The organism is Burkholderia sp. Bp8986 (assembly GCF_003854225.1).
In the GTDB taxonomy this organism is placed as follows: Bacteria; Pseudomonadota; Gammaproteobacteria; order Burkholderiales; family Burkholderiaceae; genus Burkholderia.
The window spans coordinates 1-56,937 of sequence record NZ_QTQM01000012.1 but is presented as its reverse complement, the minus strand read 5'-3'; the positions used below and the strand labels follow the sequence as shown (position 1 = coordinate 56,937).

Genomic DNA, 56,937 nt, shown 5'->3' with positions numbered 1-56,937 from the left:
ATAGGTTTTGCGAAATTTTTTTCAGCTTGCTGCTGCTTCGCGAAACCCTCGATCCGGCGGACTTCCCGCTTTCACTTCACTGCGATGCAGCCTGTCAGGGCCACATCGCGAAGGCGCGATTGTACTGACGTCTCGCACCTCCGTCTAGTGCTGCAGTGCAAATTTATTTGCCTTCGTTGTGATAGCCGGTCACGCGCTCGACTTCGTTCTTCGAACCGAGGAATACCGGCACGCGCTGGTGCAGGCCGGTCGGCTGCACTTCCATGATGCGCTGCGTGCCCGTCGTCGCGGCGCCGCCCGCCTGTTCGACGATGAACGACATCGGGTTCGCTTCGTACATCAGGCGCAGCTTGCCCGGACGATCGGGCGTGCGCTTGTCGGCCGGGTACATGAAGATGCCGCCGCGGTTCAGGATCCGGTGCACGTCGGCCACCATCGACGCGATCCAGCGCATGTTGAAGTTGTCGCCACGCGGGCCTTCCTTGCCGGCGTTCAGTTCGTTGACGTAGCGCTGGACCGGTTCGTACCAGTGGCGTGCGTTCGATGCGTTGATCGCGTATTCGCGCGTATCGGCCGGGATCTGCATGTTGCTTTGCGTGAGCACCCACGAGCCGACTTCGCGGTCGAGCGTGAAGCAGTTCACGCCGTTGCCGGTCGTCAGTACGAACACGGTTTGCGGGCCGTACACCGCGTAGCCGGCCGCGACCTGCTCCGTGCCCGGCTGCAGGAACGATTCCTCGGTGGCCTGTTTGCCGTCCGGGCAGCGCAGTACCGAGAAGATCGTGCCGATCGACACGTTCACGTCGATGTTCGACGAGCCGTCGAGCGGATCGAACACGAGCAGGTATTCGCCGCGCGGGTAGTTCGCGGGGATCGGGAAGAACGTTTCCATTTCCTCCGATGCCATCGCGGCGAGGTTGCCGCCCCATTCGTTCGCGTCGAGCAGGATCTCGTTCGACAGGATGTCGAGCTTCTTCTGCACTTCGCCCTGGACGTTCTCGCTGCCGGCGGTGCCGAGCGCCTCGCCGAGCGCGCCCTTCGACACGTTGTAGCTGATCGCCTTGCACGCGCGGGCGACGACTTCGATCAGCAGGCGGAGGTCGGCGGGGAGGTTGTTGGTCTCACGCTGCTGCTCGATCAGGAACTTGGACAGCGTGGTGCGGCGGGCAATGGACATGACAGACTCCGAGAGGCCAAAGAATCCTTGAATTGCCGCAATTTTACCCGGCGCGCCTCCCGAGCCGCCGCCTTTTTTCGTCCGGTTACATGGTCGGTCGGCCGGTCCGGCCGGGTTCCGGCGTGCCCGGAGCGGCGGATCGGCCCGGCAGCGGCGGTAAAACCGGGGGGCCGAACGCATGGTCCGGCTCCCGTTCCGCCAACCTTCAGACGACAAAAAAGCCGGCGCCGCAACGGGGCGGCACCGGCTTCGTCGCGCTGGCGCGCGCGGCGAGTCGCGTGCGTGACGTTACGCGAGCGCCTTCTCGACGATCTCGCGCACGTCGCGCGATTTGGCACCGGCCGCGACCTGCTCGAGCGCTTCGCGCATCCGGTCGCGCAGCGCCGGCGTAAAGCGGCGCCACAGTTCGAGCGAGCGGGCGAGGCGCGCGGCGACCTGCGGGTTGATCGCGTCGAGCGCGAGCACCTGTTCGGCCCAGAACGCGTAGCCCGAGCCGTCCGCCGCGTGGAATTGCGCCGGGTTCGCCGCGCAGAAGCTGAAGATCAGCGCGCGCGCGCGGTTCGGGTTCTTCAGGTTGAACGCGGGGTGGGCCATCAGCGTGCGGACCTTCGCGAGCGTCGGCTGGGCCGGCGTGCCGCGCTGCGCGGCCTGCATCGCGAACCACTTGTCGATCACGAGCGCTTCCTTTTCGAAGCGGCGGTAGAAGTCGTCGAGCGCGCGCGCGGCCGCGTCGTTCGCACCGGCCGCCGCGGCGGACAGCAGCGCGCCGAGCGCGGCGGCGCGATCGGTCATGTTGTTCGCCGCGTCGTACTGCGCGGTCGCGATGCGCACGGCGTCGGCCGGATCCTCGAGTTCGGCGAGATACGCGAGCGCGAGGTTCTTCAGCGCGCGGCGCCCGGAGGCTTCAGGCGTCGGCGCGTACGCGCCCGGCGTCTGGTGCTGCTCGTACGCGGCGAGCCACTCGGCGCGCAGCGCGGTCGCGAGCTGGCGGCGCACGAACTGGCGCGCGCGATGCACGGCAGCGGGATCGGCTTCCGCCATCTGGTCGGCCAGATAGGTTTCCGACGGCAGCGTCAGTGCGAGCTCGCGGAACGCGGGCGACAGGTTTTCATCGGTCAGCACGCGGCGGAACGCGGCGACGAAATTCGCGCCGAGCGTGAGCGGTTCATTCGCGGCGGCGCGCGCGGCGAGCGTCAGCAGCGCGCGTGTCGCGAGGCGCTGGCCGGCTTCCCAGCGGTTGAACGGGTCGCTGTCGTGCGCGAGCAGGAACGCGAGGTCGTCGTCGCCGTAGTCGTATTCGACGATCACCGGCGCGGAGAAATTGCGCAGCAGCGACGGCAGCGGTTCCTGCGGCACGTCGACGAACGTGAAGGTCTGCTCGGTGTCGGTGAAGTCGAGCACGCGCGTCGTGCCCGATGCGGCGGCTTCGCCGTCGAGGCGCAACGGCAGGTCGCGGCCGTCGCGGCCGATCAGGCCGATCGCGAACGGAATCAGCAGAGGCCCCTGCTGCGTCTCGCGCGCGGCCGGCGACGCGTCGCCGTAGCCCTGCGCGAGCGTGACCGTGTAGCGGCGCGCAGCCGCGTCGTACGCGGTGCGCACCGACACGCGCGGCGTGCCGGCCTGGCTGTACCAGCGTTCGAATTGCGCGAGGTCGCGCCCGTTCGCGTCGGCCATCGCGTGACGGAAGTCGTCGCACGTCACCGCTTGACCGTCGTGGCGCTGGAAGTACAGGTCCATCCCCTTGCGGAAGCCGTCGCGGCCGAACAGCGTCTGGTACATCCGCACGACTTCCGAGCCTTTCTCGTAGACGGTCATCGTGTAGAAGTTGTTGATCTCGACGTAGCTTTCCGGACGCACCGGATGCGCCATCGGGCCCGCATCCTCGGCGAACTGCAGCTGGCGCAGCACGCGCACGTCCTCGATGCGCTTGACCGCGCGGGCCGCCGACTCGACGTCGTCGCCCGCGGCCATGTCGGCCGAGAACTCCTGGTCGCGGAACACGGTCAGCCCTTCCTTCAGGCTCAGCTGGAACCAGTCGCGGCAGGTCACGCGATTGCCGGTCCAGTTGTGGAAGTACTCGTGGCCGACCACCGATTCGATGTTCGCGAAGTCGGTGTCGGTCGCGGTCTCGGGGTTCGCCAGCACGTACTTCGTGTTGAAGATGTTGAGCCCCTTGTTCTCCATCGCGCCCATGTTGAAGTCGCCGACCGCGACGATCATGAAGCGGTCGAGATCGAGCTCGAGGCCGAAGCGCTTTTCATCCCAGCGGATCGAATGGATCAGCGAATCCATCGCGTGACGGGTCTTGTCGAGATCGGCCGGTTCGACCCACACCTGCAGCAGCTTTTCCTTGCCGGAGCCGGACGTGATCTTCTCCTCGATCGCGACGAGCTTGCCCGCGACCAGCGCGAACAGGTAGCTCGGCTTGCGGAACGGGTCCTCCCATTTCGCGAAGTGGCGGCCGTCGGCCAGCTCGCCCGAGTCGACGAGATTGCCGTTCGACAGCAGCACCGGGTACGCGGTCTTGTCGGCACGCAGCGTGACGGTGTACGACGCCATCACGTCGGGGCGGTCGAGGAAGTAGGTGATGCGGCGAAAGCCTTCGGCCTCGCACTGCGTAAAGAAGTTGCCGCTCGATACGTACAGGCCGGACAGCGTCGTGTTCTGATCGGGCGCGCACGCGCTGTCGAGCGTAAGCTCGAACGCATCGGGCACGTTTTCGACGGTCAGCCCGTGGTCGTGCGCGCGCACCGGACCATACGGCGCGCCGTCGAGCCGTGCGCCGAGGAATTCGAGCGCTTCGCCCATCAGCTCCAGATGCGGGGTGGGCGCCGCGTCCGGATTGCGGCGCACGCGCATCGTGTTCCTGACGATCGTGCGGGCCGGCGCGAGATCGAATTCGAGTGCGACGGAATCGATGAGGAAGGCCGGCGGCGTGTAGTCGGCGCGGCGGATCACGGTGGAGGAGGCGTTGTCGGACATGGTCGTCGAGATCGGTGGAGTGGGGATCGGGCCCGCAGCGCGGGCCGGCTGAACCGGGCCATTGTACAAAGGCTTGCGGCCGCGTGCCGCGCGAACTTTTTACCGGTTCCGGCAGTCCGCGTATTATCGGCATCCCGTGCGGTTCGCGCGGTGCGACGAACGGGTGACGGATCGACGAGGATCGACATGAAACACGAATGGATTCAACGCGGTGCGGGCTGGGCGGCGGCCCTGTGCGTGGCGCTGCTGACGGGCTGCACCAGCTACGTGACGACCCAGGTCACGGCCTTCTCCGACTGGAGCGGCAGCGACGCGACGCGCACTTACGCCTTCACGCGCACCGACGCGCAGAAGCACAGCATCGAGCAGTCGACCTACGAGCCGATCGTCGCGAACGAACTGTCCGCGTATGCGTTCCGCCAGGTGCCGGCCGCGCAGGCACGCTATCTGGTCGGGCTGGCCTACGGGGTCGGCAGCGATCTGGTGACGGTGCCGCAGCCGGTCTACTACGACCCGTGGTTCATGGGGCCGGGGCCGTACTGGCGGGGCGGGCCGTGGGGCCCGTGGGGGCCCTGGGGGCCGATGCCGGCCGGCTACGTCGCGCAGACCTACCAGGTGTTCGACTACACGCTCGGGATCCGGATCACCGAGCGCGCGACCGGCAAGGAGGTCTATAACGTGACCGCGCGCACCACGGGCGACAACGGCGCGCTGCTGTATGCGATGCCGTTTCTCGCGCGCAGCGCGCTCGCCGATTTCCCGTTGTCGAACGGGGCGATCCGCACGGTGCGGCTGCCGGTCGACAAGCGCGGCGGGCCGGCCGCGCCGGCCGCCAACGAGCGCGCGGTGCCGGCGGCGCCGGCATCGGGTGCGGCGGTCGCGAAGTGACGCGGTATCGACACCGGCGCGGTCGCCCGGCCGCGCCACTTGCCTGCGTGCGTCAGACGCCGACGCCCAGCAGTGCCAGCGCCCCCAGCACGACGAACAGCACGGCCGCGATGCCGTGCACCAGCTTGGTCGGCAGGCGGTGCGCGAAACGGTCGCCCAGCAGGATCGCGGGCACGTTCGCCAGCATCATCCCGAAGGTCGTGCCGGCCACCACGCCGATGTAATCCTGGAAGCGCGCGGCGAGCGCGACGGTCGCGATCTGCGTCTTGTCGCCCATTTCCGCGAGGAAGAACGCGACGAGCGTCGCGCCGAACACGCCGAGCCGCGAGCGGTTCGCATTGGCTTCGTCCGCATCGAGCTTGTCCGGCACGAGGATCCACAAGCCCATCGCGATGAACGAGAACGCGAGCGCCCAGCGCATGATCGACGGCGTGACGAGAATGCCGAGCCATTCGCCGAGCGCACCGGCGAAGCCGTGGTTCACGACCGTCGCAACCAGCACGCCGAGTATGATCGGCACGGGCTTGCGATAGCGCGCGGCCAGCACGAGGGACAGCAGTTGAGTCTTGTCGCCGATTTCAGCGAGGGCGACGGCGCCGGTGGAGATCAGGAAGGCTTGGGACACGTATGGGGTTCCACGGGCCGATGTTGTGCGTGCGAGCGACGATCCGCCGCGCGCCGGGCCCTGATGCGGCGCGCAGTGAACCATCGGTCTCGCCAGGCCTTGGTGGCTGCGTCCGCCATGGCCGAACGGCCAAGTCTGTTGACGGACGCCTCCGTCACGATGCGCGCCGGGGGCGCGGGACATCGAGCGGAGCGGCTACTCCCCAATGAGCGGCGAATTCTAGCACGGCGCGTGCCGCACGCGGTGAATTCGACGGCTCCGGCATGCGCCGCAGCGCATGCCGGAGCAGGGTGGGGCTCAGGTGCGCCGGTTACGCGGCGGCGCGGCGTGCGGCACCGCGCTCGTGCACGAGCCGGCCGGCCGCGTACGTGCGGTACACGGCGCGGTCGTCGCCGAGCAGCGCGAATGCGAACAGCAGTTCCTCGAGCGACTCCGCGCGCTTCGTGCGGCGTGCGAGCAGCGGCGTGGCCTGCGGGTCGAGCACGACGAAGTCGGCTTCGGTGCGCGGCGCGAGCGTGCCGACCGTGTCGGCGAGATCGAGTGCCTGCGCGGCGCCGGCCGTCGCGAGCCAGAACATCCGCGTCGCGCTCAGGTGGTGGCCCGACAGCCGCGCAACCTTGTGCGCCTCGTTCATCGTCTGCAGCATCGAGAACGACGTGCCGCCGCCGACGTCGGTGGCGAGCGTGACGGGCACGTCGTATTCGCCGGCCTTGTCGAAGTCGAACAGCCCGCTGCCGAGGAAGAAGTTCGACGTCGGGCAGTGCGCGACGACGGTGCGCGTCTCGGCCATCCGGCGACGGTCCTCGTCGTCGAGATGGATGCAGTGGCCGTACACCGCGCGCGGGCGCAGCAGCCCGTAACGATCGTAGATGTCGAGATAGCTGCGGTGGCCCGGGAACAGCTCGGCCGCCCATTTCACTTCGTCGACGTTTTCCGCGACGTGGCTCTGCACGAACACGTCCGGATGGCGGCGTGCGAGTTCGCTGCACGCCTCGAGCTGCGCCTCGGTGGAGGTCGGTGCGAAGCGCGGCGTGAGCGCGTACATCTGACGGCCCTTGCCGTGCCAGCGGCCAATCAGCTCGGCGCTGTCGTCATAGCCCGATTGCGCGGTGTCGCGCAGGAACTCGGGGCAGTTGCGATCCATCAGCACCTTGCCCGCGATCATCCGCAGGTCGCGCGCGTCGCTCGCCGCGAACAGCGCGTCGGCCGACTGCTTGTGCACGGTGCAGTAGACGAGCGCGCTCGTCGTGCCGCACGCGAGCAATTCGTCGACGAAGAAGTCGGCGACTTCGCGCGCGTGTTCCGGATCGCCGAACTGGCGCTCGGTCGGGAACGTGTACTTGTCGAGCCACGGCAGCAGGCCGGGGGCCGGCGACGCGATCATGTCCGTCTGCGGATAGTGGATGTGCGTATCGATGAAGCCGGGCACGATCAGCTTGTCGCGCAGGTCGTGGACGACCGCGTCGCGTGCGAGCGTCGCGGCCAGCCGTGCATGCGGGCCGGCCGCGACGACCTTGCCGTCGTCGACGATCAGGAGGCCGTCGGTCTCGTGGTTCGCGGCCTGGCTCGATTGCGCCGGGTCGCCGTTGAAGGTCAGCAGCTGGGAACGGAAAGCGGTTTGCGTCATGACGAAGGGTCCTGCATCAAGGTAAGGCGAACAGAAGAAAACGGTCGGTGCCGCGCGGGCGACGACGCGGCGGGGGCGGCCCGGGCTTGCGCGATGCGGCGAGCCGCGCAGGCGGCGCCGGGCGCTGCGCTCGCGCACGCAAGCGCGGCGGCCGTGGCCGCGATGGCCGACGTACCGGCGGACAGCGCCGCAATCGCGATGGCGATCGCGATCACGGCGACCGGCTCGCCGGCGAGCGGCATCGCGAGCCGCAACAGTCGTTGTACGACGCGCAGCGACAGGCTGCGGCGCGCGACGACGCACACCGCCGTCGCCACGCGTACGACGGACGCGATGCCGGCCTGCGTGCCCGGCGCACGCAGGCGGCCGGTGCGGCACAACGCCGGGCCGGTCGTCGCGAAGCGGATGTCGTTGCGGTGTTTCATCTGTCTAGCAGACCTCGATGCCGGCCGTCACGCGGCCTGCCAGTACGAATCGAGACGCGCAATCAGCGCATCGCGCTGCGCGGCGTCGACGAACGACGCCTCGAAGCCGTTGCGAATCACCGCGTGCACTTCGGCGTCCGTCAACTGCAGTCCGTCGACCGTCGCGAAGTAGTTGTCGTTGACGTAGCCGCCGAAATAGGCCGGATCGTCGGAGTTGATCGTCACCGCGACGCCGCGATCGAGCAGCGCCTTCAGCGTGTGCTTCGCCATGTCGTCGAACACGCACAGCTTCAGGTTCGACAGCGGGCATACGGTCAGCGCCGTGCGCGTGCGCGCGAGGCGTTCGACGAGCGCCGCATCCTCGATGCTGCGCACGCCGTGGTCGATCCGGTCGACCTTCAGCACGTCGAGCGCTTCGTAGATATACGCGGGCGGGCCTTCCTCGCCCGCATGCGCGACGAGCTTCAGCCCGAGCGCGCGCGCCTTCTCGAACACGCGCGCGAACTTCGTCGGCGGATGGCCGAGTTCGGACGAGTCGAGCCCGACGCCGATCAGCCGATGGCGATAGCGTTCGAACAGCGGCAGCGCGGCGTCGAACGTCGCGAGCGCATCTTCTTCCGGCAGGTGGCGCAGGAAACACAGGATCAGCTTGCTCGACAGCCCGCGCTGCTCGGCATCGGCGAGCGCGCGGTCGATGCCGGCCACCACCGTCTCGATCGGCACGCCGCGTTCGGTGTGCGTCTGCGGGTCGAAGAACAGCTCGGTGTGGACGACGTTGTCGGCGAGCGCGCGTTCGCAATATGCGGCCGTCATGTCGTAGAAATCCTGCTCGGTCAGCAGCACGCTCGCGCCGGCGTAATAGATGTCGAGGAACGACTGCAGGTCGGTGAACGCGTATGCGGCACGCAGCGCGTCGATCGATTCGTACGCGAGCTTCACGCCGTTGCGCTGCGCGAGCGCGAAAATCAGTTCGGGCTCGAGCGAGCCTTCGATATGGATGTGCAGCTCCGCTTTCGGAGCGCGGGCGATCTTGTCCTTGAATGTCGGGGTCATGGCGTTGTTCTTGGTCGGTCAGAATGTTGGGGAAGCCTGCACGGGTGCGTTCGCCTCGACAGCCTGCAGCAACTGCGCGGCCACCGAGATCGCGATCACTTCGGGTGCCTTGTCGATGATGCCTTCGACGCCGATCGGGCAGCGCATCCGCGCGACCTGGGCCGGGTCGATGCCGATCGCCGCCAGCCGATGATCGAACTGCGCGCGCTTGGTGTGCGAGCCGGTCATCCCGAAGTATGCATAGTCGCCGCGCCGCAGGATGCGCTCGGCAAGCATGAAATCGAGTGCGTGGTCGTGCGTCATCACGACGAAGTACGCGTGCGGCGGCGCCGTGTCGACGGCATCGGCCGGGCTGGCAAGCGCGTCGATCGCGAGATTGCCGATCCCGGCGAGTGCCTCGGCCGGCGGGAACACCGCATCGGGGCCGTCGATCCAGCGCACGTGGCACGGCAGCGTTGCCAGCACCTTCACGAGCGCGGTGCCGATGTGCCCGGCGCCGAACAGTACGACGGGGAACGCATACGGCGCGATCGTTTCGGTCATCAACGCTACACCGCCGGTTTCCCACAGCAGGCAATCGGCACGCGCGGCCGGCGATTCGGGCTCGCTCAGCAGCGGCGCGCCCGGCGAGGGGCCGAATGATACGCTACGCACGGTCGCGGCGCCCGCCGCGACGCGCTTCGCGAGCGACATGATCCAGCCGAGGTCGCCGACGTCGAGCCGCTCGAACGCGAGCACGACCGCGCCGCCGCAGCACTGGCCGAGGCTCGGGCCGAGCGCGAGCCGTTCGAGCCGGCGCGCGTGGGGCACGTGCGCGCCGTCCTTCAGCAGGTGCCGTGCGATCTCGATCGCCTTCCATTCCAGATGACCGCCGCCGATCGTATGGCGGGCCGTGTCGCGCGTGACGAGCATCTTGGTGCCGGCCTCGCGCGGCGCGGAGCCGTCGGTATGCGCGACCGTCACGAGCACGGCCGCTTCGCCGTGTGCGAGCAGTTGCTGCAGATCGCCGAGCCAGGCTTCCATCAGCACGCTCCGTTCCGGACGATTCGGCACGACGCGCGGCGCGGGCTGGCGGGCGCGGCGGCAACGAGGACGGACGGGAGCGAGGCGGGCCGGCCGCACGACGGGTTCAGTGCGGTGGCCGTGCGCCGAAGGCGCGCGCGAACGACGCCGCGCAACGTGCGGACGCCATGAGGGTGACGGATGCGGATGGTTTGCGTTGTCATGATGAATCCAGTCGACATTGCGGATCGGGCGCGCGTTACGCAGGAGGTGAGACCGCCTGGCCTCGCGCACGTAGATCGCCATCCAGTCGTGAAGATAGCACCGCAAGGCGGCGGGAACATTGCCGGGCGGTGATCCGGGCTATCAGACGGCGATCATGTCGATCATAGGCCCGCCGCGCGGGATCGGGGCGCCGACGCGCGGGCGTCGGGCCGAAACGCATGCGTGGCGGGGCGTGCGCGCGGATGTCGCGCGACGCGCGTTCGCCCGGGAATCGGGACGGCGGCGGGGATAGGTGTTTACGCGCGGCCGGCAGGGTGCGGCCGCATCGGGGTCGCGCCGGTGTCGTGGGCCTAGCCGGACGAAGCGGCCACGCGGCCTCGACCGGTCGGCCGGATCGCGCGGCGCGGCCGGTCAGCCCGCCAGCTTGCGGCGATGGCGCCAGAGGCTCGAGGCGACGGCAATCAGGATCACGGCGAAGCCGATCAGCGCCCAGCCGGGCAGCAGGATCCCGAAGATCGGCGGGTAGACCGTCTCGCACAGGCCGGCAACCTTGAACATGCCGGGGAACCACTGGGCGGGCGGCAGGCTGTCGACGATCGGCTGCAGCGTGTCGAAGCCGCAGCTGAAGCCCGGATTCATCTGGATCGACAGGTGCCGCGCGGCGGTGCCGACGCCGCCGGCCGCGGCGATCGCGATCAGCAGCTCGAGCACCCAGATGCCGCGCCAGTTGCGCATCCCCGCGGCCAGGAACGCGAAGATCCCGATCGCCGCGAAGAAGTAGCGCTGGATGATGCACAGCGGGCACGGATCTTCGTTCTTCACGTACTGCAGATACAGTGCGCCCGCCAGCAGGGCGATGCATACCCAGCCGAGCAGCATCAGCAGGCGGCGTTCACGGCGGAGTGCGAGCGTGGAGTCGTTCATGTCGGCGGGATTCCTGTCGTTGGTCGGTCCGATAAACAATCGCGCGATTTTAGCGCGAACGATCTGGCACGAAACTGACAGCGCGCGTGCGGCACCCGGCCGCCGCCGCCTCCGCTTCGTCCGGTCCATAGCCCGCCGTCATGCCGCGCGGGCGGTCACCGGATCGTGTTCAGCACGGCCTCGGCCGCCTGGCCGATCGCGAGCAGCGCGTCGTCGCGATGCGGCGCGGCCGCGAGCATCAGGCCGACCGGCGCCGCGTCGCGCGGATGGCACGGCAGCGACAGCGCGCATGCGTCGAGGAAGTTGAAGGCGCTCGGATTGCGCAGGATCAGCGCATTGGTGCGCGTGAACGCGGCGTCGTCCGCTTCGAGTTCGGCGATGCGCGGCGGCACGATCGGCACCGTCGGCGCGACGAGCGCGTCGAAGCGCGACCAGACGGTGTGTGCCGCTTCTTCCAGCATCGCGTGGCGGGCAGCGAGCAGGTCGAGATAGTCGGCCGCGCTCGCCGGCTCGCCCTTCAGGATGCGCGACAGCACGCGCGGGTCGTATTGGTCGCGGTGCTGCGCGAGCAGCGGGCGATGCCACGCGTACGCCTCGATCGGCGAGAAGCCGAAGCGGTTGATGTCCGGCAGCCGGTCGAGCGCGGAAAAGCGCACTTCAGTGACGATCGCGCCCGCGGCTTCGAGGTGCTTCAGCGATGCGTCGAGCGCGGCGGCGACGTCGGCGTCGACGCCGTCGGTCACATAATTGGTCAGCACGCCGAGCCGCACGCCTTCGAGCGGCCGCGCGGCCGGCACGTGCGGTTCGAGGCCCGCGAGCATCCGGTCGACGAGTGCGCAGCAGGCAACCGTCAGGCCGATCGGGCCGAACGAGTCGAGCGTGGTCGACAGCGGCACGCCGCCTTGCGTCGGGATCCGGCTCGCGGTCGGCTTGAAGCCGGTCAGCCCGCACAGGGCGGCCGGGATGCGGATCGAGCCGCCGGTGTCGGTGCCGAGCGCGACGGCGGCCATCCCGTCGGCGACGGACGCGGCCGCGCCCGACGACGAGCCGCCGGAAATCCGTGCATCGCCCGGCACGTCGCGGTGGTACGGCGAGCGCGGATTGCCGAAGTGCGGATTCAGCCCGAGCCCCGAGAACGCGAACTCGCTCATGTTGGTGCGGCCGACCAGCACCGCGCCCGCGCGCTTGAGCCGCGCGACGGCGACCGCGTCGGCCCTGGCGGGCGGCGCCCCGTCGAGCACGCGCGAACCGGCGCGCGTCACCTGGCCCGCGACGTCGAACAGATCCTTCACCGATACGGGGATGCCCGCGAGCGGCGACAGCACGGTGCCCGCGGCACGCAGGCGGTCGTGCGCGTCGGCGGCCGCGCGCGCGTTGTCGGCGTCGACTTCGGTGAAGACGGCCGCACCCTGGCCGGCCGGATCGGCGATCCGGTCGAGCGCGACGTCGACGAGCGCGCGGCTCGTGGTCCGGCCGGCGGCGAGGTCGGCGGCGAGCTGGGCGAGCGGAGGGAAGGGCGTGAAGGTGGTCATGGGCGGCTCAGGGGCGAAGGTGTTGGACAAGGGTGGCGCGAAACGAATCGATGTGGCGTTCGACGGCCGTGCGTGCGCCGGCGGCGTCGCGCGCGGACAGCCGCTCGAACAGTTCGCGGTGTTCGTGCTGGACGTCGGACAGGTGATGCGGCTCGGACAGCGTGACAAACCAGAAGCGCAGCGAGCGTTCGTGCAGCGCGCGCAGGATTTCCGCGAGCACCGTGTTGCGTGCCGCCGCGGCGATCGTCTGATGAAACGCGCGGTCGAGCTCCATCATGCCCTCGACGTCGTGCGAGTCGACGCAGGCCTGGCCGTCGTCGAGCAGCGCGGCCATGCGCGCGAGATCGTCGGGCGTTGCGTGGCGGGCGGCGAGTTCGACGCAATGCGCTTCGTTGATGCGGCGCACGTCGATCACCGCGGCGATGTCGTCGAGCGACAGCGGTTGCACCATCAGCCCCTTGCGCGGCATCACGGACAGCAGCCCTTCGAGCACCAGCCGGTGGACGGCCTGATGGACGGGCGTGCGGCCGATGCCGGTGCGGGCCACGAGGTCGGCTTCGTTGAGCGCGGCGCCCGGCTTGAGGCGCATCGTGATGATGTCGCGCTGGATCAGCGCGTACGCGCGGTCGGCGAGGCTGACCGCCGATGCGGCGGGCCGGTCGTGGAGGGCGTCGGTCAGGGCGTTCATGCGGGCGGGGGCGCGGTGGCCGGACAGGGCGCGGTCATGGCGCGGGCGATCGGGCAACGTGGACGATCCGTGAATATTATTGTGATATATCACTGATGTCCAGTTCGCCCGGACGACCTTCGATACCATCGAATGGAGGCCGGTGGCACGTCCGGCGGGGGATGCGACGACTTGCAACAATTTCGACAGGATGTTGCAGGTTCACCGCGCGATCGTGCACTGAAGCATAATGAATCCTCGTCAATCCAATACGCGCGAGCGACGTACCAGACCATCGTCATGAGCGAAAACACGCCTCCCCCGGCCGGTCTGCCCGGCACTTCTTCCGCTTCCACCGATTCCCCTCGTTCCGGTCCGGCGCCCACGCCGGAGGCGCCTGCCACGCAGGCTGCCGCTGCGCAGGTCGTCGCGGCGAATGGCGCAGCGCCGGTCACGGCGGCGGCCGAGCCGGGCGCCGCAGGCACGGCGGGTGCCGCCGCCGAAGGCAGTGCAGCGCCGCCGAAACCCGGTGCGGCGCCACCCGGTTTCGGCGCGCAGCCCGATTTCGACACGCCGCGCCCGCCGCCCGCGAATGCGCAGAACGTGCCGCCGGCTTACCTGAAGCAAAGCGACACGCCGTGGTCGGTATTCGGCCGGATCGTCGCGGCGCGCGCACGCCGGCTATTCGATCGCGCCGGCCAGCGGATCACGCAGCGCACGCTGCGCATCGGCGTGTCGGCGCGGATCTTCCATCCGGAGCCCGGCGCGAAGGGGCTGCGCGGCAAGACGCTGCAGTATCTCGAGGAATCGATCGCGCACTGGGTGATGTCGCGCGACGTGCTCGTGTTCATGATCCCGACCGTCGGTCACCAGGGCATGCTGCACCCGAGCAACATCCGCCTGCGCGACTACGCGAAGCATCTCGACGGCCTGCTGCTGCAAGGCGGCGCCGACGTGTCGCCGCAAACCTACGCGGCGTCGGACGCGCGCCCCGAATGGCCGGGCGATCGCGTGCGCGACATGTACGAGCTCGAGCTGTTTCACGAGTTCGTCGAGTCCGGCAAGCCGGTGCTCGGCGTGTGCCGCGGTTGCCAGCTGATCAACGTCGCGTTCGGCGGGTCGCTTTACCAGGACATCGCGACCGACGTACCGACCGCGAACGCGCACGTGAGCGAGCATTACGACCAGCATCGTCACGCGATCCGCTTCCCGGACTCGTCGACGCTGGCGAGCATGTTTCCCGGGCGCAGCGAAGCGATCGTGAACTCGATCCACCATCAGGCGATCCGCGATCTCGGCCGCGATCTGAACATCGAGGCCGTGTCGGCCGGCGACGGGATCATCGAAGGCATTCGCTACCGGCGCGCGCCGTTCGTCGTCGGCGTGCAATGGCACCCGGAGTTTCATCGTGCGGGCGGCGCCGAACTGCTCGACTGCACGCCGCTGCTCGATGCATTCCTGCGCGCGGCACGCGAAACGCGCCTGTAGCCGGCGTTTGCAGTGCCGGGCAGGAAGGCCGGCCGCATCCCGTTAAATTCGAGATGTGGCCGTTTCGTTTTGAACGATAATCGCGACTCCCGATTCGTTCGCCGGAGTCTGACGTTGGCCTTCCGAGATTTTTCCCCTGCACGATGCGCAACGTGGATCGTTGCGCTGGCCGCCTGCGTGCACGCGGGCGCAGCGTGGTCCGTCGACGCGACCGCGCCGGTCGCGGGCTCGCGCCCCGCGGTGACGAGCCTGCGCGGCGATGCCGCGCAGGCGGCTTCCCCTTCCGACGCGTCCGCCGCCTCCGCGACGGATGCGACCGCGCAAGGCAACGTCGCCGAGCTCACGCAGATGCTGCACGACGGGCGAATCGTCGAGATGCGCACCACGTACAACGGCAGCTACGGCGCGAGCCTGATGTTCGATCCGCGCGAGATGACGTATTACGTCGCGCTGTTCCAGGACAATCATCTGTGGCGCGTGGTCAAGTCGCAGGAGAAGAGCCGCGCGGAAATGGTCTACGTGAACTTCGTCCAGCAGACGACGCAACTCGCGGACGTCGAAATCCGCCGCACCGAACTGCAGGCGCAGAAGACGTTCCTCGAACGCGTGATCGCGCTGCAGGCGAATCGTGCGCAGCAACTGCAGGCCGATCTGAGCGTCGCGCGCAGCCAGCAGGCCGAGGTCGCGCAGCGGCAGAAGTCGGCGCACGAACAGGCGCAGGCGCTGCAGGTCGAGAAGCGGGCGGCGCAGCTGCAGTTGCGTGAACTGCAGGAGCAGGTACGGCAACTCGAGCGGCAGGCCGAAACGGGGTTGCCCGCGCGCAAGTGACGAGCGGCCGGCCCGACGGACCGGTCGACGAACGAAAACCCGGCGCAGCGTGCTTCGCCGGTTTTTTTTATTGCCCGCGCGTCAGCGGGTGAACGCGGTGGGTGTGTCGGTCAGGCGGCGGTGGGACAGGTGCGTCGTCCAGTCGAAGTCTGCGGCGGGCACGTCGGCCGCCCGTGCCGGGCGATCGGCGCGCAGCGCATTCGCCATCGCGATCAGCGTGAGTGGATCGTCGAGCGAAGCGTGCTGGTCGTGCCGGGTGTCCGGGACCGGCAGTGAACCGGCGCGACCGGGCGTTGGCATGCGCGATGCGACGTGCGTGATCGACGGGCGGCCGGCGAGTCGCGGCGCGGAAGGCGGGTGGACTTGCGCGGCTGTCGCATGCGTGCCGTTCGGTCGATTCGGCGACGGTGCCGCCGCGCTGGCGGCGCGTCGTACGTCTGGCGCGCCGTCGGCGTCGGCGAGTCGCGGCGACGGCGCGAGCGCAGCGTCGCGTGCGGGCTGCGACGATGTGATAGGTGTATTGGCAACGGCCCGCGCCGGGTGGTGCCGTGCCGGCGTGATGGCCGTGGCGGGCTCGGCCCCGGCGCTCCGCACTCGACCCGTGAATTCCGTCGCGTGCTCCGGCACGGCGCCGGCGATTTGCATGACCGGCGAACGCGCGACATCCGGAAACGGTTCGTGGGCGACGATCAGCCCGCCGATGATCGCGAGTGCGCCGATGCTCCAGCAGGCGGCATGCCGTGCCCGCCGGTCATGTGCTCGATCAACGGCACGTGCGATGTGCCGATGCCGACCGGTGGCGCCGGCCGCAACGGCCGGTACGCCCGCTGACGACGGCTGTACGGCGGCCAGCGGTTGCCAGCGGCAGGCACGATGCGGCGCGTCGACGTCGATGCACGAAGTCGTCAACGTTGCCACGCAGCGGATGCCGGAGCGGCTGCCGGACGCGGCGCCGAACCGCCATTCGCGGCCGAACGGCGGCACGCCGTCGAGCGGCGCGACGCGAGGGCGGGCGATTGAGCCTTCGACGGAAACGAGGGGCGATGGAATCATGAGGGCGGTGTGCGGTGCGACGCGGGCCGCGTGGCCGGCCGCGGCGCGGAGTGCGTCGCAAATCGTGACATTGTGGTCAGGCGATCGCGATCGGTCGATCGGATCAATCCGATTTTGATGCGCCTTTCGCGGCGATTCGTACGAGCCGGACGCGGCGTCCGCAACGCCGGCCCGGTACAAGGCAATTGTCGGCTTCGCGTGGCATCATTCGCCAACCATGCCGGCATGCGCATCGTCGGATCCCCACGGCGCGCAGGTCGCGCCTTCCGAGCCGAGAGAACTCCATGTCCACTGCCACACACGCCGTCGCGCAGGAATCGAAATTCCGTACCGTGTTCCGGGTCGTCAGCGGCAACTTCCTGGAAATGTACGACTTCATGGTCTACGGGTATTACGCGTCGGCCATCGCGAAAACGTATTTTCCGAGCGGCAACGCGTTCGCGTCGCTGATGCTGTCGCTGTCGGTGTTCGGCGCGGGCTTTCTGATGCGCCCGGTCGGCGCGATCGTGCTCGGCGCGTACATCGACCATCACGGCCGCCGCAAGGGGCTGATCCTGACCCTCGGGCTGATGGCGCTCGGCACGCTCACGGTGGCCTCGATACCGGGTTACGCGACGATCGGCGTGCTCGCGCCGGTGCTCGTGCTGCTCGGCCGGCTGCTGCAGGGCTTTTCCGCGGGCGTCGAGCTCGGCGGCGTGTCCGTCTACCTGTCGGAGATCGCGACGAAGGGGCACAAGGGGTTCTATACGTCGTGGCAATCGGGCAGCCAGCAGGTGGCGGTCGTGTTCGCCGCGTTCGTCGGCGTGCTGCTGAACCGCGCGTTACCGGCCGAGGACATGACCGCGTGGGGCTGGCGCATTCCGTTCCTGATCGGCTGCCTGATCGTTCCGTTCCTGTTCCTGATCCGCCGTTCGCTGAAGGAAACCGACGAATTCCTCGCGAAGCGTCACCGTCCGACGATGGGCGAGATCATGCGTTCGATGCTGGAAAACTGGGGCGTCGTGATCGCCGGCATGGGGATGGTGATCATGACGACGGTGTCGTTCTACATGATCACCGCATACACGCCGACGTTCGGCAAGGAAGTGCTGCACCTGTCGTCGCTCGACGCACTCGTCGTGACCGTCTGCGTCGGCCTGTCCAATCTCGTCTGGCTGCCGCTGTCCGGTGCGTTGTCGGATCGCATCGGCCGCCGCCCGGTGCTGATCGCGTTCACGGTGCTCACGCTGCTGTCGGCCTATCCGGCCGTGCTGTGGCTCGTGGCGGATCCGTCGTTCCTGCGGCTGCTCGCGGTCGAGCTGTGGCTGTCGTTCCTGTACGGCTCGTACAACGGCGCGATGGTCGTCGCGCTGACCGAAGTGATGCCGGCCGATGTGCGCACGGCCGGCTTCTCGCTCGCGTACAGCCTCGCGACGACGATCGGCGGGTTCACGCCGGCGATCTCGACGTTGCTGATCCACCAGACCGGCAACAAGGCGGCACCGGGGCTGTGGCTGAGCGTCGCCGCATTTTGCGGATTGATCGCGACGCTCGTGTTGTATCGCACACGCGAAGCGCGCAACCAGTACAAGTCGGCCTGACGCCGCCTGTATCGCATCACATCGACTGAAAAAAGGGAGCGCGCCGCGCTCCCTTTTTTTGTCTGCGCTCGGGTATTCAGGCGTCGCGCAGCGCGGCGGCGACCGCCGCCGCCACGTCGAGCCATTGTCCCGGTGCGGACTGGCGGGCGAGCCTCGCTCGCGGATACCACGGACAGTCGTCGCCGGTGAACCAGCGCCAGTCGGATGCGAACGGCAGCATGATCCACAGCGGCTTGCCGAGCGCGCCCGCGAGGTGCGCGACCGCCGTATCGATCGTGACGACGCCGTCGAGCCGTTCGATCAGCGCTGCCGTGTCGGCGAAGTCGTTCAGCCGCCCGTCGAGGCGATGCATGCGGGGATGCGCGTCGACGCGTGCCCGTTCGTCGTCGTCGAGCGCCGGCTGCAGCACGATCCAGTCGATGTCCGGCAGCGCGAGCAGCGGCGCGAGCGCGTCGAACGGCATCGAGCGGTTTTCCTGTGCCTGCCGGCGTCCCGTCCACGCAAGGCCGAACTTGCGCTTCGACTGGCCGCCCAGCGAGCCGCGAAAGCGCCGCTGCGTGCTGTCCGGCACGTCGAGGTAGCGTGTGCCCGCGACGATGTCGGCCGGCTGCAGGCCGAGCAGGAACGGCAGGCTCATCAGCGTGCATGCGACGTCCGCCGCCGGCGGCTTCGCGGCGCCCTGCGCGACGAGCGTCACGCGCCAGCGTGCCGCGGCCGGTGCGAGCAGCGCGACGAGTTCCGGCTGCACTTCGAGCACGACGCGCGCGCAACGCGCGCGGGCGAGCGGCACGAAGCGGACGAACTGCAGCGTGTCGCCGAAGCCCTGTTCCGCGCGGATCAGCAGCGTGCGCGCGGCAATCGGCTCGCCTTGCCAGCGCGGCAGCGTGCCGAGCGGCGTCGCGCCCGGCGTGTCGTGGCGCGTTTCGTACGCGGACAGGCCGCGGGCGAAGTCGCCCAGCGTCAGCAGCGTTACGGCGCGGTGCAGCTGCGCGAGTTTCAGGTCGGGGGCGACGCGCAGCGCCTGGTCGAACGCGCGCAGCGCCATCTCGTGCGCGCCGAGTGCGTGATGCGCGTTGCCGAGGTTCAACCACGCGAGACTGAACGACGGATCCAGACCGACCGCGCGTTCGTAGTAGGGCAGCGCTTCGCGCTGGCGTGCCTGCGCGCACAGCGCGTTCGCGAGCCCGAAGAGGGCGAGCGGAAACGGCGGGTGCAGCGCGAGCGCGGCTTCGAATGCGGCGGCGGCTTCGCCATGACGGCCGAGCGCCTCGAGCGTGTTGCCGAGATTGAAATGCGCGGCGACAAAGCGCGGCTGCGCGGCGATCGCAGCCTGGAAATGGGCGATCGCGTCGTCGGCCCGGCCCATCGCGTTCAGCGCCATCGCGAGATTGTTGTGCGCGCCGGCATGCCCGGGCCGCAGCTCGAGCGCGCGATGGAATGCGGCGAGCGCATCGTCGTGACGGCCGAGCGCATTCAGCGCGTTGCCGAGGTTGTTGTGGATCGATGCGTCGTCCGGTGTGAGCCGAAGTGCACGGGCAAATGCGTCGACGGCATCTTCGTGGCGCTGCAGTGCCGCATAGGCGTTGCCGAGGTTGTAGTGCGCGAGCGGAAATTCGGGCGCGAGCGTCAGCGCGTTGCGAAAGCGGTCGATCGCTTCGTCGAGCCGGCCGAGTGCCTTCAGCGCGTTGCCGAGATTGAGCTGCAGCGCGGCGTCGTTCGGGCGCAACTCGACCGCACGCCCGACGAGATCGGCCGCCTCGGCATGCTGGCCCTGCTGATGCCGCAGCACGCCGAACAGATGCAGCGCGTCGGCGTCGGCGGGATGAGTGGCGAGTGCGGCGCGATAGCCGTGCTCGGCCTCGGCGAGGCGGCCCGCGCGGTGCGCGGCATACGCTCGGTCGAATGCGGATTCCATGACGCGAAAACTGACGGAAAGCGTGTATTTTCCCACACTGCGCGCGGGCACCCCAGATCGGCCGGTCGGCATATGGCCCCGTCACGCGGAGCGGCGTAGACTTGCACAATCGCGTGTCATCGAGGTTCTCATGGCTGACACACTGCTCGATATCCCGCCGGTGCTGATCGTCGGCGCAGGCCCCACCGGCCTTGCCGCAGCGATGAGTCTCGCGCGCGCCCGCGTGCCGGTGCGCATCATCGACCGGCTGGCCGTGCCCGCGCCGTATTCTCGCGCGATCGGTATCCAGGCACGCACGCTCGAACTGCTGGAGCAGCATCGCGCGGTCGAACCGTTTCTCGCGCTGGGTCATCGCGCCCATGCGGCCGCGCTGCATGCGGACGGCCGCGTGATCGCGCGGCTCGATTTCGATCCGCTGCAAACGCGTTATCCGTATCTGCTGTTTCTCGACCAGAGCATCACCGAGCGGCTGCTCGCCGAGCATCTGGCCGGGTTCGGCGTGACCGTCGAACGCGGCGTCACGCTCACCGCATGCGATGCGGGCGGACCGTCGCTCGACGTGACGATCCGCGATGCCGACGGTCGTGAACAGGCGTTCGCGCCCTCGTACCTGATCGCCGCCGACGGCGCGCACAGCACGGTGCGCCACCTGCTTGGCCTGGGCTTCGCCGGGCATGCGTTCGAGCAGACTTTCCTGCTCGCCGATTTCGCGGCGATACCCGACTGGCCGGACGAGGAGATCCATCTGTTCACGACGCCCGACGGCATCGCGGGGCTGTTTCCGATGGGCGGCGGCCGCTACCGGCTCGTTGCCGACCGGCCGCCCGGCAGCGACGCATCGCCCGACGGACTCACGCCCTCGACCCCGTCGCTCGACGAATGCGAGGCGATCGTGCGCGCGCGCGTCGGTGCGTCGATTGCGCCGAGCGATCTCGCGTGGTCGACGTATTTCCGCCTGCATAGCCGGATGGTCGAGCGACTGCGTCACGGGCGGGTATTCTTCGCGGGCGACGCCGCGCACGTTCACAGCCCGGCGGGCGCGCAGGGCATGAACACGGGCATCCAGGAAGCGTTCAATCTTGGCTGGAAGCTCGCGCGCGTGCTCGGCGCGGGCACGCCGGAGCGCCTGCTCGACACGTATCACGCCGAGCGCCACCCGATCGAGCGTGACGTATTGCGGCAGACCGGCCTCGTCACGCAGATCGTCGAAGCCGACCACGGCGCGATGAAGCTGCTGCGCGATCATGTCGTGCCGCTGCTGGCGTCGTTCGGGCCGGTGCGCGACGCGGTACGCCGCACCGTCAGCGAGCTCGGCGTGCAATACCGGAAAAGCCCGCTCACGCTCGAACGCGTGCTCGACGGCGGGCCGCGCGCAGGCGAGCGAGCGCCCGACGCGCTCGTGCACGTGGTCGACGGGCCGCTCGGGCGGGCGCCCGGAACCGCGCGGCTATACGACCTGCACGACCCCGCGAGCTTTACGCTGCTGCTGCTCGAGGAACCGGCAGGAGCCGACGCCGGCGAGACGGGCGACGTGCCGCCGATGCCCGCGGATGCGCAGGCGCTTGTGCAGGGGCTGGAGCGGATCATGCCGGGCGCCGTGCGAACATGGCGCGTCGCCGATGCCGAAAGCGACGGCACGGATGGGCTTGCGCAGGTATACGGCCGCTCGAGGCCGTCGTTCTACCTGCTGCGGCCCGACGGCTACATCGCGGTGCGCGGCCGTACCGCCACCGACGCGAACGCGCTGCTGCGCCACTGCGAAAGCTGGTTCGCGGGCATGTCGGTGCCTGCGTAGCGGGGCGCTCAGGCGGAGGCCGCGGCTGGTACGAGCGATGCGCGGTGCGCGGCGATCGCGTCGCGCACGATCGGCGCCGCGCGTTGTCCGGCCGCGCTCGACGGATCGTCGAGCGCGGCGAGCAATGCACGACGCATCCGCGGTTCCCAGAAGCGCCGGATATGCTCGGCGATCCCGCTCAGCGCTTCTTCGCGATCGGGCATCGATTCGAAGAACGCGCCGATCTGGTTGGCCATGTCGACCAGGTGTCCGTTGTCCATCGCTTCCTCACTTGCCCGTCGTCACGACGGCCGGCGTGGCGGCGCGGCGCTCGAGCAGGTCGAGCTGCTCCGAGTTGAAGCGCGCATACGCGCGCTGCCACTCCGACGGCTGCGCGACCGGCATCACCTGCACGGCCGTCACCTTGTATTCCGGGCAGTTCGTCGCCCAGTCGGAGCTGTCCGTCGTGATCACGTTCGCGCCCGATTCGGGGAAGTGGAACGTCGTGTACACGACACCCGGCTGCATGCGGTCGGACACGAGCGCGCGCAACACGGTCTGGCCCGCCCGCGATTCGATGCCGACCCAGTCGCCGGTCCGGATTCCGCGGTCCTCCGCGTCGTGCGGATGGATCTCGAGACGGTCCTCTTCGTGCCACTGCACGTTCTCGGTCCGGCGCGTCTGCGCGCCGACGTTGTATTGCGACAGGATGCGGCCCGTGGTCAGGATCAGCGGATAGCGCTGCGTGACCTTTTCCGGCGTCGGAATGAACTGCGTGATCACGAACCGGCCCTTGCCGCGCACGAATGCGTCGATGTGCATCGTCGGCGTGCCGTCCGGCGCCTGTTCGTTGCACGGCCACTGGATGCTGCCGAGCGCATCGAGCTTCTCGTACGACACACCCGAGAAGGTCGGCGTGAGCCGCGCGATCTCGTCCATGATTTCCGACGGATGCGTGTAGTGCATGTCGTAGCCGAGCGCCCGCGACAGCAGCAGCGTCACTTCCCAGTCCGCGTAGCCCGCGAGCGGCGGCATCACCTTGCGCACGCGCGAGATGCGGCGCTCCGCGTTCGTGAACGTGCCGTCCTTCTCGAGGAACGTCGAGCCCGGCAGCAGCACGTGCGCGTATTTCGCGGTTTCGTTCAGGAAGATGTCCTGCACGACGATGCATTCCATCGACGACAGCGCGGCCGCGACGTGCTGCGTGTTCGGGTCCGACTGGACGATGTCCTCGCCCTGGCAATAGAGGCCCTTGAAGCTGCCGTCGAGCGCCGCGTCGAACATGTTCGGGATGCGCAGCCCCGGTTCCGGCTGCAGCGTGGCCGACCATGCCTGTTCGAACTGCGTGCGTACGACTTCGTCGCTGATGTGCCGGTAGCCGGGCAGTTCATGCGGGAACGAGCCCATGTCGCACGAACCCTGCACGTTGTTCTGGCCGCGCAGCGGATTGACGCCGACGCCTTCGCGGCCGATGTTGCCGGTCGCCATCGCGAGGTTCGCGATGCCCATCACCGTCGTCGAGCCTTGCGCGTGTTCGGTCACGCCGAGGCCGTAGTAGATCGCGGCGTTGCCGCCCGTCGCATAGAGGCGCGCGGCTTCGCGCACCAGCGCGGCCGGCACGCCCGTTACGTCGGCGGTCGCTTCGGGCGAGTTCTCGGCGCGCGATACGAAGTCGCGCCATTGCTCGAACGCGCGCGTGTCGCAGCGTTCGGCGACGAATGCGTCGGCGACGAGCCCCTCGGTGACGATCACGTGCGCGAGTGCGTTGACGATCGCGACGTTGGTGCCCGGGCGCAGCTGCAGGTGATGCGTGGCCTTCACGTGCGGGCCGTCGACCACGTCGATGCGGCGCGGGTCGATCACGATCAGCTTCGCGCCCTCGCGGATGCGCCGCTTCATGCGCGAGCCGAACACCGGGTGCCCGTCGGTCGGGTTCGCGCCCATCACGACGATCACGTCGGACTGGCCGACCGACGCGAAGGTCTGCGTGCCGGCCGATTCGCCGAGCGTCGTCTTCAGGCCATAGCCGGTCGGCGAGTGGCACACGCGTGCGCAGGTGTCGACGTTGTTGTTGCCGAACGCGGCGCGCACGAGCTTCTGCACGAGGTAGGTTTCCTCGTTCGTGCAGCGCGACGACGTGATGCCGCCGATCGAATCGCGGCCGTACTTCTGCTGCAGCTTGCGGAACTGCGTCGCCGCGTAGGTGAGCGCCTCTTCCCAGCTGACTTCGCGCCACGGGTCGGTGATCTTCTCGCGGATCATCGGCTTCGTGATGCGGTCCTTGTGCGTCGCGTAGCCCCATGCGAAGCGGCCCTTCACGCACGCGTGGCCTTCGTTCGCGAGGCCGTTCTTGTGCGGCGTCATGCGCACGACCTGCGTGCCCTTCATCTCGGCCTTGAACGAGCAGCCGACGCCGCAGTACGCGCAGGTCGTGACGACCGAATGCTCGGCCTGGCCGAGCCGGACGACGGATTTTTCCTGCAAGGTGGCCGTCGGGCACGCGGCGACGCACGCGCCGCACGATACGCATTCCGATGCCATGAACGATTCGCCTTCGCTGGCGGCGACGCGCGATTCGAAACCGCGCGCGGCGATCGTCAGCGCGAACGTGCCCTGCGTTTCCTCGCATGCGCGCACGCAGCGGTTGCAGACGATGCACTTCGACGGATCGTACGTGAAGTACGGATTCGATTCGTCCTTCTGGTCGCGCAGGTGATTCGCGCCGTCGAAGCCGTAACGCACTTCGCGCAAGCCCACCACGCCCGCCATGTCCTGCAGTTCGCAGTCGCCGTTGGCGGGGCAGGTGAGGCAGTCGAGCGGATGGTCGGAGATGTACAGCTCCATCACGTTGCGGCGCAGCGACTGCAGCCGGTCCGACTGCGTACGCACCTTCATCCCGGCTTCGGCGGGCGTCGTGCACGATGCCGGATAGCCGCGCCGGCCTTCGATTTCGACCAGGCACAGACGGCACGAGCCGAACGGTTCGAGCGAATCGGTCGCGCAGAGCTTGGGCACGTTGACGCCGGCTTCGATCGCGGCGCGCATCACCGACGTGCCGGCCGGCACCGTGACCGGCTGGCCGTCGATTTCGAGCGTGACGTCGGTATCGGCATGCCGTTGCGGCGTGCCGTAGTCGGTTTCGTCGAACGGATCGCGCACGCGCGCCTCAGCGGCGCTCTTGCACGCGCATTGGCCCGAGCCGCAGCCGCCTTGGCGGACGTTGTTCGTGTCGAGGGACATGCAGGGCTCCTTCTGGGTCAGGCCGCAGCCTTGACCGGACCCGACGCGGCTTGCTTGCCGGCGGCGAGCCCGAAATCTTCGGGGAAATGGTCGAGCGCGGACAGCACCGGATACGGCGTCATCCCGCCCATCGCGCACAGCGAGCCGGCGAGCATCGTGTCGCACAGGTCGCGCAGCAGCGTGACCTGACGCTCCGACGTGTCGCCTTCGCGAATCCGCGCGATCGTCTCGACGCCGCGCGTCGAGCCGATCCGGCAGGGCGTGCACTTGCCACACGATTCGATCGCGCAGAACTTCATCGCGTATTCGGCGAGCTCCGCGAGATTCGACGTGTCGTCGTGCAGCACGATGCCGCCGTGGCCGACCACCGCGCCGATCGCCGCGTACGCCTCGTAGTCGAGCGGCACGTCCCACTGGTGTTCGGGCAGGTAGGTGCCGAGCGGGCCGCCGACCTGGGCGGCGCGCGCGGGCCGGCCGCTGGCCGTGCCGCCGCCGTAGTCGAACAGCAGCTCGCGCAGCGTGACGCCGAACGCGAGCTCGACGAGGCCGCCGTGGCGGATGTTGCCCGCGAGCTGGAACGGCAGCGTGCCGCGCGAGCGGCCCATCCCGTAGTCGCGATAGAACGCGGCGCCGCGCGCGAAGATCACCGGCGCGGTCGCGAGCGTGATCACGTTGTTGATCACGGTCGGCTGGCCGAACAGCCCGGCGAGCGCCGGCAGCGGCGGCTTCGCGCGCACGACGCCGCGCTTGCCTTCGAGCGATTCGAGCAGCGCCGTTTCCTCGCCGCACACGTACGAACCGGCGCCCTTCGCGACGTGCAGGTCGAACGCATGCGCGGAGCCGAGCACGCGTTCGCCGAGCCAGCCGGCTTCGCGAGCCCGCTCGATCGCCGTTTCGAGTGCCGCGATTGCATGCGGGTATTCGCTGCGCACGTAGATGTAGCCGAGCGTCGCGCCCGTCGCGATGCCCGCGATGATCATCCCTTCGATCAGGCAGTACGGATCGCATTCCATGAGCAGGCGATCGGAGAACGTGCCCGAATCGCCTTCGTCCGCGTTGCAGACGATGTACTTCTGCGCGGCGCGCGCCTGCCGGACCGTGCGCCACTTGATGCCGGCCGGGAAGGCCGCGCCGCCGCGGCCGCGCAGCCCCGATTCGATCAGCTGCTCGCACGCGGCGTCGCCGTCGAGTGCGAGCGCGTTCTTCAGGCCGGCGAGGCCGTCATGCTTCAGGTAGTCGTCGATCGACAGCGGATCGGTCAGGCCGATGCGCGCGAACGTGAGGCGCTGCTGGCGCGCGAGATAGGGCAGCGCGTCGACGAGGCCGACGCCGCTCGGGTGCGTGCCGCCGTCGAGCCAGTTTGCATCGAACAGGGCGGGCACGTCGGCCGCCGACAGGTTCGCGTAGCCGACGCGCCCGGCGGCCGTGCCGACCTCGACGAGCGGCTCGAGCCACAGCAGCCCGCGCGAACCGTTGCGGATCAGTTCGATCGCGACGCCGCGCCGCTCGGCTTCCGCGACGATCGCGGCGGCGAGGGCGTCGGCGCCGAGCGCCAGCGCGGACGAATCGCGCGGAACGTAGATGCGGGTCGTCATGCGGCCTCCGGGGTGTGGGCGGCCGCGTCGGCGAGCAGGGCGTCGAACTTCTCCGGCGTGACCTTTGCGTGCAGTACGCCGTTGACCGTCATCGACGGCGATTGTGCGCACAGCCCGAGGCAGTAGACCGACTCGAGCGCGACGTCGCCCGGCGCGTGCGCGTCGGCGCCATCGCCGTGCGCGGCGTCGAACCGGCAACCCGTGCGCGCTTCCGCGTGTGCGGCCAGCGCTTCGCAGCCCATGCTGCGGCACGCCTCGGCGCGGCACATCTGGATCGTCACGCGCGCGGGCGGCGCGGTGCGGAAGTGGTGATAGTAGGTGAGCACGCCGTGCACTTCGGCACGCGACAGATTCAGCGCCTTCGCGAGCGGCGCGACGCAGCCTGCCGGTACGTAGCCGGCTTCGTCCTGGATCGCATGCAGGATCGCGACGAGCGAGCGGCCGGCGCGCGCATGACGCTCGACGAGCGCGTCGGGCGCGGGGGAATTCGGGGACATCGTTGTGCTCCTCCAAAGTCTCATATGTGCCCTTGATTCATATAGTGCACACAGGGACTTCGTCCTGATTGATTTTGAGCAACGATAAGCGGAAGATTTCGCAGTCGCAATAGGAAATCGGAGTACATAATTGATTCGAATCGAATGCGACGCGTATCTGACCGTACGCGACACGGAGGGCCGCACGGCGAGCCTGTCGGATGTCGCCCCGTTGCTGGAGCTCGTGGCCGATACGGGCAGCATTGCACAGGCCGCGCAGGCGAAAGGGCTGTCGTATCGGCACGCGTGGGGCATGCTGCGGGCGCTGGAGGCATGCGTCGGCGGCGAGTTGATCGAGACCGCGCGCGGCAAGGGATCGACATTGTCCGAGCTGGGGCAGGCGGTCGTCGACGCGCAGCGGCTCGCGCGCAGCCGTCTCGACGGGAACCTGCGCGCGCTGGCGGCCGAGGTGGCGAGCGACCTGAACCGGCGGCTCGCACAGCGCGACGGCGCCGTGCGCATCCATGCGTCGCACGGCTATGCGGTTGCGGCGCTCGTTTCCGCGCTCGTCGATGCGCAGGCCGCCGTCGACATCAAGTATCGCGAGAGCGTCGAGGCCGTGCAGGCACTCGCGCGCGGCGAATGCGAGCTGGCCGGCTTCCATCTGCCGCGCGGCACGTTCCGCGAACGGTGCGCGCAGATCTACCGGCCGTGGCTCGACGACACGCGTCACGTGCTGATTCATCTGACGCGTCGCCAGCAGGGGCTGTTCGTGCCGCGCGGCAACCCGAAGCAGGTCGGCGGGCTGGCCGATCTCGCCCGCCACGACATCCGCTTCGTCAATCGGCAGCCGGGGTCGGGCACGCGCATGCTGCTCGATCTCGCGTTGCGGGCGATCGGCATCGATCCCGAGCGGATCGACGGCTATGCTTCGGCCGAGCTCACGCACTCGGCGATCGCCGCGTTCGTCGCGAGCGGGATGGCCGATCTCGGCTTCGGCGTCGAGCCGGCCGCCCGTCATTTCGGGCTCGATTTCATCCCGGTCGTCGACGAGGACTACTACTTCGCGTGTGAACGCGCGCAGCTCGACTCGCGGCCGCTCGCCGGCGTGCTCGCCTTGCTGCGCGATGCACGTTTCGTCGAGCGCGTCGCGCATCTCGACGGCTATGATCCGGCGGCGTGCGGGACGCTGGCCGGTGTCGCGGAGGGCCTCGTCGGTACGGTCGCGGCCGGTACGCCGGACGGCAACGCACGGTAACGGGAATGCGCGCGAGCCGCGCTGCAGCAGCGAGGGATTTGCGCTACGCTTGCCGCTTGATCAACGTTCCAACAAGCACGCCGTTCAGGCGTCATCCCGCCATGAAACTTTCCGTTCCCTTCGCCGCGGCAGCGTTGACCGCAGGGCTTCTCGTCGCTGTTTCGCCGTTTGCGCTTGCGCAGAATTCCCCGGGCGTGCCTGGCGGCATCCTGAGCGAACAGTTCCGCCTGAACGAGCATCCGCAGATGCCGTTCGCGGCGTCCGCGCCGTCGCAGAAATACCAGAGCGGCAAGAAGTCGGCATTGCGCCGCAAGGGCGATATGGGGGATCCGAACGGCTGCAACCTGAAGTGCCCGCTGGACACTCAATAGACCAAGGCAGACGCGCCGGGTCGTCGTCGACGCGTCTGTGCGGCCGTGCCGCGCGATTCTTTTCGAGCCCCGCAGGGCATGCTGCCTTGCGGGGCTCGTGCTTTATGGCCGGTCGTAGTCCAGTGCGATCGTGCGATGCCGGATCGGGTGCCTGTCGGAATTCTAGGGTTAACCCGTAATCCAGGAAGGATGTCTTCCTGAAATCTGCCTTATTCTTAAGCATCCGCCTACATAAACTTCGGTTTGTCAGCGATGAACGGGTGTTCACCGCGAAATCAGACAAATCTGGAGGTAGGTCATCATGAAGTCGCTCGTTCAAGCCGTTGTCGTTGCTGCCGCTCTCGTTGCTCCGGTCGTTTCGTATGCGCAGTCCGGCTCGGCACTCACCCGCGCACAGGTTCGCGCCGAACTGGTTCAGCTCCAGCAGGCCGGTTACAACACCGCCCGCGGCGAAGATCCGCACTATCCGGAAGCGATCCAGGCCGCAACCGCGCGTGTTGCAGAACAGCAGCGCAGCGCGTTGGCCCGGGCGCAAGGCGCCGACGCCAGCGGCTACGGCGCGCAGGTGCAGGGCGCATCGGCAGCGGGCTCGCGTGCGATCGGCGTGCGTCCGGCCAGCGCGGAAGAAATGAAGTCGCTGTATCGCGGCAGCTAAGCTGCGCATTGCCTGGCGGGGCCACGGGGCCGGTGCGATGATGCATCGCGTCCGGTCGCGGTGCCGGGCAGGGCGTCGTCCGCTGCGCTCGAGCGCAGCGCGGACGGCGCCGAACCTCCGTCACCTCCTGTCGCCGGCGTATCGGTGGCATTCCGCCTGGCCCGCCCGGGCCGGGCGCTTTTTCGGAGGGCGCGGGAGGTGGGCGCACCGGCAACAAAAAACCCCGCAGACTCGCGTCGTGCGGGGTTCGTGCGTCAAGCGCGGAATTTGGTGGAGGCGGCGGGAATCGAACCCGCGTCCAGAAGCGCTCCACGACTAGTTCTACATGTTTAGTTCAGTCATTTGATTTAACCGCAGCGACGCGGACGAACACGCTGCACTACGGCGATTCGCTAGGTTTTCGACCCTGGCGTCGCGACGCCGACAGGGCTTAACTGACGTAAATGACCTCTGGCGGTATTGCTACCGGTCTTGCGACACTAGCCCGTCAGTGAACTAGGCAGAGGACGGCGGCCGTTAGGCTGCCAGTGCGAACGTATCGTCGTTTGCAGTTACGATTTTCCCATTGATTAACGAGGTGACGGGTCCTCGACATGCCCTAGCCGCTTCACAACCCCTGTCGAAACCAGGTCGCCCCCGCGGATAAGATCAAACATTATAGCCCAACATCGCGCAACAGTTCGCGCAGTTCCTGCGTCGAGCCGACGAGATGCTGCGCCTGCCAGTCGGCCGGCGCGGCGCCGTCGCCGCAGTAGCCATAGGCAGCCGCGACGGTTGCCATCCCTGCCGCGCTGCCGGCCTGGATGTCGCGAAGATCGTCACCGACATAGACGATGCGCTCGGGCGCGAGCGTCATCTGTCCGGCCGCGTGCAGCAGCGGGGCCGGATGCGGTTTCGAGTGCGGCGTTGTGTCGCCCCCGACGATGCAGGCCGCGCGCGGCGCAAGGCCGAGCAGGTCGGCGAGCGGCGCGGTGAGGCGCATCGCCTTGTTCGTGACGATGCCCCAGCGCACGCCGCGCGCATCGAGTTCGTCGAGCACGTCGCCGATGCCGGGGAACAGCACGGTGTGCACGCAGATGTCCGTCGCGTAATTGGTCAGGAACTCGTCGCGCATCGCTTCGTAGCCGGCCGATTGCGGGCCGATGCCGAATGCGCCGCCGAGCAGGCCGCGCGCGCCGGCCGATGCCAGCGGCCGCAGCACGTCGAGCGACGTTTCGGGCAGGCCGCGCACGCGCTGCATCTTGTTGACGGCGGCGGCGAGATCGGGCGCCGTGTCGGCGAGCGTGCCGTCGAGGTCGAACAGCACGGCATCGCAGTGCAGCAGGCGCGGCTCGTCGAGTGCGGGCCGCCCGGTCGAAAGGGGAGTCGTCATGCCGGTCGGAAGGTCACGCGCCGCGGCGGCACGCGACGAGATAGTTGATGTCGGTATCGTTCGACAGCGCGAAGCGCTTGCCGATCGGGTGATAGGTAATGCCCTTGATCTCCACGATATGCAGATCGGTCCCGCGCACGAAGCTCGCCAGTTCCGACGGGCGGATGAAGCGCGCGTAGTCGTGGGTGCCCTTCGGCAGCATCTGCGCGATGTACTCCGCACCGATCACTGCGAACAGGTAGGACTTCAGGTTGCGGTTCAGTGTGGAGAAGAACACCCAGCCGCCCGGCTTCACGAGCGTCGCGCACGCGGCGACGACGCCGGCCGGCGACGGGACGTGCTCGAGCATTTCCATGCACGTGACGACGTCATAGGTGCCCGGCTCGCGTTCGGCAATCGCTTCGGCGGCGATCGCCTCGTAATCGACCGTGATACCGCTTTCGAGGCTGTGCAGGTCGGCCACGCCGAGTGCTTCGGTCGACAGGTCGATGCCTTTCACCTGCGCGCCGAGTCCGGCCATCGATTCGGACAGGATGCCGCCGCCGCAGCCGATATCGAGCGCGCGCTTGCCGGCGAGGTGCGCATGCGAATCGATCCAGCCGAGCCGGACCGGGTTCAGGTCGTGCAGGGGCTTGAATTCGGCATTCGGATCCCACCACCGATGGGCGAGGTCGCTGAATTTCTGGAGTTCGTGCGGATCGGCGTTGGTCATGTCGGCAAACGGGCTACGGAAGGAGGGCGATGCGTCGGTACGTCAGCCCCGAGTATATAAGGGGGCGCACAACGAGGCCAGCGAGCGCCTGGGCGGGCGTCAAAGAAAAAGCCCCGCCGGAGCGGGGCTTTGAAGCAGTCGAAAACCGCGGCTTACTGTGCCGGAACGGTCGTCTTCTGGACTTCTTGCGTACCGACCACTTCGACTTCCACGCGGCGGTCCGGTGCGAGGCAGGCGATCAGTTGCTTGCGGTTCTTCTGGTTGCAGCCCGTCGTGACCGGGTTGCGCTTGCCCTTGCCTTCCGTGTAGATCTTGCTGGCCGGGACACCCTTGCTGACCAGGTACGACTTGACGGCTTGCGCACGGCGCAGCGACAGGCGGTCGTTGTACTTGTCCGAACCGATGCGGTCCGTGTAGCCCGTAGCGACGACCACTTCCGTGTTCATGCCCTGGATCTTCGAAGCCAGTTCGTCCAGCTTTTGCTTGCCCAGCGGCTTGAGCGTTGCCTTGTCGAAGTCGAACAGTGCGTCGGCTTGATACGTGATCTTCTGGCTCGTGATTGCCGGAGCGACCGGTGCGACCGGAGCCGGTGCCGGTGCCTGGGCGACCAGTGCGCCATCGCACTTCGCGTTGGCGGTGGCCGGCGTCCAGAACGCGTCACGCCAGCAGAGCTCGTTCGTGCCGTTCATCCACACCCATTCGCCCGTGCCGTTCACCCAGTTGTCGTTGACGGCTTGACGCGACGCCGGCACCGACTGTGCCGAAGCGGATGCAGCCATAACTGCGGTAGCTGCAATGAACGCGAGCTTTGAAAGTTTATTCATATTTCTCCTCTCGAAATTGAGATTACCGCAGGTTTACTGCGAGCCTGTTGACGGTGACAAGTCATACATTGCTCGAAGTATAACATTGGTGCGGCACAAAAAACGCGGCACCGCTCTGTGTAGACTTCGAGCAGCGTCTAACTTTCAGTGCGTTGGCATTTTGCCATATCGTTCCCTTCCTACGAAAAAAAATCCTCCCCACCCTAAGATCGCTTCAACTTTGTGGTGCATGCGCAACACCGGCCTGCCGTAACTTTTAGAGATTGTCAAGAGTGGGTCCGCGAAATTGCGCGAAAGGCCGCAAATGTTTACCCGCGTGCGCGACTCGGATCCGCGCGGCCCCCGAGCCGCCTGAAGGGGCGCGATCGCGGCCGGTTCGCGGTGCCGCTGCCGTGGTCGCGATTTTTGCTGTTTACATATAGAGGGGGTGGCGAATCGGCGGCTGATGGGCGCATGTTAGAATCTCGCGTTGCGTTGCGCATGCAGCGCCCACGCGAAAGGCGTTCGCCGTCTTCGCTCCGAAACGATACGGATACATGGATCAATTCGCCAAAGAGACCCTGCCCACCTCCCTAGAGGAGGAAATGCGCCGTTCGTATCTCGATTACGCGATGAGCGTGATCGTCGGACGTGCCCTTCCGGATGTCCGCGATGGCCTGAAACCCGTGCACCGGCGCGTATTGTTCGCGATGCACGAACTGAACAACGACTGGAACCGCGCGTACAAGAAATCGGCGCGTATCGTCGGTGACGTGATCGGTAAGTATCACCCTCACGGCGATACCGCGGTGTACGACACGATCGTGCGGATGGCGCAGGACTTCTCGCTGCGCTACATGCTGATCGACGGGCAGGGCAACTTCGGCTCGATCGACGGCGACAACGCCGCGGCGATGCGTTACACCGAAATTCGCATGGCGAAGATCGGTCACGAGCTGCTCGCCGACATCGACAAGGAAACGGTCGACTTCGAGCCGAACTACGACGGCAACGAGATGCAGCCGTCGGTCCTGCCGTCGCGCATCCCGAACCTGCTGATCAACGGTTCGTCGGGCATCGCGGTCGGCATGGCGACCAACATCCCGCCGCACAACCTGAACGAAGTCGTCGACGCGTGCCAGCACCTGCTGGGCAACCCGGAAGCGACGATCGACGAGCTGATCGAGATCATCCCGGCGCCGGACTTCCCGACGGCCGGCATCATCTACGGCGTCGCCGGCGTGCGCGACGGCTACCGCACCGGGCGCGGCCGCGTCGTGATGCGCGCGGCCACGCACTTCGAGGAGATCGACCGCGGCCAGCGGATGGCGATCATCGTCGACGAGCTGCCGTACCAGGTGAACAAGCGCTCGCTGCTCGAGCGCATTGCCGAGCTCGTCAACGAGAAGAAGCTCGAGGGCATCTCCGACATCCGCGACGAGTCCGACAAGAGCGGCATGCGCGTCGTGATCGAGCTGAAGCGCGGCGAAGTGCCCGAGGTGGTGCTGAACAACCTGTACAAGGCGACGCAGCTGCAGGACACGTTCGGCATGAACATGGTCGCGCTGGTCGACGGCCAGCCGAAGCTGCTGAACCTGAAGGAAATCCTGCAGTGCTTCCTGTCGCATCGACGCGAAGTGCTGACGCGCCGCACGATCTACGAACTGCGCAAGGCCCGCGAACGCGGCCACGTGCTCGAAGGTCTCGCGGTCGCGCTCGCGAACATCGACGAGTTCATCGCGATCATCAAGGCCGCGCCGACGCCGCCGATCGCGAAGCAGGAACTGATGGCGAAGCCGTGGGATTCGTCGCTCGTGCGCGAGATGCTGACGCGCGCCGAGACCGAGAACGCATCCGCGGGCGGCCGCTCCGCGTACCGTCCGGAAGGCCTGAACCCGGCGTTCGGGATGCAGACCGACGGGCTGTACCGTCTGTCCGACACGCAGGCGCAGGAAATCCTGCAGATGCGTCTGCAGCGCCTGACCGGTCTCGAGCAGGACAAGATCATCGGCGAGTACCGCGAAGTGATGGCGCAGATCGCCGACCTGCTGGACATCCTCGCGCGCCCGGAGCGGATCACGACGATGATCGGCGAAGAGCTGACGTCGGTGAAGGCCGAATTCGGCGACGCGCGCCGCTCGAAGATCGAGCTGAACGCGACCGAGCTGAATACCGAAGACCTGATCACGCCGCAGGACATGGTCGTCACGATGTCGCACGCGGGCTACGTGAAGTCGCAGCCGCTGTCCGAGTATCGCGCGCAGAAGCGCGGCGGTCGCGGCAAGCAGGCGACGCAGATGAAGGAAGACGACTGGATCGAGACGCTGTTCATCGCGAACACGCACGACTACATCCTGTGCTTCTCGAACCGCGGCCGCGTGTACTGGGTCAAGGTCTATGAAGTGCCGCAGGGCTCGCGCAACTCGCGCGGCCGTCCGATCGTCAACATGTTCCCGCTGCAGGAAGGCGAGAAGATCAACGTCGTGCTGCCGGTCAAGGAGTTCTCGGCCGACAAGTTCGTGTTCATGGCGACGTCGCTCGGCACCGTGAAGAAGACGCCGCTCGAGGCATTCAGCCGCCCGATGAAGAAGGGCATCATCGCGGTCGGCCTCGACGAGGGCGATTACCTGATCGGCGCGTCGATCACCGACGGCGCGCACGACGTGATGCTGTTCTCTGACGCCGGCAAGGCCGTGCGCTTCGACGAGAACGACGTGCGCCCGATGGGCCGGGAAGCGCGCGGCGTGCGCGGCATGCAGCTCGAGGACGGGCAGCAGGTCATCGCGCTGCTGGTTGCCGGCAGCGAGGAGCAGACCGTGCTCACCGCGACCGAAAACGGCTACGGCAAGCGCACGCCGATCACCGAGTACACGCGTCACGGCCGCGGCACGAAGGGGATGATCGCGATCCAGACGTCCGAGCGCAACGGCAAGGTCGTCGCCGCGACGCTCGTCGACGCCGAGGATCAGATCATGCTGATCACGACCGCCGGCGTGTTGATCCGGACGCGTGTGTCCGAGATTCGCGAAATGGGGCGCGCCACGCAAGGTGTTACACTCATCAGTCTCGATGAGGGTACCAAGCTCTCCGGCCTGCAGCAGATCGCGGAAGCCGAAGAGGGCGATGGCGAGGCCGACGAGGCGTCGGACGGCGAAGCCTGAAGAACGGATGAGACTCGAGCCGCCGCGGGCGAAAAGCGCCGCGGTCGGCGAGCAACCATTCATATTTCCAAAAGGGAGTGATGATGCAAAAGCAATTCAAGCAACTGGTTCTGCTGGCTGCACTGGTGCCGACGTTCGCGATGGCGCAAGCGCTGTCGAATTCCGCACCGGCTGCGACCGCGGCAGCTGCGCCGATCGACGCCGACAAGAAGGCAGCGATCAAGGATCTGCTCGACGCGATCGACGCGCCGAAGCTCGTGTCGGCTATCGGCAACAGCGCCGAGATGCAGGCAAAGCAGCTCGTGCCGGCGATCCTGTCGGACGCGCTGTCGGAAAACAAGTCGCTGAACGACAAGCAGAAGCAGGCTGCCGTGCCGACGCTGCAGAAGAACGCAGTGCCGAAGCTGGTTGACGGCGCGGGCAAGGTGTTCGGCTCGCAGCAGTTCCAGAACGACGCGATGTCGGCTCAGTACGACGCCTATGCGAAGTACTACAGCACGTCGGAGATCAAGGATCTGACGACGTTCTACAAGAGCCCGACGGGCCGCAAGTTCATCCAGGTTCAGGATCAGGTCGGCCGCGACGTGGTCAACGGCCTGATGCAGAAGTACATGCCGCAAGCGATCCAGGCGACGCGCGCGCAGGCTGACAAGGAAGTCGCGGCAGTCAAGCCGGGCAAGTAAGCCGTCCGGGCACGCCGCCCGGCCGTTCGGCCGGGTTTGGCGGGAGCCTGATGACAGTGCGATAATGGCCGTTTGCGCGCGAGCGCAAGCGGCCATTTCTTTTCAGGCGCGGTTCTTTCTGCCGGCGGCAAGCCGGTCGCAAGCCGGTCGCGTCCCTCCCGAGGTTTTCACGATGCGCGTCTTTAATTTCTCCGCCGGTCCTGCGGCGCTCCCCGAGGAAGTGCTGCGGCAGGCCGCCGACGAAATGCTCGACTGGCACGGCAGCGGCATGAGCGTGATGGAGATGAGCCATCGCGGCAAGGAATTCATGTCGATCCACGAGGCGGCGCTGACCGACCTGCGCGAACTGCTCGATGTGCCGGCCAGCCACCGGATCCTGTTCCTGCAGGGCGGCGGCATCGGCGCGAACGCGACCGTGCCGATGAACCTGCTCGGCTCGCGCAAGACCGCCGACTTCGTCGTGACGGGCTCGTGGTCGCAGAAGTCGTTCAACGAAGCGAAGAAATACGGCACGCCGCATCTGGCCGCCTCCGGCAAGACGGCCGACGGTTTCACGCGCGCGCCTGCCCGTGCCGAGTGGCAGCTGTCGGACGATCCGGCCTACGTGCATCTGTGCACGAACGAGACGATCGACGGCGTCGAGACGTTCGAGATTCCCGACCTCGGCGACGTGCCGCTCGTCGCCGATGTCTCGTCGCACATCCTGTCGCGCCCGATGGACGTCGCGAAGTACGGCGTGCTGTTCGGCGGCGCGCAGAAGAACATCGGGATAGCCGGCGTGACGGTCGTGATCGTGCGCGAGGATCTGCTCGATCGCGCGCTGTCGATCTGCCCGTCCGCATTCGAATGGAAAACCGTCGCCGAGAACAACTCGCTGTACAACACGCCGCCCACCTATGCGATCTACGTCGCGGGCCTCGTGTTCCAGTGGCTGAAGCGGCAGGGCGGCCTCGAGGCGATCGAGGCCCGCAATATCGAGAAGGCGAAGCTGCTCTACGACACGATCGATGCGAGCAGCTTCTATCTGAACAAGGTCGAGCCGGCGGCGCGTTCGCGGATGAACGTGCCCTTTTTCCTGGCCGACGAAACGCGCAATGAAGACTTCCTTGCCGGCGCAAAGGCGCGCGGGTTGCTGCAGCTGAAGGGCCACAAGTCCGTCGGCGGCATGCGGGCGTCGATCTACAACGCGGTGCCGCTCGAGGGCGTGCAAGCGCTCGTCGAGTACATGAAGGACTTCGAACGGCGCGGCGCCTGAGCGCGGCGCTGTTCAAACAGCACGGCAACTACGCATGGACGACGAACTGAATTCCCGCCTGAAACCGCTGCGCGACCGCATCGACGCGATCGACGCGCAGCTGATCGCGCTCCTCAACCAGCGCGCCGCGGTGGCGCTCGAGGTGGGCGAGGTCAAGAAGCACTTCAATGCGCCGGTGTTCCGGCCGGAACGCGAACTGCAGGTGATCGCGCGCCTGCAGGACATGAGCGCGGGGCCGCTCGCGAGCGAGCACATCAGCGCCATCTGGCGCGAGATCATGGCCGCGAGCCGCGCGCTCGAGCAGACGATCCACGTCGCGTTCCTCGGGCCGGTCGGCACGTACAGCGAACAGGCGATGTTCGAGTATTTCGGCCAGTCGATCGAAGGGCTGCCGTGTCCGTCGATCGACGAGGTGTTCCGCTCGGTCGAGGCGGGCGCGTCCGCATTCGGCATCGCGCCGGTCGAGAATTCGACCGAAGGCGCGGTGTCGCGCACGCTCGACCTGCTGCTGCAGACGCAGTTGCTGATCAGCGGCGAACTCGCGCTGCCGATCCATCACAACCTGCTCACGCAGAGCGGCACGCTCGACGGCGTGAAGCGCGTCTGCGCGCATGCGCAGGCACTCGCGCAATGCCAGCAGTGGCTCGCCGCGAACGCACCGCAGCTCGAGCGGCAAGCAGTGTCGAGCAACGCGGAGGCCGCGCGTCTCGCGGCGGCCGACCCGAGCGTCGCGGCGATCGCGGGCGACCGCGCGGCCGCGCACTACGGGCTGCAGATCGCGTTCTCGCTGATCCAGGACGATCCGCACAACCGCACGCGCTTCGTGATCATCGGTAAGCAGCCGGCCGGACCGAGCGGTCACGACCAGACCTCGCTGATCGTGTCGGTGAAGAACGAGCCGGGCGCGGTGTTCAAGCTGCTCGAACCGCTCGCGCGGCACGGGGTGTCGATGACCCGCTTCGAATCGCGCCCGGCGCGCGTCGGCACGTGGGAGTATTACTTCTACATCGACATCGAAGGGCACCGGGACGAGCCAGCCGTGGCCGCCGCGCTCGCGGAGCTCGGCCAGAAGGCCGCGTTCCTGAAGGTACTCGGTTCGTATCCGCGCGCGCGCTGACGCGCAGCGGCCCGTCGCCTGCACCGCGCAGGCGGCGCGGCGAAGCGGGCAGGGCAGGCCGGGCGGCGCTGCCCAAGGCGGGCTCGGGCGGTATCCGGTGCAGGTCGTGCCGGGTGCGGGCCCGTTGCCCGGAATCTGGACTTCCGCGCGCGGGGCATCGTTCCGCGCGCGTCACTTGGCTCTTGTCGTGTCAGGCTTTGCATTCAACAAACTGGTCATCTTCGGCGTCGGCCTGATCGGCGGATCGCTGGCGCGCGCGCTGCGCGAGCGCGCACCGGGCGGCGCGGGCGAAGTCGTCGGCGTCGGCCGTTCCCGTGCGTCGGTCGAGCGCGCGCTCGCGCTCGGCGTGATCGATCGCGCGGCGGCGCTCGACGACGATGCGCAACTGCGCGACGCGCTTGCCGGCGCCGATCTCGTGCTGCTGGCCGCGCCCGTCGCGCAAACGGGCCCGTTGCTCGCGCGCATCGCCCCGTGGCTCGAGGCCGCGACGCTCGTCACCGACGCGGGCAGCACCAAGTCCGATGTCGTCGCGGCGGCGCGCGAGGTGCTCGGTGCGCGGATCGCGCAATTCGTGCCGGGCCACCCGATCGCCGGGCGCGAGTCGAGCGGTGTCGAGGCCGCGCTGCCGGATCTGTACGTCGGCCGCAACGTCGTGCTGTGCCCGCTGCCGGAGAACGCACCCGACGCGGTCGCGCGGATCGACGCGATGTGGCGGGCGACCGGCGCCGACGTGCGCACGATGAGCACGGCGCAGCACGATCGCGTGTTCGCGTCGATCAGCCATCTGCCGCACGTGCTGTCGTTCGCGCTCGTCGAGCAGATCCTCGGCGAGACGGATGCCGAACTGAAATTCTCGTATGCGGCGGGCGGCTTCCGCGACTTCACGCGGATCGCGGCGTCGAGCCCGGAAATGTGGCGCGACGTGTGTGTCGCGAATCGCGCGGCGCTGCTCGACGAGCTCGACGGCTACACGCGCGTGCTCGCCCGGCTGCGTGCGGCGATCGACGCCGGCGACGGCGCGGCGCTCGAAGCCGTGTTCACGCGCTCGCGCGCGGCCCGCAAGGCATGGCAGGAACGCGGCGCTCAGCCCGCTGCCGAACCGGTCAAGAAATAACAGGAAACAGGACGATTCCCATGGACTATCTCGATCTCGGCCCGTATTCCAGTGCGTCGGGCACCGTGCGCCTGCCCGGCTCGAAGAGCATCTCGAACCGTGTGCTGCTGCTTGCGGCGCTTGCCGAAGGCGATACGACGATCACCAACCTGCTGGATTCCGACGACACGCGCGTGATGCTCGATGCGCTCGGCAAGCTCGGCGTGAAACTCGCGCGCGAGGGCGACACCTGTGTCGTCACCGGCACGCGCGGCGCGTTCACCGCGAAGACCGCCGACCTGTTCCTCGGCAACGCGGGCACCGCGGTGCGACCGTTGACGGCGGCGCTCGCGGTCAATGGCGGCGACTATCGCGTGCATGGCGTGCCGCGCATGCACGAGCGGCCGATCGGCGATCTCGTCGACGGCCTGCGGCAGATCGGCGCGCAGATCGACTACGAGCAGAACGACGGTTTTCCGCCGCTGCGGATCAAGCCTGCGGCGATCGCGGTCGACGCGCCGATCCGCGTGCGCGGCGACGTGTCGAGCCAGTTCCTCACCGCGCTGCTGATGACGCTGCCGCTCGTGAAGGCGAAGGACGGCAGGACCGTCGTCGAAGTCGACGGCGAACTGATCTCGAAGCCGTACATCGACATCACGATCCGGCTGATGGAGCGCTTCGGCGTGACCATCGAGCGCGACGGCTGGCAGCGCTTCGTCGTGCCGGCCGGCGTCCGCTACCGTTCGCCGGGGCGCATCATGGTCGAGGGCGATGCGTCGTCGGCCTCGTACTTCCTCGCGGCCGGCGCGCTCGGCGGCGGCCCGCTGCGCGTCGAGGGCGTGGGGCGCGCGAGCATCCAGGGCGACGTCGGCTTTGCGAATGCGCTGATGCAGATGGGCGCGAACGTATCGATGGGCGACGACTGGATCGAGGTGCGCGGCATCGGCCACGACCATGGCAAGCTCGAGCCGATCGACATGGACTTCAACCTGATTCCCGACGCGGCGATGACCATCGCGGTCGCGGCGCTGTTCGCGAGCGGCACGAGCACGCTGCGCAACATCGCGAGCTGGCGCGTGAAGGAAACCGACCGCATCGCCGCGATGGCGACCGAGTTGCGCAAGGTCGGCGCAATCGTCGAGGAAGGCCCCGACTATCTGGTCGTCACGCCGCCGCAACAACTCACGCCAAACGCCGCGATCGACACGTACGACGATCACCGGATGGCGATGTGCTTCTCGCTCGTCAGTCTGGGCGGCGTGCCCGTGCGAATCAACGATCCGAAGTGCGTCGGCAAGACGTTCCCCGACTATTTCGACCGCTTCGCCGCGCTCGCCAAGGCCTGACCCACCGTACCGATGAAATCGACCCGACCCTTTCACCCGACCCCCGTCATCACGATCGACGGTCCGACCGCTTCCGGCAAGGGGACCGTCGCCGCGCTCGTCGCCGCGCATCTCGGCTTCCACCTGCTCGACAGCGGCGCGCTGTATCGTCTCGCCGCGCTCGCGAGCGTACGCTACGGCATCGCGGCGGAGGACATCGACGCGCTCGTGAAGCTGATCGACGATCTTCACATCACGTTCCGCGAGGGCTGCGCGCAGCTCGACGGCGTCGACGTGTCGAACGACATCCGCGCCGAAGCGGTCGGCAACCGCGCGTCGGCGATTGCCGTGCATGGGCCGGTGCGTACCGCGCTGGTCGCGCGCCAGCGCGCATTCCGCAAGACGCCGGGCCTTGTCGCCGACGGGCGCGACATGGGCACCGTGATCTTCCCGGACGCCGTGCTGAAGGTGTTTCTGACGGCCAGCGCCGAGGCGCGCGCGGCCAGACGGCATAAGCAATTGATGCAAAAAGGTTTTTCTGCTAATATAGATGACTTGCTCCGGGATCTTCGTGAACGTGATGCGCGCGACAGCAATCGCGCCGCCGCGCCGCTGAAGCCCGCGGCAGATGCCAAGCTGCTCGATACGTCGGCGCTTTCGGTCGATGAAGCGGTCGACCAGGTGCTGCAGTGGTACCGGGCGCTCGGCCAGCCCGCCTGAGAAGGCGGGCGGCAGTAGGTGCTTCGCGCGGGCAGCGCGGAGCGTGTTTCGAACCCTTAACCCCGTATGGACCTCGATCTGGCCCTTTCAGCCTGCCATTCCGGCCGGCGTGGCACAGCGAGCCATGCACAATCAGATTTTTATGTCCGACCTGCAAACCTCCACCCCGAATACCGAATCCTTTGCGGCTCTGTTCGAAGAGTCGCTGACCCGTCAAGACATGCGCGCCGGCGAAGTGATTTCCGCCGAAGTCGTGCGCGTCGACCACAACTTCGTGGTCGTCAATGCAGGCCTGAAGTCCGAGGCTTACATTCCGATCGAGGAATTCCTGAACGATCAGGGCGAGGTTGAGGTGCAGTCGGGCGATTTCGTGTCCGTCGCGATCGACGCACTCGAAAACGGCTACGGCGACACGATCCTGTCGCGCGACAAGGCGAAGCGCCTGGCATCGTGGCTGTCGCTGGAAAAGGCCCTCGACAACAACGAACTCGTCACCGGCACGATCACCGGCAAGGTGAAGGGCGGCATGACCGTGATGGTCAACGGCATCCGCGCGTTCCTGCCGGGTTCGCTGGTCGACACGCGTCCGGTCAAGGACACGACCCCGTACGAAGGCAAGACGCTCGAGTTCCGCGTGATCAAGCTCGATCGCAAGCGTAACAACGTCGTGCTGTCGCGTCGTGCAGTGATCGAAGCAACGCAAGGCGAAGAGCGCGCGAAGCTGCTCGAGACGCTGAAGGAAGGCGCGATCGTCAACGGCGTGGTCAAGAACATCACCGACTACGGCGCGTTCGTCGACCTCGGCGGCATCGACGGCCTGCTGCACATCACCGACATCGCATGGCGTCGCGTGCGTCACCCGAGCGAAGTCCTGTCGGTTGGCCAGGAAGTCACCGCGAAGATCCTCAAGTTCGACCAAGAGAAGAACCGCGTCTCGCTGGGCATCAAGCAACTGGGCGACGATCCGTGGGAAGGCATCTCGCGCCGTTACCCGTCGGGCACGCGCCTGTTCGGCAAGGTCACGAACATCACCGACTACGGCGCATTCGTCGAAGTGGAATCGGGCATCGAAGGCCTCGTCCACGTGTCGGAAATGGACTGGACCAACAAGAACGTTGCGCCGTCGAAGGTTGTCCAGCTGGGCGACGAAGTCGAAGTCATGGTCCTCGAGATCGACGAAGACCGTCGTCGTATCAGCCTCGGCATGAAGCAGTGCAAGCCGAATCCGTGGGATGACTTCAGCCGCAACTTCAAGAAGGGCGACAAGATCACGGGCGCAATCAAGTCGATCACCGACTTCGGCGTGTTCATCGGTCTGCCGGGCGGCATCGACGGCCTGGTCCACCTGTCGGACCTGTCGTGGAGCGAAGCCGGCGAAGAAGCCGTTCGCAAGTACAAGAAGGGCGACGAAGTCGAAGCGATCGTGCTCGGTATCGACGTCGAGAAGGAGCGTATTTCGCTCGGCATCAAGCAGCTCGAAGGCGACCCGTTCAGCAACTACGTTGCAATGAACGACAAGGGTTCGATCGTCGACGGCGTGGTGAAGTCGGTCGATGCGAAGGGCGCTGTCATCACGCTGACGGGCGACATCGAAGGCTACCTGCGTGCATCGGAAATCTCGCAGGATCGCGTCGAAGACGCACGCAACGTGCTGAAGGAAGGCGACAAGGTCAACGCGATGGTGATCAACATCGATCGCAAGTCGCGTGGCATCAACCTGTCGATCAAGGCGAAGGATTCGGCTGAACAACAGGAAGCGATCCGCGGCCTGCAGTCGGACACCAGCGCTGCTGCGACCGGTACGACCAACCTCGGCGCGCTGCTGAAGGCGAAGCTCGACGGCCAGAACCAGTAAGCCTCACGAGGTCTGCTGAAGTATGACCAAATCCGAGTTGGTCGCGCAGCTGGCACTGCGATTTCCGCAACTTGTCCTCAAGGATGCGGATTTCGCGGTGAAAACGATGCTCGATGCGATGTCCGACGCCCTGGCGAAAGGGCATCGCATCGAAATTCGGGGTTTCGGCAGCTTCGGCCTCAACCGTCGCCCGGCGCGCGTCGGACGCAATCCGAAGTCGGGGGAGAAAGTGCAGGTGCCCGAGAAGTTCGTGCCTCACTTCAAGCCCGGCAAGGAATTGCGTGAACGCGTCGACGGCCGCGCCGGCGAGCCGCTGAAAGCTGATGATCCGGACGACGAACGTTGAACGTCGTTCGGCTTGCCCGGAATCCGTCCGGCGAAGGCTGAAGAAAAAAGCGCCCCTTGCGGGCGCTTTTTTCATTTCCGGCCGCCGTGCGGCAATGCGCATCCGCAGGATGTGCGGTGACGCGGAAACGCTTCCTTTACAATACGGGTCGATTCGGCGCCGCGAAGGGGAGTCGCGCGCCGCGGCAAACCTCAACAAAGAGAGGGCTACATGAAGTTTATCGTCTGGCTGATCCGGGTATTGGTGTTCGTGCTGCTGCTGGTGCTCGCACTGGCCAATACGCAAACCGCGACGCTGAATTTCGTTGCCGGCTACGCATGGCAAGCGCCGCTGATCCTGATCGGCCTCGCGTTCTTCGTCGTCGGGCTGCTGGCCGGCCTGCTGTCGGCACTGCCGGCGATGTTCCGCCTGCGCCTCGAGAACGGGCGCCTGAAGCGCGATCTGCGTGCGGCGCGCGAAACCCCGGCCATCGTCGACCAGCCGCCGATGCCGCCCGTCATTTAACACGGACGCCGCGCGACTCCCGCGCGGTTTTCGTCTCTGCTTCGATATTTCGCATGGATCTGGATTTCTGGTGGTTGCTCGCGATTCCGGTGGCGTTCGCGCTCGGCTGGGCGGCGTCACGCTATGACCTGAAGAACCTCCTGTCGGAGAGCGCCAACCTGCCGCGATCGTATTTCCGCGGCCTGAACTTTCTGTTGAACGAACAACCGGACAAGGCGATCGACGCGTTCATCGAGGTCGCGAAACTCGACCCCGAGACGGTCGAGCTGCACTTCGCGCTCGGCAACCTGTTCCGCCGTCGCGGCGAAACGGACCGTGCGATCCGCGTGCACCAGAATCTGCTGAGCCGCACGGACCTGCCGGTCAACGAGCGCGACCATGCGCTGTACGAACTCGGCCAGGATTTCCTGAAGGCCGGCCTGCTCGATCGTGCCGAGGAGGCCTTCCACCGGCTCGCCGACGGCGACTACGCGCTGGGCGCGCAGCGGGCGCTGCTGACGATCTACGAGATCGAGAAGGACTGGAACAAGTCGATCGACACCGCGAAGCGCATCGAATCGATGAGCGACAAGCCGCTCGGCACCGAAATCGCGCAGTTCCACTGCGAACTCGCGCAGGACGCGCTGCAACGCAAGAACGCCACTGCCGCGGCCGAGCAGTTGAAGCTCGCGCTTGCCGCAAACCCGCAGAACGTCCGCGCGACGATCCTGTCCGGTGATGCCGCGCAGGCGGCGGGCGATCACGCGGCCGCGATCGAGCACTGGAAGCGCGTCGAGGCGCAAAATCCCGCTTATCTGCCGCTCGTCGCCGACAAGCTGATGAAGGCCTATGTCGCGCTCGACAAGCCGGTCGAGGGCGCCGAGCTGCTGATGGGCTACGTCGATCGCTATCCGTCGAACGACCTGCTCGATACTGCGTATCAGCACATCGCCGGGTTGCGCGGCCAGGACGCGGCGCATACGCTCGCGCGCACGCAGATGGAGAAGTCGCCGAACCTGTCGGGCATGCTGCACCTGCTCGATGCGCAGATCGCGGCCGCCGACGAGCCGCGCCGTAAGGAACTTGAAATGATGCGCGCGCTGATCAAGCAGCGCACCAAAAATCTGCCACGCTATACGTGCCAGAATTGCGGTTTCCGGGCACGGCTCTTCTACTGGCAGTGCCCCGGATGCAGCGGCTGGGAAACCTATGCGCCGCGCCGCGTCGAACCTGCGATGCCGGGTTGATCCCGGCGCGCGGCGCCGACGCACTGCGGTTCCCGCCGGGTCCGGCCCGGCGGGCAAGTTAGTCAATTACCGGGACGTACCGGAACATCTATGAAAATCACCATCATCGGCACCGGCTATGTCGGTCTTGTCACAGGCTCCTGCCTCGCCGAGATCGGCCACGACGTCTTCTGTCTGGATGTCGATCCGCGCAAGATCGAGATCCTGAACAACGGCGGGATGCCGATTCACGAACCGGGCCTGCTGGACATCATCGCGCGCAATCGCGCGGCAGGGCGTCTGCGCTTCTCGACGGACATCGAGGCGAGCGTCGCGCACGGCGAGATCCAGTTCATCGCCGTCGGCACGCCGCCCGACGAGGACGGTTCGGCCGACCTGCAATACGTGCTCGAGGCCGCGCGCAACATCGGTCGTTACATGACCGGTTTCAAGGTGATCGTCGACAAGTCGACGGTGCCGGTCGGCACCGCGCAGCGCGTGCGCGCGGTGGTCGACGAGGCGCTCGGCGCCCGCGGGCTCGCGGGCAGCGTCGCGCACCGTTTCTCGGTCGTATCGAATCCGGAATTCCTGAAGGAAGGCGCGGCAGTCGAGGACTTCATGCGCCCGGACCGGATCGTCATCGGCGTCGACGACGACGAGACGGGCACGGTGGCGCGCGAGAGGATGAAGAAGCTGTACGCGCCGTTCAACCGCAATCACGAGCGCACGATCTACATGGACGTGCGTTCGGCGGAATTCGCGAAATATGCGGCGAATGCGATGCTCGCGACCCGCATCTCGTTCATGAACGAGATGTCGAATCTCGCCGACAAGGTCGGTGCCGACATCGAAGCCGTGCGCCGCGGGATCGGTTCCGATCCGCGCATCGGCTATCACTTCCTGTACGCGGGCGTCGGCTACGGCGGCTCGTGCTTCCCGAAGGACGTGCAGGCGCTGATCCGCACCGCCGGCGAGAACGGCCAGCCGCTGCGCATCCTGGAGGCCGTCGAAGCGGCCAACTCCGCACAGAAGGACGTGCTGATCGGCAAGATCGAGCAGCGCTTCGGCGCGGACCTGACCGGTCGCGAATTCGCGGTCTGGGGCCTCGCGTTCAAGCCGAATACGGACGACATGCGCGAGGCGCCGAGCCGTCGGCTGATCGCCGCGCTGCTCGGGCGTGGCGCGATCGTGCGCGCGTACGATCCCGTCGCGATCGACGAGGCGCGCCGCGTGTTCGCGCTCGATCTCGGCGAGGCTTCCGACGCGCTTGCGCGTCTGCATTTCGTCGATACCCAGGACGCGGCCGTGAGCGCCGCGGATGCGCTCGTGATCGTCACCGAGTGGAAGGAATTCCGGAGCCCGGATTTCACGCGCCTGAAGGCCGAACTGAAGGCGCCGGTGATCTTCGACGGACGCAACCTGTACGAACCGGACGCGATGGCCGAACTCGGCTTCGACTACCATGCGATCGGGCGTCCGCACGTCGATCCGCAGTCCCCCTCCCGTGGATGAGCGCACGATGACGACCCTTCGCGAAGTGGTGCCGGTCCCGCGCGCGCAGCTCGCGCGTTCGCGTGTGCTCGTGGTCGGCGACGTGATGCTCGACCGCTACTGGTTCGGCAACGTCGACCGTATTTCGCCGGAAGCGCCGGTGCCCGTCGTGCACGTGCAGCGCCAGGAAGAGCGGCTCGGCGGCGCGGCCAACGTCGCGCGCAACGCCGTGACGCTCGGCGCCCAGGCCGGGCTGCTGTGCGTGGTCGGCTGCGACGAACCCGGTGAGCGGATCGTCGAGCTGCTCGGCAGCAGTGGCGTCACGCCCCATCTCGAGCGCGACGCGGCGCTGCCGACGACCATCAAGCTGCGCGTGCTTGCGCGCCAGCAGCAGCTGCTGCGCGTCGATTTCGAAGCGATGCCGACGCACGAGGTGCTGCTCGCCGGGCTCGCGCGGTTCGACGCGCTGCTGCCGCAGCACGACATCGTGCTGATGTCGGATTACGCGAAAGGCGGGCTGACGCACGTGACGACGATGATCGAGAAGGCGCGCGCGGCCGGCAAGCCGGTGCTCGTCGATCCGAAGGGCGGCGACTGGGCGCGCTATCGCGGCGCCTCGCTGATCACGCCGAACCGCGCGGAGTTGCGCGAAGTCGTCGGTCAGTGGCATTCGGAAGACGACCTTCGCGCGCGCGTCGCGAAGCTGCGCGCGGAACTCGATCTCGATGCGTTGCTGCTCACGCGTTCGGAAGAGGGGATGACGCTCTTTTCCGCCGCGGGCGAACTGCACGCGCCGGCGCTCGCGCGCGAGGTGTACGACGTGTCGGGGGCGGGCGATACCGTGATCGCGACCGTCGCGACGATGCTCGGCGCAGGCGTGCCGCTCGTCGACGCCGTCGTGCTGGCGAACCGTGCCGCGGGTATCGTGGTCGGCAAGCTCGGCACGGCGACCGTCGGCTACGACGAACTGTTTCACTGAGCGCATCGGGCGGCGCACGCGCCGGCCGGACGGCTCCCATTTTTCAGGCAGGACGACCATGACCATCATCGTCACCGGCGCAGCCGGTTTTATCGGCGCGAACATCGTCAAGGCGCTCAACGAGCGTGGCGAGTCGCGCATCATCGCGGTCGACAATCTGACGCGCGCGGAAAAGTTCCGCAATCTCGTCGATTGCGAGATCGACGACTATCTCGACAAGACGGAATTCGTCGAACGCTTCGCACGCGGCGATTTCGGCAAGGTACGCGCGGTGTTCCACGAAGGCGCCTGTTCGGACACGATGGAAACCGACGGCCGCTACATGATGGACAACAACTTCCGCTACAGCCGCGCGGTGCTCGATGCGTGCCTCGCGCAGGGCGCGCAGTTCCTGTACGCGTCGTCGGCGGCGACCTACGGCGGCTCGACGCGCTTCGTCGAGGAGCGCGAGGTCGAGGCGCCGCTGAACGTCTACGGCTATTCGAAGTTCCTGTTCGACCAGGTGATCCGGCGCGTGCTGCCGAGCGCGAAGAGCCAGATCGCCGGGTTCCGCTACTTCAACGTGTACGGCCCGCGCGAGACGCACAAGGGCCGCATGGCGTCGGTCGCGTTCCACAACTTCAACCAGTTCCGCGCGGAAGGCAAGGTCAAGCTGTTCGGCGAGTACAACGGTTATGCGCCGGGCGAGCAGACGCGCGACTTCGTGTCGATCGAGGATGTCGCGAAGGTGAACCTGTTCTTCTTCGATCATCCGGAGAAGTCGGGCATCTTCAACCTCGGCACCGGCCGCGCACAACCGTTCAACGACATCGCGTCGACGGTCGTGAACACGCTGCGCGCGCTCGACGGCCTGCCGCCGCTGACGCTCGCGCAGCAGGTCGAGCAGGGGCTGATCGAATACGTGCCGTTCCCGGATGCGCTGCGCGGCAAGTACCAGTGCTTCACGCAGGCCGACCAGACGAAGCTGCGTGCTGCCGGCTACGATGCGCCGTTCCTGACGGTGCAGGAAGGTGTCGACCGTTACGTGCGTTGGCTGTCCGGCCAGGTTTAAGTCCGCGCGTCGCATCGCTAGACTGGGTCTCACGGTCGGCAGCCGCCGACCGTTTTTCATTGGAGATCCAGCACATGATCAGGAAATGGTTTGCCGCCGCAGCGATGTTCGGCGCGATCGCGTCGGCCTGGGCGGCCGTCGACGTCAACACCGCGAACGAGGATGCACTCGTCGGTATCAAGGGCATCGGTCCCGCGCGGGCAAAGGCGATTCTCGACGAGCGCGGCGCACGCGGCCCGTTCAGGAATGCAGACGATCTTGCATCGCGCGTGAAAGGCATGGGCGGCCATACGGTCGAGCGCCTTCAGCAGGAGGGGTTGACGATCGGCGCAGCAGGCTCGGGTGCGCAGGCACCCGCCGCGGGCAAGCCCACGGCAGTGAAACCTGCCGCGGCGCCCGCCCGCACTGCGCAGAAGTAACGCTCGCGAGGCGAAGGGCTCCTTCAGTCGCCGTCGTTGCGACGGCTTCCCGCGGCATGCCGCGGGTTTTTTGCGTGCATGCTGCACGCGCACGATCGTGAATCGCGGGCACGCCTATTCCACCGTCGCAATGGGGGTTGCCGGCGCGAGCCCCGGCGCTGGTTTACAATCAATCGATTGATCAGCCTCGCACTCACGGTATCTCCATGGCTTACAAAACTATCGAAGACACGATCGGCAACACGCCGCTCGTGCAACTGGTCCGCCTGCCGGACGACGAGATTCGCGCACGCAACAACGTGTTGCTCGCCAAGCTGGAAGGCAACAATCCGGCCGGTTCCGTGAAGGATCGCCCTGCGCTGTCGATGATCAACAAGGCCGAGGCGCGCGGCCGCATCAAGCCGGGCGATACGCTGATCGAGGCGACGAGCGGCAATACGGGCATCGCGCTCGCGATGGCCGCGGCGATCCGCGGTTACAAGATGGTGCTGATCATGCCGGAGGACCTGTCGGTCGAGCGTCGCCAGAGCATGGCCGCTTACGGTGCCGAAATCATCCTGACGCCGGTAAAGGGCGGGATGGAACTGGCGCGCGACCTCGCGGAGCAGATGCAGCGCGAAGGCAAGGGCGTGATCCTCGATCAGTTCGGGAACCCCGACAACCCGCTCGCGCACTACGAAGGAACGGGCCCGGAGATCTGGCGCGACACCGAGGGGCGCGTCACGCACTTCGTGTCGGCGATGGGCACGACGGGCACGATCATGGGCACGTCGCGTTTTCTGAAGGAACAGAATCCGGCGATCGAGATCGTTGGCGCGCAGCCGGAAGAAGGGTCGCGCATCCCGGGCATTCGCAAGTGGCCGGAGGCCTATATGCCGACGATCTTCGATCGCAGTCGCGTCGATCGCGTCGAGAGCGTGAGCCAGGCCGCGTCCGAAACGATGGCGCGCCGGCTCGCGGCCGTCGAAGGCATCTTTGCCGGCATCTCGTCGGGTGGCGCATGCGAAGTCGCGATGCGCATCGCGCGCCAGGTCGAGAACGCGACGATCGTGTTCATCGTCTGCGATCGCGGCGACCGCTACCTGTCGACCGGCGTGTTTCCTGCCTGAGCCGGAACGGCATCGGCAGGATCACGCGATAAAAAAGCGCCGCACGAGCGGCGCTTTTTCTTTGCGCGGGCCGAGCTTACTGCTCCGGTGCTTCCGTGTCCGCCGCGGGCAGCGGCAGCGCACCGCTCGCTTCCATCTGCGCCTTCACGGCTTCGCCGAGCTGGTACACGGTGAGCGCGTAGAAGAAGCTGCGGTTGTAGCGCGTCAGCACGTAGAAGTTCTTGAGGCCGAGCATGTACTCGGTTGCGCGCCCCGGCGACGGCAGATCGACCACGGTCACCGGCGTGCCGGCTTCGGTGGTGATATTGACCGTCGGCTCGTTGAGCGTCATGCCGGCGCGCAGCAGCTGCGACAGTGCCCAGTGCGGTTCGGGCTGGCCGTCCGCGGCGGCCTGGGCGATGCCGAGGCTGCCCGTGTCGGGCGTGATCCGCCAGACCACCGGGCGATCGGTTTCCCAGCCGTGCTGCTTCAGGTAGTTTGCGACGCTGCCGATCGCATCGGCAGGACTGCTGCGCAGATCGACGTGGCCGCCGCCGTCGTAGTCGACCGCATACTCGCGGATGCTGCTCGGCAGGAACTGCGGGATGCCGATCGCACCCGTGTACGAGCCGAGCACGGTGGTCGGGTCGAGCTGGTTGTCGCGGGTCCAGACGAGGAAGTCCTCGAGGTTCTTGCGGAACGTGGCCTGGCGGCTGTCGCGATTCGGCGTGTCCGGGTAGTCGAACGTGAGCGTCGTCAGCGCATCGAGCACGCGGAAGTTGCCCATGTAGCGGCCGTAGATCGTTTCGACGCCGATGATGCCGACGATCACCTCGGGCGGCACGCCGAATTCCTCGGACGCGCGCTGCAGCGTTGCCCGGTTCGCCTTCCAGAATTTCACGCCCGCGTTGATGCGGATCGGTTCGATGAAGCGCGAACGATAGACGCTCCAGTTCTTCACCGAAGGCGTCGGCGCCGGCTTCACGAGTTTCACGGCCGTGGCCGAGTAGCTGACGCGCGAGAACAGCGCGTGCAGGCTCGCGGAATCGAAGCCGTTGCGGCTCACCATCTCGTCGATGAACGCATCGACCTTCGCGTTGCTCGCGTAACGCTGCGGAACGATCTCCTCTTCGAAGGTCTGGCCCGGCGGCGTCGGCTGCTGCGGTTGCGCCTGCGCGACGAGCGTGCCGGGAGACTTCGCAGGCTGTGTTTGCGCGGCGGCGGGTGCGGCGGCCAGGGTAGCGGCGACGGCAGCGGCAACGAGCGGAACGCGAACGCGGAACAGTGCGGAGAGAAGGGCGGCAGGCTTGCTGGAATTCATGTCGAAGCGGGCGGACAGGGCGATGGGGTTCGGCGCAGTATACCCGACGCACCTTGCGTGCCGGGGCGTAGCAGCGCACCGTTGTGGTAAGTTAGCGGCGAATTCGCGGCAGACGATGGACATCATTGATGGAGACCAGCGGCGCAACCCGCGTCGCGGATGACAGCTTATGGCAACCGCCTTCTATACGCACCCCGACTGCATGCTGCACGAGATGGGGGAATGGCATCCGGAATGCCCGGCCCGACTGTCGGCGATCCAGGATCAGCTGATCGCGAGCCGCATCGACGACCTGATCGTGCACGAAACCGCGCCGTTCGCGAGCGAGGTGGCGCTGGGCCGCGTGCATACGCAGGCCCATATCGACTACATCCGCAGCATGATGCCCGTCGACGGCTACGTCGAGATCGATCCCGACACGCTGATGAACCGCGACACGTGGCGCGCCGCGCTGCGTGCGGCCGGCGCCGCGATCGCGGCGACCGACGCGGTGATCGAAGGCCGCTACGCGAATGCGTTCTGCAGCGTTCGGCCGCCCGGCCATCACGCGGAACCCGCGCGCGCGATGGGCTTCTGCTTCTTCAACAACGTCGCGATCGCCGCGCGGCACGCGCTCGACGTGCACGGCCTCGAGCGGGTCGCGATCATCGATTTTGACGTGCACCACGGCAACGGCACCGAAGCCGCGTTCGCGAACGACGAGCGCGTGCTGATGTGCAGCTTCTTCCAGCATCCGCTGTACCCGTTCTCGGGCGCCGATCACCAGGCGCCGAACATGGTCAATCTGCCGATGCCTGCGCGCAGCAACGGGATGGCGATCCGCGAAGCGGTCGACATGTTCTGGCTGCCGCGTCTCGACGCGTTCAAGCCGCAAATGCTGTTCGTGTCGGCCGGTTTCGACGCGCATCGCGAGGACGACATCGGCAACCTCGGTCTCGTCGAATCCGATTTCGAATGGCTGACCGCCCAGGTCGTCGACGTCGCGCGCCGGCATGCGCAGGGTCGCATCGTGAGCTGTCTCGAGGGCGGCTACAACCTGTCGGCACTCGGGCGCAGCGTGGTCGCGCACCTGCGCGTGCTGGCCGGCATCTGACCGGCAGCGGATCGGCGCGCGCTCAGCGCGCCGGCACGTGCGCGTGAATCCACGCGATCAGCGCATCGATCACGCGGTCGCGCTCGAGATCGTTCATCGTTTCGTGGAACCCGCCTTCGTATAGCGTCAGCGTGCGATCGGGCGAGCCGACGCGGGCGCCGAACGCGCGGCTTCCATCGGGTTCGGTCAGCTTGTCCTCGGTGCCGTGATAGACGAGCACCGGCACGCGCAGCGCACCGCGACCGTGCTCGATGCGCGCCATCGCATCGAGGATTTCGGCGCCGGTGCGCGCCGGCACCGCGCCGTGGTGCACGAGCGGATCGGCGCGATTGGCGGCGACGACGGCCGGATCGCGCGACAGCAGCGCCGCATCGATCCTGATTGCAGGGAAGCTCGGCCACACGCGGCTGATGAAGCGGCTCATCGCGAGCATCCAGCGCGGCACGTCGCGTCCCGGCGCGAGCGCCGGGCTCGACAGCACGAGGCCTGCCAGTGCGTGGCCGCGAGCCGGCACGCGTTCGATCGCATACAGCGCCGCGACGGCGCCGCCCATGCTGTGCCCCATCAGGAAGAGCGGCGTGGCGCCGCGGGCGGCTTCGGCAACCAGCGCATCCGCATCGTTCAGGTAATCGTCGAAACACTCGACCCATGCGCGTTTGCCGGGCGACTGGCCGTGCCCGCGAAGATCGATCGCCAGCACGTCGATGCCCGCCGCGTTCAATCTGGCCGCGAGCGCCGCGTAACGGCCCGCATGCTCGGCGAGGCCGTGGACGAGCGCGATCGTCGCAAGCGGCGGCAGCGTGCCGTCGCCGGCCGGCCAGCGATACGACGCCAGTTCGAGCCCGTCCGCGGTACGCAGCCGGCCCATCCGCGGGGCGGGCGGCGATACCGGGCCCGATGCCGAGGTGGCGGCGGGTGCGGCGGCCTGCGTGGTGGTGGCGGTCATCTGGCGGGTCCCCTGTCTCGTTGGCATCGGTGTTCCGGATCATAGTCGCGGTAGCCGCGCGGCGGCCCAGCAGCGCCCCTCTAATTTCGTCTGGTTATGAAAAGATCGAAATCGATTATTAAGTGGAATGAGGCGTTTGCGGTAAAATCGCCGGCTATTCCAGATGCTTCGGCGGCCAACTGGCGGGCCTCGCCAGCCGGCCGCCGTTTTGTTTACATGATCGAATTACGCAATCTGTCGCAGCGTTTTCCCGGGCCGACCGGCTGGGTCGACGCATTGCACAACGTCAATCTGACGATCCCGCAGGGAGAGGTGTTCGGCATCATCGGCCGAAGCGGCGCCGGCAAGAGCACGCTCGTGCGCACCATCAACCTGCTCACGCGGCCGACCGAAGGCAATGTCGTCGTCGGGGGACGCGATCTCACGCTGCTGTCGTCCGGCGCGCTGCGCGAAGCGCGCCGCGAAATCGGCATGATCTTCCAGCACTTCAATCTGCTGTCGTCGCGCACGGTGTTCGACAACGTCGCGCTGCCGCTCGAGCTGGCCGGCGCGAGCCGTGCCGAGATCGAGGCGGCGGTGCTGCCGCTGCTCGACCTCGTCGGGCTGTCCGCGCAGAAGGATCGCTATCCGGCGCAGATCAGCGGCGGCCAGAAGCAGCGCGTCGGCATCGCCCGCGCGCTCGCGAGCAAGCCGAAGGTGCTGCTGTCGGACGAAGCGACGTCGGCGCTCGACCCCGAGACCACGCGCGCGATCCTCGACCTGCTGAAGCGCATCAACCGCGAGCTCGGCCTGACGATCGTGCTGATCACGCACCAGATGGAAGTCATCAAGCAGGTGTGCGATCGCGTGGCGGTGCTCGACGCGGGCCGCGTGGTCGAAGAGGGCCGCGTGATCGACGTGTTCCTGCAGCCGCATCACGAAGTGACGCGCGCGCTGATCGGCGACGTGATCGCGCAGGAACTGCCGCCGGCGCTGAAGGCGCGCGTGGCCGAGCGGCTGAAGACGGGCAGCGGGCATCTGCTGCGGCTCGCGTTCACCGGCTCGGGTGTCGATCAGCCGATCCTGTCGGAGACGATCCGCCGGTACGAACTCGATTTCAACATCCTGCATGGCCAGATCGACGAGATCCAGGGGCAGGCGTTCGGGTCGCTCGCGGTGCTCGCGGGCGGCGAACCGGGCAAGGTCGGGCAGGCGCTCGCGTTCCTGCGCGAGCAAGGTGTGGTGGTAGAGGAGCTTTCGTATGTTGAGTGAGATGTTCGATATGTTCGTGCAGTCGTTCTGGGAGACGCTGATCATGGTCGGCATCTCGGGGGCGGTCGGCGCGCTCGTCGGGCTGCCGCTCGGCGTGCTGCTCTACCTGACCGACCGCCAGGGCGTGCTGCAGAACCTCGGCGTGAATCGCGTGCTCGGCGGCATCGTGAACGCGGTGCGCTCGACGCCGTTCATCATCCTGCTGGTCGCGGTCATACCGTTCACGCGGCTCGTCACGGGGTCGTCGATCGGCACGGCCGCAGCGGTCGTGCCGCTGACGCTCGCGGCCGCACCGTTCGTCGCGCGGCTGGTCGAGACCGCGCTGCGCGAAGTCGACCGCGGGCTGATCGAGGCCGCCCAGTCGATGGGTGCGACGACCTCGCAGATCGTGTTCAAGGTGCTGCTGCCCGAATCGCTGCCGGGCATCGTCGCGGGCCTGACGATCACGTTCGTGTCGCTCGTCGGCTATTCGGCGATGGCCGGTGCGATCGGCGGCGGCGGGCTCGGCGATCTCGGGATCCGCTACGGCTACCAGCGCTATCTGCCGGAAGTGATGTGGACGGTCGTCGCGATCCTGATCGTGTTCGTGCAGATCGTGCAGTCGTTCGGCGACTGGCTCGTGCGCCGGCTGAGCCACAAGTAAAACGACATTCATTCGTTGGGGGATAGGATGCAACGACGCTTCATGCTGAAGTTCGCGGCCGCATTCGGCGCGGCCGCACTGTTCGCGAGCGCGCACGCGCAGACCGAAACCATCAAGGTGGGCGTGACGGGCGGCCCGCACGCGCAGATCATGGAGGTGGTGAAGAAGGTCGCGGCCAAGGGCGGCCTCGACATCCGCGTCGTCGAATTCTCGGATTACGTGCAACCGAACGCGGCGCTCGCGTCGGGCGATCTCGACGCGAACAGCTACCAGCACGATCCGTATCTGCAGGCGCAGGTGAAGGATCGCGGCTACAAGCTGATCAAGGTCGCGGAGACCGTCACGTTCCCGATGGGCATCTATTCGAAGCGGGTGAAGTCGCTGGCCGAGTTGAAGCCGGGCGCGCGCATCGCGGTGCCGAACGATCCGACCAACGGCGGCCGTGCGCTGCTGTTGCTGCAGAAACAGGGGCTGCTGAAGCTGCGCGCGGACGCCGGGCTGAAGGCGACGCCGCTCGACATCGTCGACAACCCGCGCAAGCTGAAGATCGTCGAGCTCGATGCGGCGCAGATTCCGCGCTCGCTCGGCGACGTCGACGCGGCCGCGATCAATACCAACTACGCGATGGAAGCGGGGTTGAAGCCGAAACAGGATGCGATCGCGATCGAGGGCCCGACCGGCCCGTACGCGAACATTCTCGCGATTCGCGAGGCCGACCGGGGTAAGCCGTGGGTCGCGAAGCTGGTCGCGGCTTATCATTCCGCGGAAGTGAAGCAGTTCATCGAACAGAAGTTCGGCGGCGCGGTGATCGCCGCCTGGTAACACGTGATGCGGGGCGCGCCCGGTGACGATTAGAGTCGATGATCGAAAACCCGGGCTTTGCGTCCGGGTTTTTTCTCTTTTAAAATAGAACGACCGTTCGCTATTGCCGGCGCGCCGGAGAGGCGCGCTATCCTCGATAGCCGCGATGGATTGGTCCGCTTGGCCGCGCAGTCATGAGGCCTCGCTATAGAATGGCCTCTGGTCGTATTCGTAACTTTGGAGCGTGTGCATGAAAATCCTGGTGCCAGTGAAAAGAGTGGTCGATTACAACGTGAAGGTCCGCGTGAAGTCGGACAACACGGGCGTCGACATCGCGAACGTG

General features: G+C 67.3%; 49 protein-coding genes, 1 other RNA gene, 1 pseudogene and 1 riboswitch. Of the genes and pseudogenes, 29 read left to right on the top strand and 22 right to left on the bottom strand.

What is annotated here, in order from left to right:
- Window positions 1–163 precede the first annotated feature (163 nt).
- Together DID99_RS13760 and pepN are read right to left on the bottom strand one after the other, a co-directional pair.
- Window positions 164–1,177: a class 1 fructose-bisphosphatase gene (locus tag DID99_RS13760; protein ID WP_124487806.1), complete on the bottom strand. Its 1,014-nt coding sequence runs from the start codon at window positions 1,175–1,177 to the stop codon at window positions 164–166.
- Window positions 1,178–1,465: 288 nt separating this feature from the next.
- Window positions 1,466–4,159, bottom strand: a complete 2,694-nt coding sequence (gene pepN / locus DID99_RS13755; RefSeq protein WP_124666943.1) for an aminopeptidase N — start codon at window positions 4,157–4,159, stop codon at window positions 1,466–1,468.
- A gap of 186 nt (window positions 4,160–4,345) precedes the next feature.
- On the opposite strand from pepN, the gene DID99_RS13750 reads away from it, so the two are divergent.
- Window positions 4,346–5,047: a DUF4136 domain-containing protein gene (locus DID99_RS13750; protein WP_124487808.1), complete on the top strand. Its 702-nt coding sequence runs from the start codon at window positions 4,346–4,348 to the stop codon at window positions 5,045–5,047.
- A 52-nt stretch (window positions 5,048–5,099) separates the two neighbouring features.
- On the opposite strand, the gene DID99_RS13745 is transcribed toward DID99_RS13750, so the two are convergent.
- The 8 genes from DID99_RS13745 to DID99_RS13705 form a co-directional block, all read right to left on the bottom strand.
- On the bottom strand, window positions 5,100–5,672 hold the full coding sequence (locus DID99_RS13745; protein ID WP_044848551.1) for a TMEM165/GDT1 family protein: 573 nt from the start codon (window positions 5,670–5,672) through the stop codon (window positions 5,100–5,102).
- Window positions 5,673–5,750: 78 nt separating this feature from the next.
- Window positions 5,751–5,888: riboswitch (yybP-ykoY riboswitch) on the bottom strand.
- Between the two features lie 94 nt (window positions 5,889–5,982).
- A complete protein-coding gene (gene guaD, locus DID99_RS13735; protein ID WP_044848552.1) occupies window positions 5,983–7,299 on the bottom strand; it encodes a guanine deaminase in 1,317 nt (438 codons plus the stop codon).
- The gene (locus tag DID99_RS13730; RefSeq protein ID WP_124666942.1) at window positions 7,296–7,724 is read right to left on the bottom strand and encodes a hypothetical protein; all 429 of its coding nucleotides are present in this window, start codon (window positions 7,722–7,724) and stop codon (window positions 7,296–7,298) included. Before DID99_RS13730 ends, guaD begins: the two co-directional genes overlap by 4 nt.
- Before the next feature lie 27 nt (window positions 7,725–7,751).
- The gene (locus tag DID99_RS13725; protein ID WP_044849230.1) at window positions 7,752–8,777 is read right to left on the bottom strand and encodes an adenosine deaminase; all 1,026 of its coding nucleotides are present in this window, start codon (window positions 8,775–8,777) and stop codon (window positions 7,752–7,754) included.
- 18 nt (window positions 8,778–8,795) lie between these two features.
- Window positions 8,796–9,800, bottom strand: a complete 1,005-nt coding sequence (xdhC, locus tag DID99_RS13720) for a xanthine dehydrogenase accessory protein XdhC (protein WP_124487810.1) — start codon at window positions 9,798–9,800, stop codon at window positions 8,796–8,798.
- A gap of 615 nt (window positions 9,801–10,415) precedes the next feature.
- The gene (locus tag DID99_RS13715; protein WP_124487811.1) at window positions 10,416–10,928 is read right to left on the bottom strand and encodes a disulfide bond formation protein B; all 513 of its coding nucleotides are present in this window, start codon (window positions 10,926–10,928) and stop codon (window positions 10,416–10,418) included.
- 155 nt (window positions 10,929–11,083) lie between these two features.
- Window positions 11,084–12,460 carry an amidase gene (locus DID99_RS13710; protein WP_124571011.1) on the bottom strand — a complete coding sequence of 459 codons (1,377 nt, stop codon included), beginning with the start codon at window positions 12,458–12,460 and terminating at the stop codon, window positions 11,084–11,086.
- 7 nt (window positions 12,461–12,467) lie between these two features.
- Window positions 12,468–13,148 carry a GntR family transcriptional regulator gene (locus tag DID99_RS13705; protein WP_044849232.1) on the bottom strand — a complete coding sequence of 227 codons (681 nt, stop codon included), beginning with the start codon at window positions 13,146–13,148 and terminating at the stop codon, window positions 12,468–12,470.
- 279 nt (window positions 13,149–13,427) lie between these two features.
- Here DID99_RS13705 and DID99_RS13700 point away from each other — a divergent pair, with 279 nt between their 5' ends.
- Together DID99_RS13700 and DID99_RS13695 are read left to right on the top strand one after the other, a co-directional pair.
- Complete coding sequence (locus tag DID99_RS13700; RefSeq protein WP_124487814.1) at window positions 13,428–14,615, top strand: gamma-glutamyl-gamma-aminobutyrate hydrolase family protein; 1,188 nt, start codon at window positions 13,428–13,430, stop codon at window positions 14,613–14,615.
- Window positions 14,616–14,729: 114 nt separating this feature from the next.
- Entirely contained in the window at window positions 14,730–15,443 is a 714-nt protein-coding gene (locus DID99_RS13695; protein WP_124666941.1) for a DUF2968 domain-containing protein, read from the top strand.
- An 81-nt stretch (window positions 15,444–15,524) separates the two neighbouring features.
- Here DID99_RS13695 and DID99_RS13690 read toward each other — a convergent pair whose 3' ends face one another.
- Window positions 15,525–16,676, bottom strand: coding sequence for a hypothetical protein (locus tag DID99_RS13690; protein WP_311767493.1), 1,152 nt, complete (start codon window positions 16,674–16,676; stop codon window positions 15,525–15,527).
- Between the two features lie 104 nt (window positions 16,677–16,780).
- Between DID99_RS13690 and DID99_RS13685 the strand changes: the two genes are divergently transcribed.
- Window positions 16,781–18,076, top strand: coding sequence for an MFS transporter (locus tag DID99_RS13685; protein ID WP_124487816.1), 1,296 nt, complete (start codon window positions 16,781–16,783; stop codon window positions 18,074–18,076).
- A gap of 76 nt (window positions 18,077–18,152) precedes the next feature.
- On the opposite strand, the gene DID99_RS13680 is transcribed toward DID99_RS13685, so the two are convergent.
- On the bottom strand, window positions 18,153–19,991 hold the full coding sequence (locus DID99_RS13680; protein ID WP_409362698.1) for a tetratricopeptide repeat protein: 1,839 nt from the start codon (window positions 19,989–19,991) through the stop codon (window positions 18,153–18,155).
- Between the two features lie 130 nt (window positions 19,992–20,121).
- Between DID99_RS13680 and DID99_RS13675 the strand changes: the two genes are divergently transcribed.
- Window positions 20,122–21,786, top strand: coding sequence for an FAD-dependent monooxygenase (locus DID99_RS13675; protein WP_044844852.1), 1,665 nt, complete (start codon window positions 20,122–20,124; stop codon window positions 21,784–21,786).
- 8 nt (window positions 21,787–21,794) lie between these two features.
- On the opposite strand, the gene DID99_RS13670 is transcribed toward DID99_RS13675, so the two are convergent.
- The 4 genes from DID99_RS13670 to DID99_RS13655 are packed head-to-tail and all read right to left on the bottom strand — an operon-like array spanning window position 21,795 to window position 27,097.
- On the bottom strand, window positions 21,795–22,046 hold the full coding sequence (locus DID99_RS13670; RefSeq protein WP_124522090.1) for a formate dehydrogenase subunit delta: 252 nt from the start codon (window positions 22,044–22,046) through the stop codon (window positions 21,795–21,797).
- 7 nt (window positions 22,047–22,053) lie between these two features.
- Window positions 22,054–25,005, bottom strand: coding sequence for a formate dehydrogenase subunit alpha (gene fdhF, locus DID99_RS13665; protein WP_124571008.1), 2,952 nt, complete (start codon window positions 25,003–25,005; stop codon window positions 22,054–22,056).
- 17 nt (window positions 25,006–25,022) lie between these two features.
- Window positions 25,023–26,600 (bottom strand): NADH-quinone oxidoreductase subunit NuoF, encoded by a 1,578-nt coding sequence (locus tag DID99_RS13660; protein WP_044844849.1) that lies wholly within the window; start codon window positions 26,598–26,600, stop codon window positions 25,023–25,025.
- Window positions 26,597–27,097: an NAD(P)H-dependent oxidoreductase subunit E gene (locus DID99_RS13655; RefSeq protein WP_044844848.1), complete on the bottom strand. Its 501-nt coding sequence runs from the start codon at window positions 27,095–27,097 to the stop codon at window positions 26,597–26,599. Before DID99_RS13655 ends, DID99_RS13660 begins: the two co-directional genes overlap by 4 nt.
- Before the next feature lie 130 nt (window positions 27,098–27,227).
- Here DID99_RS13655 and DID99_RS13650 point away from each other — a divergent pair, with 130 nt between their 5' ends.
- The 3 genes from DID99_RS13650 (at window position 27,228) to DID99_RS13640 (ending at window position 29,360) form a co-directional block, all read left to right on the top strand.
- Window positions 27,228–28,334 (top strand): substrate-binding domain-containing protein, encoded by a 1,107-nt coding sequence (locus DID99_RS13650; RefSeq protein WP_124666939.1) that lies wholly within the window; start codon window positions 27,228–27,230, stop codon window positions 28,332–28,334.
- Between the two features lie 101 nt (window positions 28,335–28,435).
- Complete coding sequence (locus DID99_RS13645) at window positions 28,436–28,705, top strand: hypothetical protein (RefSeq protein WP_044844846.1); 270 nt, start codon at window positions 28,436–28,438, stop codon at window positions 28,703–28,705.
- Between the two features lie 301 nt (window positions 28,706–29,006).
- Window positions 29,007–29,360 carry a DUF4148 domain-containing protein gene (locus tag DID99_RS13640; protein WP_124666938.1) on the top strand — a complete coding sequence of 118 codons (354 nt, stop codon included), beginning with the start codon at window positions 29,007–29,009 and terminating at the stop codon, window positions 29,358–29,360.
- 268 nt (window positions 29,361–29,628) lie between these two features.
- Here the strand turns inward: DID99_RS13640 and ssrA are convergent.
- From ssrA to ompA, 4 genes are all read right to left on the bottom strand, one after another.
- Window positions 29,629–29,998, bottom strand: a transfer-messenger RNA (tmRNA) gene (gene ssrA / locus DID99_RS13635).
- Window positions 29,999–30,015: 17 nt separating this feature from the next.
- Window positions 30,016–30,732 (bottom strand): phosphoglycolate phosphatase, encoded by a 717-nt coding sequence (gene gph / locus DID99_RS13630; RefSeq protein ID WP_124571006.1) that lies wholly within the window; start codon window positions 30,730–30,732, stop codon window positions 30,016–30,018.
- A 13-nt stretch (window positions 30,733–30,745) separates the two neighbouring features.
- Window positions 30,746–31,444, bottom strand: a complete 699-nt coding sequence (ubiG, locus tag DID99_RS13625; RefSeq protein WP_044844843.1) for a bifunctional 2-polyprenyl-6-hydroxyphenol methylase/3-demethylubiquinol 3-O-methyltransferase UbiG — start codon at window positions 31,442–31,444, stop codon at window positions 30,746–30,748.
- Between the two features lie 152 nt (window positions 31,445–31,596).
- Window positions 31,597–32,268, bottom strand: a complete 672-nt coding sequence (ompA, locus tag DID99_RS13620) for an outer membrane protein OmpA (RefSeq protein WP_124666937.1) — start codon at window positions 32,266–32,268, stop codon at window positions 31,597–31,599.
- Window positions 32,269–32,804: 536 nt separating this feature from the next.
- Between ompA and gyrA the strand changes: the two genes are divergently transcribed.
- The 16 genes from gyrA (at window position 32,805) to cysM (ending at window position 50,560) form a co-directional block, all read left to right on the top strand.
- Window positions 32,805–35,408, top strand: coding sequence for a DNA gyrase subunit A (gyrA, locus tag DID99_RS13615; RefSeq protein WP_044844841.1), 2,604 nt, complete (start codon window positions 32,805–32,807; stop codon window positions 35,406–35,408).
- An 83-nt stretch (window positions 35,409–35,491) separates the two neighbouring features.
- Window positions 35,492–36,091 carry a DUF2059 domain-containing protein gene (locus DID99_RS13610; protein ID WP_044844860.1) on the top strand — a complete coding sequence of 200 codons (600 nt, stop codon included), beginning with the start codon at window positions 35,492–35,494 and terminating at the stop codon, window positions 36,089–36,091.
- Between the two features lie 172 nt (window positions 36,092–36,263).
- Entirely contained in the window at window positions 36,264–37,346 is a 1,083-nt protein-coding gene (serC, locus tag DID99_RS13605; RefSeq protein WP_124487823.1) for a 3-phosphoserine/phosphohydroxythreonine transaminase, read from the top strand.
- 34 nt (window positions 37,347–37,380) lie between these two features.
- Window positions 37,381–38,463, top strand: a complete 1,083-nt coding sequence (gene pheA / locus DID99_RS13600) for a prephenate dehydratase (RefSeq protein WP_044844839.1) — start codon at window positions 37,381–37,383, stop codon at window positions 38,461–38,463.
- Between the two features lie 187 nt (window positions 38,464–38,650).
- Window positions 38,651–39,577, top strand: a complete 927-nt coding sequence (locus tag DID99_RS13595) for a prephenate dehydrogenase/arogenate dehydrogenase family protein (RefSeq protein WP_124487824.1) — start codon at window positions 38,651–38,653, stop codon at window positions 39,575–39,577.
- 20 nt (window positions 39,578–39,597) lie between these two features.
- Window positions 39,598–40,902, top strand: a complete 1,305-nt coding sequence (gene aroA / locus DID99_RS13590) for a 3-phosphoshikimate 1-carboxyvinyltransferase (RefSeq protein WP_124571004.1) — start codon at window positions 39,598–39,600, stop codon at window positions 40,900–40,902.
- 12 nt (window positions 40,903–40,914) lie between these two features.
- Complete coding sequence (gene cmk, locus DID99_RS13585) at window positions 40,915–41,601, top strand: (d)CMP kinase (protein ID WP_044844836.1); 687 nt, start codon at window positions 40,915–40,917, stop codon at window positions 41,599–41,601.
- 142 nt (window positions 41,602–41,743) lie between these two features.
- A complete protein-coding gene (gene rpsA, locus DID99_RS13580; RefSeq protein ID WP_044844859.1) occupies window positions 41,744–43,456 on the top strand; it encodes a 30S ribosomal protein S1 in 1,713 nt (570 codons plus the stop codon).
- Between the two features lie 22 nt (window positions 43,457–43,478).
- The gene (locus DID99_RS13575) at window positions 43,479–43,802 is read left to right on the top strand and encodes an integration host factor subunit beta (RefSeq protein WP_034187427.1); all 324 of its coding nucleotides are present in this window, start codon (window positions 43,479–43,481) and stop codon (window positions 43,800–43,802) included.
- Window positions 43,803–44,012: 210 nt separating this feature from the next.
- Window positions 44,013–44,306, top strand: coding sequence for a lipopolysaccharide assembly protein LapA domain-containing protein (locus DID99_RS13570; protein WP_044844835.1), 294 nt, complete (start codon window positions 44,013–44,015; stop codon window positions 44,304–44,306).
- A gap of 53 nt (window positions 44,307–44,359) precedes the next feature.
- The gene (gene lapB / locus DID99_RS13565) at window positions 44,360–45,532 is read left to right on the top strand and encodes a lipopolysaccharide assembly protein LapB (protein WP_124571003.1); all 1,173 of its coding nucleotides are present in this window, start codon (window positions 44,360–44,362) and stop codon (window positions 45,530–45,532) included.
- Window positions 45,533–45,622: 90 nt separating this feature from the next.
- The gene (locus DID99_RS13560) at window positions 45,623–47,023 is read left to right on the top strand and encodes a UDP-glucose/GDP-mannose dehydrogenase family protein (protein WP_124487828.1); all 1,401 of its coding nucleotides are present in this window, start codon (window positions 45,623–45,625) and stop codon (window positions 47,021–47,023) included.
- Window positions 47,024–47,030: 7 nt separating this feature from the next.
- Entirely contained in the window at window positions 47,031–47,981 is a 951-nt protein-coding gene (rfaE1, locus tag DID99_RS13555; RefSeq protein ID WP_124487829.1) for a D-glycero-beta-D-manno-heptose-7-phosphate kinase, read from the top strand.
- A gap of 58 nt (window positions 47,982–48,039) precedes the next feature.
- Complete coding sequence (rfaD, locus tag DID99_RS13550) at window positions 48,040–49,032, top strand: ADP-glyceromanno-heptose 6-epimerase (RefSeq protein WP_044844832.1); 993 nt, start codon at window positions 48,040–48,042, stop codon at window positions 49,030–49,032.
- Between the two features lie 74 nt (window positions 49,033–49,106).
- On the top strand, window positions 49,107–49,451 hold the full coding sequence (locus DID99_RS13545) for a helix-hairpin-helix domain-containing protein (protein WP_124487830.1): 345 nt from the start codon (window positions 49,107–49,109) through the stop codon (window positions 49,449–49,451).
- A gap of 206 nt (window positions 49,452–49,657) precedes the next feature.
- Window positions 49,658–50,560, top strand: coding sequence for a cysteine synthase CysM (gene cysM / locus DID99_RS13540; RefSeq protein WP_124487831.1), 903 nt, complete (start codon window positions 49,658–49,660; stop codon window positions 50,558–50,560).
- 76 nt (window positions 50,561–50,636) lie between these two features.
- On the opposite strand, the gene mltB is transcribed toward cysM, so the two are convergent.
- Window positions 50,637–51,986: a lytic murein transglycosylase B gene (gene mltB / locus DID99_RS13535; protein WP_124666936.1), complete on the bottom strand. Its 1,350-nt coding sequence runs from the start codon at window positions 51,984–51,986 to the stop codon at window positions 50,637–50,639.
- A 43-nt stretch (window positions 51,987–52,029) separates the two neighbouring features.
- Here mltB and DID99_RS13530 point away from each other — a divergent pair, with 43 nt between their 5' ends.
- A complete protein-coding gene (locus tag DID99_RS13530) occupies window positions 52,030–52,953 on the top strand; it encodes a histone deacetylase family protein (protein WP_044844828.1) in 924 nt (307 codons plus the stop codon).
- Window positions 52,954–52,975: 22 nt separating this feature from the next.
- Here the strand turns inward: DID99_RS13530 and DID99_RS13525 are convergent, their stop codons facing one another.
- Window positions 52,976–53,899 (bottom strand): alpha/beta hydrolase, encoded by a 924-nt coding sequence (locus DID99_RS13525; protein ID WP_124487832.1) that lies wholly within the window; start codon window positions 53,897–53,899, stop codon window positions 52,976–52,978.
- Between the two features lie 216 nt (window positions 53,900–54,115).
- Here DID99_RS13525 and DID99_RS13520 point away from each other — a divergent pair, with 216 nt between their 5' ends.
- The 4 genes and pseudogenes from DID99_RS13520 to DID99_RS13505 form a co-directional block, all read left to right on the top strand.
- Window positions 54,116–55,150 (top strand): methionine ABC transporter ATP-binding protein, encoded by a 1,035-nt coding sequence (locus DID99_RS13520; RefSeq protein ID WP_044844826.1) that lies wholly within the window; start codon window positions 54,116–54,118, stop codon window positions 55,148–55,150.
- Window positions 55,140–55,793 carry a methionine ABC transporter permease gene (locus tag DID99_RS13515; RefSeq protein WP_044844825.1) on the top strand — a complete coding sequence of 218 codons (654 nt, stop codon included), beginning with the start codon at window positions 55,140–55,142 and terminating at the stop codon, window positions 55,791–55,793. Before DID99_RS13520 ends, DID99_RS13515 begins: the two co-directional genes overlap by 11 nt.
- Window positions 55,794–55,820: 27 nt before the next feature.
- Window positions 55,821–56,615, top strand: coding sequence for a MetQ/NlpA family ABC transporter substrate-binding protein (locus tag DID99_RS13510; RefSeq protein ID WP_124487834.1), 795 nt, complete (start codon window positions 55,821–55,823; stop codon window positions 56,613–56,615).
- 229 nt (window positions 56,616–56,844) lie between these two features.
- A pseudogene (locus DID99_RS13505) lies at window positions 56,845–56,937 on the top strand (electron transfer flavoprotein subunit beta/FixA family protein); the annotation flags it as partial.

What these genes read in the sequence shown, in the direction of transcription:
- DID99_RS13640 (WP_124666938.1), top strand. Translation starts at nt 29,007, where the DNA reads ATGAAGTCGCTCGTTCAAGCCGTTGTCGTTGCTGCCGCTCTCGTTGCT.
- DID99_RS13760 (WP_124487806.1), bottom strand. Translation starts at nt 1,177, where the DNA reads ATGTCCATTGCCCGCCGCACCACGCTGTCCAAGTTCCTGATCGAGCAG.
- DID99_RS13520 (WP_044844826.1), top strand. Translation starts at nt 54,116, where the DNA reads ATGATCGAATTACGCAATCTGTCGCAGCGTTTTCCCGGGCCGACCGGC.
- rfaE1 (WP_124487829.1), top strand. Translation starts at nt 47,031, where the DNA reads ATGACGACCCTTCGCGAAGTGGTGCCGGTCCCGCGCGCGCAGCTCGCG.
- fdhF (WP_124571008.1), bottom strand. Translation starts at nt 25,005, where the DNA reads ATGTCCCTCGACACGAACAACGTCCGCCAAGGCGGCTGCGGCTCGGGC.
- DID99_RS13570 (WP_044844835.1), top strand. Translation starts at nt 44,013, where the DNA reads ATGAAGTTTATCGTCTGGCTGATCCGGGTATTGGTGTTCGTGCTGCTG.
- cysM (WP_124487831.1), top strand. Translation starts at nt 49,658, where the DNA reads ATGGCTTACAAAACTATCGAAGACACGATCGGCAACACGCCGCTCGTG.
- cmk (WP_044844836.1), top strand. Translation starts at nt 40,915, where the DNA reads ATGAAATCGACCCGACCCTTTCACCCGACCCCCGTCATCACGATCGAC.
- DID99_RS13725 (WP_044849230.1), bottom strand. Translation starts at nt 8,777, where the DNA reads ATGACCCCGACATTCAAGGACAAGATCGCCCGCGCTCCGAAAGCGGAG.
- ompA (WP_124666937.1), bottom strand. Translation starts at nt 32,268, where the DNA reads ATGAATAAACTTTCAAAGCTCGCGTTCATTGCAGCTACCGCAGTTATG.
- DID99_RS13710 (WP_124571011.1), bottom strand. Translation starts at nt 12,460, where the DNA reads ATGACCACCTTCACGCCCTTCCCTCCGCTCGCCCAGCTCGCCGCCGAC.
- rfaD (WP_044844832.1), top strand. Translation starts at nt 48,040, where the DNA reads ATGACCATCATCGTCACCGGCGCAGCCGGTTTTATCGGCGCGAACATC.
- guaD (WP_044848552.1), bottom strand. Translation starts at nt 7,299, where the DNA reads ATGACGCAAACCGCTTTCCGTTCCCAGCTGCTGACCTTCAACGGCGAC.
- DID99_RS13680 (WP_409362698.1), bottom strand. Translation starts at nt 19,991, where the DNA reads ATGGAATCCGCATTCGACCGAGCGTATGCCGCGCACCGCGCGGGCCGC.
- DID99_RS13705 (WP_044849232.1), bottom strand. Translation starts at nt 13,148, where the DNA reads ATGAACGCCCTGACCGACGCCCTCCACGACCGGCCCGCCGCATCGGCG.
- DID99_RS13610 (WP_044844860.1), top strand. Translation starts at nt 35,492, where the DNA reads ATGCAAAAGCAATTCAAGCAACTGGTTCTGCTGGCTGCACTGGTGCCG.
- DID99_RS13575 (WP_034187427.1), top strand. Translation starts at nt 43,479, where the DNA reads ATGACCAAATCCGAGTTGGTCGCGCAGCTGGCACTGCGATTTCCGCAA.
- DID99_RS13675 (WP_044844852.1), top strand. Translation starts at nt 20,122, where the DNA reads ATGGCTGACACACTGCTCGATATCCCGCCGGTGCTGATCGTCGGCGCA.
- xdhC (WP_124487810.1), bottom strand. Translation starts at nt 9,800, where the DNA reads ATGGAAGCCTGGCTCGGCGATCTGCAGCAACTGCTCGCACACGGCGAA.
- rpsA (WP_044844859.1), top strand. Translation starts at nt 41,744, where the DNA reads ATGTCCGACCTGCAAACCTCCACCCCGAATACCGAATCCTTTGCGGCT.
- DID99_RS13510 (WP_124487834.1), top strand. Translation starts at nt 55,821, where the DNA reads ATGCAACGACGCTTCATGCTGAAGTTCGCGGCCGCATTCGGCGCGGCC.
- ubiG (WP_044844843.1), bottom strand. Translation starts at nt 31,444, where the DNA reads ATGACCAACGCCGATCCGCACGAACTCCAGAAATTCAGCGACCTCGCC.
- DID99_RS13700 (WP_124487814.1), top strand. Translation starts at nt 13,428, where the DNA reads ATGAGCGAAAACACGCCTCCCCCGGCCGGTCTGCCCGGCACTTCTTCC.
- DID99_RS13715 (WP_124487811.1), bottom strand. Translation starts at nt 10,928, where the DNA reads ATGAACGACTCCACGCTCGCACTCCGCCGTGAACGCCGCCTGCTGATG.
- DID99_RS13750 (WP_124487808.1), top strand. Translation starts at nt 4,346, where the DNA reads ATGAAACACGAATGGATTCAACGCGGTGCGGGCTGGGCGGCGGCCCTG.
- DID99_RS13515 (WP_044844825.1), top strand. Translation starts at nt 55,140, where the DNA reads ATGTTGAGTGAGATGTTCGATATGTTCGTGCAGTCGTTCTGGGAGACG.
- serC (WP_124487823.1), top strand. Translation starts at nt 36,264, where the DNA reads ATGCGCGTCTTTAATTTCTCCGCCGGTCCTGCGGCGCTCCCCGAGGAA.
- DID99_RS13525 (WP_124487832.1), bottom strand. Translation starts at nt 53,899, where the DNA reads ATGACCGCCACCACCACGCAGGCCGCCGCACCCGCCGCCACCTCGGCA.
- DID99_RS13655 (WP_044844848.1), bottom strand. Translation starts at nt 27,097, where the DNA reads ATGTCCCCGAATTCCCCCGCGCCCGACGCGCTCGTCGAGCGTCATGCG.
- DID99_RS13530 (WP_044844828.1), top strand. Translation starts at nt 52,030, where the DNA reads ATGGCAACCGCCTTCTATACGCACCCCGACTGCATGCTGCACGAGATG.
- DID99_RS13545 (WP_124487830.1), top strand. Translation starts at nt 49,107, where the DNA reads ATGATCAGGAAATGGTTTGCCGCCGCAGCGATGTTCGGCGCGATCGCG.
- aroA (WP_124571004.1), top strand. Translation starts at nt 39,598, where the DNA reads ATGGACTATCTCGATCTCGGCCCGTATTCCAGTGCGTCGGGCACCGTG.
- DID99_RS13645 (WP_044844846.1), top strand. Translation starts at nt 28,436, where the DNA reads ATGAAACTTTCCGTTCCCTTCGCCGCGGCAGCGTTGACCGCAGGGCTT.
- DID99_RS13560 (WP_124487828.1), top strand. Translation starts at nt 45,623, where the DNA reads ATGAAAATCACCATCATCGGCACCGGCTATGTCGGTCTTGTCACAGGC.
- lapB (WP_124571003.1), top strand. Translation starts at nt 44,360, where the DNA reads ATGGATCTGGATTTCTGGTGGTTGCTCGCGATTCCGGTGGCGTTCGCG.
- pheA (WP_044844839.1), top strand. Translation starts at nt 37,381, where the DNA reads ATGGACGACGAACTGAATTCCCGCCTGAAACCGCTGCGCGACCGCATC.
- DID99_RS13685 (WP_124487816.1), top strand. Translation starts at nt 16,781, where the DNA reads ATGTCCACTGCCACACACGCCGTCGCGCAGGAATCGAAATTCCGTACC.
- gph (WP_124571006.1), bottom strand. Translation starts at nt 30,732, where the DNA reads ATGACGACTCCCCTTTCGACCGGGCGGCCCGCACTCGACGAGCCGCGC.
- mltB (WP_124666936.1), bottom strand. Translation starts at nt 51,986, where the DNA reads ATGATGTCCATCGTCTGCCGCGAATTCGCCGCTAACTTACCACAACGG.
- DID99_RS13660 (WP_044844849.1), bottom strand. Translation starts at nt 26,600, where the DNA reads ATGACGACCCGCATCTACGTTCCGCGCGATTCGTCCGCGCTGGCGCTC.
- pepN (WP_124666943.1), bottom strand. Translation starts at nt 4,159, where the DNA reads ATGTCCGACAACGCCTCCTCCACCGTGATCCGCCGCGCCGACTACACG.
- gyrA (WP_044844841.1), top strand. Translation starts at nt 32,805, where the DNA reads ATGGATCAATTCGCCAAAGAGACCCTGCCCACCTCCCTAGAGGAGGAA.
- DID99_RS13670 (WP_124522090.1), bottom strand. Translation starts at nt 22,046, where the DNA reads ATGGACAACGGACACCTGGTCGACATGGCCAACCAGATCGGCGCGTTC.
- DID99_RS13730 (WP_124666942.1), bottom strand. Translation starts at nt 7,724, where the DNA reads ATGAAACACCGCAACGACATCCGCTTCGCGACGACCGGCCCGGCGTTG.